Below are 57,027 nucleotides of genomic sequence, written 5' to 3' on the forward strand. Positions count from 1 at the left end.
CCCAGTCCTTCGATATTGAGCAGGGTCTTTTGCAGCAGCACGAGTTGCGGCTGGACCTCGACATTGAAACGGCGCGAGGTCTGGAACAGGCGCAGCAGCACCTGGCCGAACGAGATATCCTTCAACGGCCGGTCGAAGATCGGCTCGCAGCAGGCGCGCACCGCCGCTTCCAGCTCGTCCACCCGCGTGGTCGACGGCGCCCAGCCCGATTCGATGTGCGCCTCGGCCACCCGCTTGTAGTCGCGGCGGAAGAAGGCCAGGAAATTCTGCGACAGGTAATCCTTGTCGAAATCGGTCAGGGTGCCGACGATGCCGAAGTCCAGCGCGATATAGCGGCCCAGGGTCTCGGGCGCGGTCGAGACCAGGATATTCCCCGGGTGCATGTCGGCGTGGAAGAAGCCGTCACGGAAGACCTGGGTGAAGAAAATCTCCACGCCATCGCTCGACAGCTTCTTGAGGTCGACGCCGGCCGCGGCCAGCCGGTCGATCTGCGAGATCGGGATGCCGACCATGCGCTCCATCACGATCACGCTGCTCGAGCAATAGTCCCAATACATCTCGGGCACCATCAGCAAGTCGGACCCGGCAAAGTTGCGGCGCAGCTGGCTGGCATTGGCGGCCTCACGCATCAGGTCCAACTCGTCGTGCAGGTATTTGTCGAACTCGGCCACGACTTCGCGCGGCTTCAGGCGCCGCGCCTCGGCCCACACGCGTTCGATCAGGCTGGCCGCCAGCCGCATCAGGGCCATGTCTTCGTCGATCAGCTTCTTCATGCCGGGACGCAGCACCTTGACCGCAACCTCCTTGCCGTCCTTCAGCTGGGCAAAGTGGACCTGGGCAATCGAGGCCGAGGCCACCGGCTCCCGGTCGAACCGGGCAAACAGCTCGTCGGGATGGGCGCCCAGCGAGCGCGTGATCTGGGCCACGGCCAGCTCGGAACCGAACGGCGGCACCCGGTCTTGCAGCAGCGCCAGCTCGTCGGCGATATCGGGGGGCACCAGGTCGCGCCGGGTCGACAGCACCTGGCCGAACTTCACGAAGATCGGGCCCAGCTCTTCGAGCGCCTGGCGCAGGCGGATCGCGCGCGGCGAGGTGATCGTGCGCCAGAAGAAGAAGGTGTTCATCAGGCGCGCGGTGCGCGGGGCATTGATGCTGGTGACGGCGATCTCGTCGAGGCCATACCTGGTGAAGACGGTGAGGATGCGCAGCAGGCGCAGGAATTTCAATATCATCGACGATCCGGATGGTGATCTGCGCGGGCAAGAATCAGGGTGGAAGATTGCGCGGCATCGCGCTGGGCCAGCTGTTGCTCGAGGCGCGCGATGCGCTTGGCGGCGCGCTCGACGTCGTCGCGCAGGCGCACCACGTCGGTGGCGAAGGCTTCGCGCTGGACTGGCCGCACCAGTACCGGCCGCTCTTCGGCCAGGAATTCGGCCAGGTTCTCGGCCAGGCGCCGCCCCGCTTCGGCCGCGCCTTCGGCGCCGCGGCGCGCGCTCGCGACCAGGCGCTGCGCGCCCAGCGGCCCCACGACCCGCTCGAGGTCGTGCTCGGCATCCCAGCGCAAGCCATTGGCCAGCTGCGAGATCACGTTGGCGAACTCGGCGTCGCCTTCGATCTTCACGTACGACAGCGCGCGCGTGCGGTCCTGGGCGATCAGCGGCAGGTCGGCCGGCTTCACGCGGATGGTGACGCTGGCCGCGGCGTCGATCTGGCTGGCTTCGAGCAGGCCGTCGCGCGCGACGTGCAGGCGCAGCCGGACCAGGCCGGCGTCGATGCAGGCGTCCTTGCCGGCATGGCGCGCGAGCTGGGCCCGGGCCCAGGCTTCCTGGGCCAGCAAATGGTTGATCGCGGCGACCGCGGACAGCGTGAGCGCGTGCTGCGGCGACAGGGAGGAAAGACTCGGCAACATGAACAGGACGACCCTTAAAAAACAAAACCGCCCGGGTTGACGCGGGCGGTTTTGATCTTACCAGTTCGCCGGGCGCAAACCCGGCGACACGGAATGTTTATCGAAAAATAATTCCGCCAAACTAGTTCGTTTGCTGGATACCGGCCAGCACCCAGCCGCCCGAGCCCGACAGCGGCTTCGACATATTCCAGACTTCGACGAATGGCTCCGGCAGCGCGTCTTTCGCGCTGCGGATCATGGCGTTGAACTGCACGCTCGCCAGGTAGTCGGTCGCGGTCTTTTCGATGCCCAGCAGCTGGGCGTCGATATTGACCACATCGGTGTAGTCGGCCACGCCGCCGCGCTCCTGGATTTGCATCTTGAGCTCGGCGAAGACTTCAGGCGCGGTGAATTCGCGCAGGTCGTCGGTGTCGCCGCGGTCCCAGGCCGCTTGCATGCGGATGAAGGAAGACTTCGCATGGCGCAGGAAGGTTTCGCTGTCGAAGTCGCTCGGCACGCCCCATTGTTGGTAGGCCGGCGCGGCGGCAGCGCCGCCAAAGCCCGCTGCACCACCTTTATCGAGCGCCACATTGCCCTGGAAAGCCGAAGGGCCGTTACGCAGGCCCGAGCCGATTTCTGGCGTGGCGCCGGCGCCGGCCGGCTGCGGCTTGAAGCCGGAGCCGGCACCGAACGTCGCCGCCGATGGATTGGCCGGCGTGTCCTTGCGACGCAGCATGCGCACGATGAAGAAGATCACGCCGCCGATCAGCGCGATCATGAGGATCGCCGAGATCGCGCTTGCCAGCGCGCCGCCGATGCCCAGGTGCGACAGCAGCATGCCCAGGCCCAGGCCCAGCAGTGCGCCGCCCAGGATATTACGCATCATGCTCGGTTTCTTGGCAGCAGCAGCCGCGCCCGCGGCACCTGCGCCAGCGGCGGCAGGCGCAGCCGAATTCGGCGTCTGGCGCTGCATGCTCTGGGCCGGCGCAGGGGCCGGGCCCTGCTGCTGCACGGACTGCGATTGCCGTCCCATCGAACGCTTGCCGCCCATTGGTCGGGCGAAGGCGTCCGCCACCATCGCGAACGCGGTGACTGCCAACATCGTCGTGACCAGGAATTTTTTCATCGTCTCCGTCCTTAGAATTGAAACTACAGTTTGATACCGGTGTGCAATGCGGCCACACCCGCCGTCAGGTTGAAGTACTGGACCCGCTCCAGTCCCACATCTTGCATCATCCCCTTCAGGGTGTCCTGGTCGGGGTGCATGCGAATCGATTCGGCCAGGTAGCGATAGCTCTCGGCATCGCCGGCGATCTTCTGGCCCAGCCACGGCAGCACCGAGAACGAATACACATCGTACGGCTTTTGCAATGGGGCGATCACTTTTGAAAATTCCAGCACCAGCAGCTTGCCGCCCGGCTTGAGCACCCGGCGCATCTCGGCCAGGGCCTGGTCTTTGTGGGTCATATTGCGCAAGCCGAAGGCGACGCTGACCCGGTCGAAGTAATTGTCTGGGAACGGCAATTTTTCGGCGTCACACAACATGGTTGGGGTGACAAGCCCTTTATTCAAGAGCCGATCGCGCCCCACGCGCAACATCGACTCGTTGATGTCGGTGAGCCAGACCTCGCCGGTCTTGCCCGCCTGCTTCGCGAAGGCCTTGGCCAGGTCGCCGGTGCCGCCGGCAATATCGAGCACCTTGAAGCCGGGACGCACGCCGGCCTGGGCGATCGTGAACAGCTTCCAGGCGCGGTGCAGCCCGGCCGACATCAGGTCGTTCATGACGTCGTACTTCGAGGCGACCGAATGGAAAACCTTGGCGACTTCCTGGACCTTCTGGTCCTCGGCGACGGTCTTGTAGCCGAAGTGGGTGGTATTGGTCATATGTGCAGAGCAGGTGGGTGTTGCCGCATTATACAAGCAGCCCGGGGACGGGCCGCGCCATTGGGGGGCTGCGTCGAGTGGCCCCGATTTGCTGCGGTATGGAATCTTTCACACGCCCTTGTTGGACGGGCACAACGTGAAAAGCGCTAACAGGCTGCTCAGCAGCGGTGCCAGACCCATGCAACCCTTCCAGCATAGGGACGAGCCCGGTAAGATTGATAGCACGTAACCAACAGAATTGCATTGATATCCATAAGTAAAAGTAAATACTACATGCATGATTGCACATGTCATTAAGTTTCTATTAATGTTTGTGCGCCATGGAAAATGCATTTCAGGTCTAATGGAACAATACTTTTCGTGTCAGCAACCCGCGCGACGGAATCGGCTGCCACAGGGATGAGTCATGCCATCGCGCACCGGGACTCACAACAATGAAGCTGGCCACACCAGCGATAACGAGGGCAACGGTGTCTGTTAAACGTCTGTTATGCATTTCGAGTGAAGGTAGCGCACGCGCGCGCGCCTGCCATGGCGAACTACCCGGCTGGGATGTGTGCGTGGTCGAGAACATCGCCGCCGCGCGCAAGGTCCTGTCGCAGCAGCACTACGGGGTCGGCCTGCTGCTCGACCGTAGCGACGGCGCGGCCGACGCCGAGGTCGAGCGCTTCCTGCGCCAGCACCACCACACGCGCTGGATCGGCGTATTCGATGCGCCACGCCTCGAACAGCCGGCGCTGCGCGAGCTGGTCGCCGCCCACCTGTTCGATTTCCATACGCGTCCGGTCGACGCCTTGCGCCTGAAGCATTCGCTCGGCCATGCGCACGGCATGGCGACGCTGGCCAAGACCATCCCGCCGCAGCGGCGCCTGGACGCCCAGCGCGCCAGCCACATCGACGGCGCTTCGCGCGCCATCGAGCGCCTGCGCGCCCACATCGACAAGATCGCCGCGGTCGACGCGCCGGTGCTGATTTCGGGCGAGAGCGGCAGCGGCAAGGAACTCGCGGCCCAGGAGATCCACCTGCAGTCGCAGCGCGCGGGCGGCCCCTTCATCGCCATCAATTGCGCGGCCGTGGCGCCGGCCCTGATCCACTCGGAACTGTTCGGCCACGAGCGCGGCGCCTTCACCGGCGCCACCCGCGACAAGCAGGGCCTGCTCGAAGCGGCATGCGGCGGCAGCATCTTTCTGGACGAGATCGGCGACCTGCCGCTCGACCTGCAGGCGAGCCTGCTGCGCTTCCTGCAGGAGCGCGTGATCTACCGCGTCGGCGGCACCCGCACCATCGCGGTCGATGCGCGCGTGATTGCCGCCACCCACGTCAACCTGCCGCAGGCGGTGGCCGAGGGTCGCTTCCGCGAAGACTTGTACTACCGCCTGAGCGTGTTCCCGATCCGGGTGCCGCCGCTGCGCGAACGCAAGGAAGACTTGCCGCTGCTGACCGACCTCATCTTCAACAAGTATGCGGCCGAACGCAGCCCGCAACTGAAGGGCGTGAGCCGCGAAGCGCTGCAGGCCATGGCGCGCTATGAATGGCCGGGCAATGTGCGCGAACTGATCAACCGGGTGCGGCGCGCCATGGTGCTGGCCGAGCAGCGCCTGATCATGCCGGAAGACCTCGACCTGCCCAGCGCCGGCCCGATCTGCCCGGTCAAGGAAGGCCTCGGCAACTCGCGCCTGTCGGCCGAGCGCGTCGCCATCGGCGAGAGCCTGGCGCGCAGCGGCAACAACATCAGCCAGGCCGCGCGCGACCTGGGTGTCTCGCGCATGACACTGTATCGCCTGATGGCCAAGCACTCGATTTCCTCGTAAGCCTCTCCCCCGCCCCGCCGTCGGCCCTCTCCTACGGCGTCTTCCCTTGATTTAACAGGCTTTTCTCGCGTGCACCTTGCTTGCCGGCAGCGTGCGCTCGCCACGCTTTCACTCTGTAGAAAGGCTGTATCGCTTGCAAATTGATACAGTTTTGTGAACTTTTTTATAACTTTGTCACAACTCTGAGACACTTTGATAGCGGGCTATTGTTCGCCTTCATCTATCTCTGTCACACAACTGAAACTCATCAAATTAGTCCTACATAATCAATGACTTAAATATAAGGCATTCAGCTGGCATGGCTCCTGCTAATAGACGGATGGACCGGGAGTCATGGGACCCCGGGAATTCAACTCAGTGACATTAGGGGAGCAATAATGAAGCGCACTATCCTGGCAACCGCGATCGCCCTGGCATTCAGCATGGCCCACGCACAAGAAAATTCCGTCAACGACGTCCGCGGCGGCAATACCCAGACTTCGACAATCACTACCGATAACAGCACCGTCACTGATTCGCGCAATAACGGCAACACCGCAACGACCACGAATACCAACAACAGCATGAACGACAGCAATAACACTGCGACGTCGACGAACACCAATAGCAGCACGAACGACAGCAACAACACCGCAACGAACACGAACACCAGCACCACGACCAACACCAACAACAGCCAGGCCAACGACAACAGCCAGGCCAACAACAGCAGCACCAACACCAGCACTGACAACAGCCAGGCCAACAGCAACAACACGTCGACCAACACCGACAACACCCAGGCCAACAACAACAGCCAGCAGAACAACAACAGCCAGCAAAACAACAACAGCCAGCAGAACGACAACAGCACGACCAACAACAACAACCAGGTTGACCGCTCGGACAACCGCGTTGCCAACAACACGAACACCCAGACCGACACGCGCAGCAACACCAACACCGAGACGATCGACAGCAACGACACGATCTCGACCACGACCACCAACACCACCACCAACGACAGCAGCCGTGACAGCTCGGGCCAGAACAACAGCTCGGGTGATGCACGCGCGGCAGCCGCTGGCGCGGCAGCGGCCAACAACGGCGGCAGCGCCACCTCGTCGGTCGCCAACTCGTTCAACACCTCGACCGCCAATGCCGTCAGCTCGATGACCGGCACCGTGTCGGGCAACAACATCAGCAACATCGGCAACAACGCCTCGAACACCGGCGGCGCCAACGGCGCAGGCGGCTGGGGCGCGGCAGGCGGCGTCGGCAACGGCGGCGCGAACTCGGCCACCGGCGCAGCCGGCGGCACCGGCAACGGCGCGGCTGGCGCGGCTGGCGGCGCAGGCGGCTACGCTGCTGCCGGCACCGCATCGACCGGCGCATCGACCGTCGGCAACGCATCCGGTGGCGCCGGCGGCGCATCGGGCGCAGCTGACTCGGTCGGCGGCGCAGGCGCATCGGGCGCGGCTGGCGGCTACGCTGCCGGCGGCAACGGCGCGGCAGGCGGCGCAGGCACCGGCGGCGCCGGCGCTTCGGGCGGCGCAGCCAACGGCGGCTCGGGCGCAGCAGGCGGCGCAGCTACCGGCGGCGCAGGCGGCGCAACCGGCTCGCTGGCTGGCGGCAACGGCGGCGCGAACGGCGCCATCAGCACCGGCACCGGCGGCGCGGGCGGTGCCGGCGAATCGAACGGCGGCGCAGGCGCAGCCGGCGGCATCGGCGGCGCAGGCGGCATGGGCGGTTCCTCGACCGGCTCGAGCCTGACCGCATCGAACGGCGCCAGCGGCGGCGGCGCTTCGATCGGCGATGCCACCGCATCGACCGGCGCAGGCGGCACCCCAGGTTCGGATCCTGCCGGTTCGGGCGGCGCCAGCGGTGGCGCAAGCAACACCGGCGGCACCTCGACCGCAGGCAGCCCAACCAGCGGCGCCAGCTCGGGCACCGCGGGTGACTCGATGGCCGGCGCCGGCGGCGCAGGCGCAACCGGCGGCGCAGGCGGTTCGGGCGCGGCTGGCACCAACACCTCGGGCGCTGGCGCAGCAGGCGGCGCAGCCACCGGCGGCACCGCAGGCGCGGGCGCTTCGCTGGCCGGCACCGGCGGCGCGGGTGCGGCCGGCACGGCTGGCGCAGGCGGCTCGGGCGCAGCTGGCACGGCTGGCACCGGCGGTAACGGCGCCGAAGGCACCGGCGGCGCAGGCGGCGCTGGCCAGGGCGGTACCGCAGGTACCGGCGGCGCGGGCGGTTCGGGCGCTGAGTCGACCGCATCGACCGGCACCGGCGGCGCCGGCGGCGCAGCGACCGGCGGCTCGGCTACCGGCGGTTCGGCCACCTCGGGCGACGCGACCTCGGGCGCCGGCGGCGCAGGCGGCGCGGGCGGCACCACCAACGGCGGTGCAGGCGGCTCGACCGGCGAAATGGTGGCTGGCGCAGGCACCGGCGGCTTCGGCGGCGCTGGCACCGGCGGCAACGGCGGCACCAACAACGTGTCGGCAGGTAACTTCGACATGTCGAACTCGATGAGCAACATCGCTCAGTCGGCAGCTGGTATCTCGATCATCAGCCAGAACAACGGCTTCTCCTCGCTGATCCAGCAAAGCGTCAACGTTCAGTCGAACATGAACGTCGGCGGCACGACCCCAAGCGGCGGCCAATAAGCAGTAGGTAAGCGGCCAACCGGCGGTGCGGATCGCGGCCCATGCGCTGAACCGCACCGTTTTCGCCACGCGGCATCCCCGCCGCGTGGCGGCTTTACGAGCGAGGCATCATGAAACGCAATTTCCAAGTTAACGCGCTCCTGCTGGCAGCCTGCATGGCGCTGCCGGTGGCGGCCCAGGCTGCGGAGCCGGCGAAGCTGCCGGTGGTGGTTGGCTTCCTGTCGAAGGTGGACGTTGCACCGAGCCAGGACGATGGCTTCACCAAAGGCTGGGGCAAGACGACCGACGCCGAGGAACTGGGCGGCCTGCGTGGCGGCGCCGACATCGTCACGACCGAGGCGACCCTTGGCGGCACCGTCGGCAACAACACGGCCACCAACGTGACCACCGGCTTCAACGTCATCGACAACGGCTCGTTTGCGAATTCCTCGGGCTTGCCTGTCGTGATCCAGAACTCCGGCGCGAACGTCCTGATCCAGAACGCGACCGTCATCAACCTGCAGTTGCAATAGGCATCCAGAGCATGAAGCAAGGTATTCTGCTCGCCGCCCTGTGCGGCATCCTGCTGGCGCCGGCTCCGGCGCCAGCACTCGAACTGGCGGTCGTCGGGCGCGTCAACGTGCCGGTCACCAGCCTCAAGGACATCAAGTTCAAGCGCACCACGCGCCAGCAGTACGACTACAGTTGCGGCGCCGCCGCCTTGTCGACCCTGCTGTCGCACCACTACGCTACCCCGGTGCCGGAACAGGACGTGTTCCAGCAGATGTACAACACGGGCGACAAACCCAAGATTCACAAGGAAGGCTTCTCGCTGCTCGACATGCAGCGCTTCCTGGCCACGCGCGGCTTTCGCGCCGACGGCTTCAAGCTGCCGATCGAAAAGCTGATCGCCGAAAAACTCCCGGCCATCGTCCTGATCACCGACCGCGGTTTCAACCACTTCGTGGTGGTGAAAGGCGCCGAGGACGGCCGCATCCTGATCGGCGACCCGTCCACCGGCAACCGCGTGGTGAGCATGGAGCGGTTCCAGGAAATCTGGCGCAACAAGATCCTGTTCGTGATCCACAGCCACAAGGATGGCATCGCCTTCAACACGCCCGAAGACTGGCGCAGCGCCCCGCGCGCGCCGCTCGGCACCGGCATGCACCAGGACCAGCTCAGTGCTTCGCTGCCGAAGTTCGGTCCTGGCGATTTTTGACCAAAGGATGTGATATGCGCTGGCCTAACTTCAAATCGATGATCCAACGTGGCGCCCTGCTGGGCGCCTTGTGCGCCGCTGTCGGGACCACGCCCTTGGTACAGGCAGCCGATGGCGCCGGCATCGCCGGTTTCGGTACCCCGGTCGGGGCCGAGGCGCTGGACGGCGCCCGCGGCGGCTTCGAGATCGCCGGCGGCCTGTCGGTGGCGCTCGGCATCGAGCGCGTGGTGTCGGTCAACGGCGAAATCCTGTCGCGCACCAATATCGCCATTCCCGACCTGGCCGCGATGACCGCCGACCAGGCCCGCCTGACGCAAGAGGCGCTGGGCGCGGCGCGCATGATCCAGATCGGCGGCAATAACTTCGCGGCTGCCGACCTCAATTTGCCGAATGGCGCGACCCTGGTACAGAACACCCTGGATAACCAGGCGATCAGCTCGGTGACGACCATTACCTCGGCCGTCAATAGCATGTCCCTGCTAAAAGACCTGAATTTCCATGGCACGATACGCGACGCCGTAGTACGTTCCCCGGGAACATTGTAATATTGCATTATTGTTAATATAATTGGAGATCTGGATGTATCCAAACGTCGCGCGGCTCGGCGCCGCCGGCCTGGCGGCCGCCCTCCTGGCGCCGCCCGTGCTCGCTCAACAACCTGCGGCCGAACCGGGCACCCAGGACCACAAGACCGAACTGTCCCAACTGAAGGACGAACTGGCCGAACAGCGGGCATTGGTGAATCGTCTGGTGCTGGAACTCCAGGCCCAGCGCGAACAGCTGCAGAAGATCCAGGCACCCGCTGCCGCGCCGGCGCTGGCGGCGCGCGAGCGCATCGTGGAAGAAACCGCCCCGCTGTCGGGCGCGCCGTTCGCGATTCCGACCGCGCTGGCCGACGGCGTCCTGCTGTCGCAGCAGCGCGGTACGGGCATGTCGATGACGGGCCAGGCGCCGGTGGCCCAGCCGCCGGTGCTGCCGCCGGCCGAGAGCGGCGTGGCGGCCCCACTGCCGCCGCAGCCGCGGCCGAACCAGCCGACCTTGCCGGCGCCCGGCCCGGCCCAGTCGCCGGCCCAGGCCCAGCGTCCGGCCCAGCAGCAACAGCCGCAAACGGCGCAGAACAACCCACGCCAGGAACCGAACCGCCCGCCCGAAGTCGCCCCGATCGGCGACACGCCGGGCGTGCTGACCCAGCGCGGCACCTATGTGCTCGAGCCATCGGTCCAGTACGGCTATTCGTCGAGCAACCGTGTAGCCCTGGTCGGCTACACCGTGATCCCCGCGATCCTGATCGGCCTGGTCGACGTGCGCGAGATCAAGCGCAACACCTTCACTACGGCGATCACCGGCCGCACCGGCATCAACAACCGGATGGAAGTCGAGGTCAAGGTGCCGTATGTCTACCGCTCGGACGCCACCGTCAGCCGCGAACTGTTCACCGGCACCGCGGTCGAGCGCGTATTCGACACCACCGGCAAGGGCCTGGGCGACATCGAGGTCGCCGGCCGCTACCAGCTCAACGACGGCGGCGCCGACAAGGGTTATTACATCGCCGGCCTGCGCTACAAGAGCCGCACCGGGCGCGATCCATTCGAGGTCGTGACCGATTGCGACACGCGCTGCATCGGCGAGAACGTGACCGGCACCGGCCTGCCGCTGGACCTGCCGACCGGTTCCGGCTTCCATTCGCTGCAGGGCACCCTGACCTGGCTGTATCCGTCGGACCCGGCCGTCTTCTTCGGCAACCTGAGCTATGTGCACAACTTCAAGCGCGACGACGTCAAGCGCCTGGTGCGCAACGGCGTGCGCGAGCCGCTGGGCGAACTGGAACCGGGTTATGTGCTCGGCTTTAACTTCGGCATGGGCCTGGCGCTCAACGACAAGGCATCGCTCAGCCTCGGCTACGACCACAGCACCATCGCGCGCATGAAGCAGAACGGTTTGCCGGTAGCCGGCTCGGTGCGCACCCAGCTAGGCACCCTGCTCCTGGGCTATTCCTATCGCCTGAGTCCGAAGCGTACGCTGAACATCGCCGTGGGCGCCGGCGTGACCCGCGATACGCCTGATGTCACCCTGACGCTGCGGGTGCCAATGACGTTCTGATCGGCGTCAAGATTTCGTGAAAACATGCGGTCTGGATGACCTGTGGTAAATACGTATACGATTGAAAAAACTTGCTTCCGTTTTAAGAATTTATCCTTATAATCAGAATTGCAATGTAGAGCGTGGCCCTGGTTTTTGTCCGAGGTACGCAAGCAGGGCATCAACGCAAAACAACTTATATTTGAGGGAATAAACATGGCTACTGGCATTGTCAAATGGTTCAACGACGCTAAAGGTTTCGGCTTCATCACCCCTGATGGCGGCGGCGAAGACGTATTCGCACACTTCTCGGCGATCAACGCCAACGGCTTCAAGTCGCTGCAGGAAAACCAGCGCGTGACCTTCGACATCACTGCCGGCCCAAAAGGCAAGCAGGCTGCAAACATCCAGCCACAGGCTTGATGCTGCACTAGCCCGCTTGATGCGGGCTTGCAAGAACAAGAGCACATCCAAGGATGTGCTCTTTTGTTTTGGGGGCGTGCCGGCGCGGCTTATTTGCAGCCGCAGCTACCCGAGCCGCAACCGCCGCCGCCCGACTTGGCCGGTGCGGCGCCAGCCAGCTGCGAGCCCGGCGCGCGGCCGCTCTCTTCGTCGAAGCCCGCAGCCTGCAGGCGCGCCAGGTACTGCTTCCACAGCGAGTCCTGGCTGCGGCCCAGCTCATACAGGTAATCCCAGCTGAAGATGCCGCTGTCGTGGCCGTCCGAGAAGGTCGGCTTGATGGCGTAGTTGCCGACCTGCTCGACGTCGGCGATGCCGACTTCGCGCTTGCCGACCTGCAGGACTTCCTGGCCCGGGCCATGGCCCTTCACTTCGGCCGACGGCGAATACACGCGCATCAGTTCAAACGGGATTGAATAGGCGCTGCCGTCATCGTAGGCGATGTCGAGCACGCGCGATTTCTGGTGGACAGTCAGTTCGGTTGGGTTGGGCATGAGTCTGTTCTCTATCAGTTAAAACGGCGCGCAATGGCGGCGCCCAGTTGTTCGGCCAGCGCGCGGCGCGCGGCCAGGGTCCCTGGCGCGGTCTCGCGCGCCGCCTGCGCCCACACGGGCGCCGGGAAATGCGCGTCGTCGGCGTAGCGTGGAATGATATGCCAGTGCAGGTGCGGCACCACATTGCCCAGGCTCGCCAGATTGACCTTCAGCGGCTGCATCACTTCGCGCACCGCCTGTTCGACCAGGAACACGGCCTCGTTCACGAGTAGGCGGTCTTCACGCGCCAGGTCGCTCAACTCGCGCACGTGGTCGTGCCAGATCACGCGGCAAAAGCCGGGATAGTTGGCGTCGTCGACGACGATGACGCTGAACTTGTCGCCGGCCCACGCCACAGGCGCGGACAGGTCGCACAGCTCGCAGCCAGCGACGGGAGCAGATGCGCGCACCGTCATACCAGCACCCGCTCGATGCCGCCGTTATTGGCGCGCGCCACATAATCGGGCAGCCAGTTCTCGCCCAGCAGGTGCTTCGCGATCTCAACCACGATGTAGTCGGCGGTGGTGCCCGAATCGTCGTTGTAGCGGTTCAGGCCCTGCAGGCAGGATGGGCAGCTGGTCAGGATCTTGACGTCGCCCTCGAAGCCGTCGGCACGCAGTTTATCCGCGCCCTTGACCATCTCGACTTCCTTGCGCGAACGGACCTGGGTCGCGATGTCGGGGCGGCTCACGGCGAAGGTGCCCGACTCGCCGCAGCAGCGGTCGTTCTTCTCGATCTTGACGTCGTCGTGGGTCGAGACCAGCGCATTGACCGTCTTTATCGAGTCCTGCTGCTTCATCGGATTGTGGCAAGGCTCGTGGTACATATAGCGGGTGCCGTTCACGCCTTCGAGCTTGACACCTTTCTCGAGCAGGTATTCATGGATGTCCATGATGCGGCAACCCGGGAAGATCTTCTCGAATTCATAGGTCGCCAGCTGGTCGTAGCAGGTGCCGCACGAGACCAGCACGGTCTTGATGTCGAGGTAGTTCAGCGTGTTGGCCATGCGGTGGAACAGCACGCGGTTATCCGTCATCATCTTGTCGGCCTTGTCGTACTGGCCGGCTCCCCGTTGGGGGTATCCGCAACACAAATAGCCCGGCGGCAGCACGGTCTGCACGCCCACTTCCCACAGCATCGCCTGCGTGGCCAGGCCCACTTGCGAGAACAGGCGCTCGGAGCCGCAGCCGGGGAAGTAGAACACGGCTTCGGTATCGGCCGTGGTCTTCCTGGGGTTGCGGATGATCGGGACGATCTTGTCGTCCTCGATGTCGAGCAGCGCGCGCGCCGTCTTCTTGGGCAGGTTGCCCGGCATCTTCTTGTTGATGAAGTGGATCACCTGCTCGCGCACGGGCGGCTTGCCGACCGTCGGCGGCGGCGCCGCCAACTGCGGCTTGGCCAGGCCCTTGAGCATGCGGTTGCCCAGGCGCTGGGCCTTGAAGCCCCAGTCGACCATCGCCTTGCGCGTGGCATTGATGGTGGTCGGGTCGGTCGCGTTCAGGAAGAACATCGCCGCGCGGTTGGCCGGCTTGAAGCTGCGCTTGTCCATCTTGCGCAGCAGGTTACGCATATTCATCGACACGTCGCCGAAGTCGATATTGACCGGACAGGGCGTGACGCACTTGTGGCACACCGTGCAGTGGTCGGACACGTCCTCGAACTCTTCCCAGTGGCGCAGCGAGACGCCGCGCCGGGTCTGTTCTTCGTACAGGAAGGCCTCGATCAGCGCCGACGTGGCGAGGATCTTGTCGCGCGGCGAATACAGCAGGTTCGCCCCCGGCACGTGGGTCGTGCACACGGGTTTGCATTTGCCGCAGCGCAGGCAGTCCTTGATGCTGTTGGCGATCTCGCCGATATCGCTCTGCTGCATGATGAGCGATTCGTGGCCCATCAGGCCGAACGACGGCGTGTAGGCATTGCGCAGGTCGGCGTGGGCGCCTTCGAGGTTGAGCAGCTTGCCCTTGTTGAAGCGGCCCTCGGGGTCGACGCGCACCTTGTAGTCGCGGAACTCCTGGATCTCGGAATCGAGCAGGAATTCGAGCTTGGTGATGCCGATGCCGTGTTCGCCCGAGATCACGCCGTCCAGCGATCGCGCCAGGCGCATGATGCGCTCGACCGCCTTGTGGGCGTCTTGCAGCATCGCGTAATCGTCCGAGTTCACCGGCAGGTTGGTATGGACGTTGCCGTCGCCCGCGTGCATGTGCAGCGCCACGAACACGCGCGAGCGCAGCACGCGCTTGTGGATCGCGCTCGCTTCGTCGAGGATGCACTGATAGGCGGCGCCGTTGAAGACCTGGCGCAGCGGCGCACGCACTTCGGCCTTCCACGAGACGCGCACCGTGTGGTCTTGCACCGCGTCGAACAGGCGCGCATCGGGCTGGATCGCCAGGCGGGCGTCGATTGCCGCCGACAGGTGATCGAGGCCGAGCGACTCGAGCTGATGGCGTACCTCGCCCAATTGCGCATCGAGATTGGCCAGGATGAAGGTCCAGCGCTTGTCGACCAGGTCGACCAGGGCGCGCGCCTGCAGCGGGCGGTCGCCCATGATCTCGTCGCGGTCGACGCCGTCGCCGGTCGCATCGTCGCTCTTGGCCAGCGGCAGGTGGTCGCTGGCGAGGTAGGCGCGCAGCTGGTCCACCAGCTGCAGCTTGTTCTTGATCGACAGCTCGACGTTGATGCGCTCGATGCCGTCGGTGTACTCCCCCATGCGGTTCAGCGGAATGACCACGTCTTCATTGATCTTGAAGGCGTTGGTGTGGCGCGCGATGGCCGCGGTGCGGGCGCGGTCGAGCCAGAACTTCTTGCGCGCCTCGGGGCTGACCGCGACGAAGCCTTCGCCCACGCGGGTATTGGCCAGGCGCACGACCTCGGAGGCGGCGATTGCCACCGCGTTCTCGTCGTCGCCGACAATGTCGCCGAACAGCGCCATCTTGGGCAGCACGCCGCGCTTGGACTTGGTGGCATAGCCGACCGCGCGCAGGTAGCGCTCGTCGAGGTGTTCCAGGCCCGCCAGGCGCAGCGTGGCAAACGCCGGGTCGCCGTTCTTCGGCAGGCTGTCGAGGTAATCCTTGATCTCGACGATCGACGGGATCGCGTCGCGCGCCTGGCCGAAGAATTCCAGCGCCACGGTGCGCGTGAACTTGGGCATCTTGTGCAGAATCCAGCGGCCCGAGGTGATCAGGCCGTCGGTGCCCTCTTTCTGGATGCCCGGCAGGCCGGCCAGGAATTTGTCGGTGACGTCCTTGCCCAGGCCTTCCTTGCGGAAGCGCCGGCCCTCGATGGTCAGCGTCTCGGTGCGGAACGGCTGGCCCTTCGGTGCACCCTTCACCGAAGGATGCGTCCATTCGAGCAGGAATTCGGCGGTCGGCGCATCGTGGATCTTGCCGAGGTTGTGGTTGATGCGGGTGACGTCGAGCCAGTCGCCGTTGGGGTCGACCATGCGCCACGAGGCCAGGTTGTCGAGCGCGGTGCCCCACAACACGGCCTTCTTGCCGCCCGCGTTCATCGCGATATTGCCGCCCACGCAGGAGGCGTGGGCCGAGGTCGGGTCGACCGCGAACACGAAGCCCGCCTTCTCGGCCGCCTGCGACACCCGCTGGGTGACCACGCCGGCATAGGTGTGGATGGTCGCGTAGTCGCGGTCCAGCCCCGGCATGGAGGTCATCTCGACTTCGCCGATGCCGATCAGTTTTTCGGTATTGATCACGGCCGACATCGGCGTGAGCGGAATCGCGCCGCCGGTGTAGCCGGTGCCGCCGCCGCGCGGGATGATGGTCAGGCCCAGCTCGATGCAGCCCTTGACCAGGCCGGCCATCTCGTCCTCGCTGTCGGGCACCAGCACCAGGAACGGGTATTCGACGCGCCAGTCGGTGGCGTCGGTCACGTGCGAGGTGCGGTGCATGCCGTCGAAGCGGATATTGCGCTTGTCGGTATAGGCGCCCAGCACCCTGGTGGCGCGCTTGCGCAGGTCGTAGGTTTCGGCGAATTCGCGGCCGAAGTCGTCCACGGCGCGGCGCGCGGCCGCGAGCAGCTGCTCGACCGCGGCGCTGCGGCCGGCGACGGCGGCGGGATCGCTGTCCGAAGCGGATGCGTCGAGCGCATCGACCGTGGTGCGGCGCTTGTCGATCTCGGCCAGCCGGTGGTGCAGCGCGTCGATCAGCTTGGCCCGGCGCTTCGGGTTGTCCAGCATATCGTCTTGCAGGTAGGGATTGCGGCGCACGACCCAGATATCGCCCAGCACTTCGTACAGCATGCGCGCCGAACGGCCGGTCTGGCGCGCGCCGCGCAGGCTGTCGAGCAACTCCCACGATGACTCACCGAGCAGGCGGATCACGATTTCGCGGTCCGAGAACGAGGTGTAGTTATAGGGGATCTCGCGCAGTCGCGCGGGTGCGTTGTCGGCAAGCAGGGTATGGATGTGTGCGGGGGCGTTCATGAATTCTGGTCGACGATCGGACAGGCCCGAAGGACATTCATTCTAGCTTATTGCGTTGCACCACGCTCGGTTAATGCCCGGACCGCCATTCTATGCTGCACAACAAAATGTCTATACTAATTTGATAGACCAAACTTTATTTGCTTACAAGTCTTTTGATGCATCATTCGTCATGCCGCAGGGCTTGAATGGCATACGTCATCCGGCGTTGTTCGTCGTTCCCAACTGCCCGGTACGCGCCCAAGATAAACGGTATCAGCCGGTAATACGGCTCAGCATATCACCGAGATTGGTCCAGAAACTGTCCGGGATGTACAGCAGCGCCAGCGTCATGGTGAGATAGCGCATGAACTTGCCGATCGCCATGTACAGCACGCTGGGCCAGAACGGCAGGTGCAGCCAGCCGGCCAGCGTGCACAGCGGATCGCCGATGCCTGGCAGCCACGACAGCAGCATGGTCTTGGCGCCATAGCGCTTGAGCCAGCCGAACCAGCGGCTCTGGCGTTCCTTCGCGAACGCCACCTTGGCGCGGTAGCCGAGGAAATAGTCGAAGGCGCCGCCCAGCGTGTTGCCGAGGGTGCCGACCAGGATTGCCGGCCAGAACATGTCGGGATTGGCCTTGATCACCGCGAACACGGCCGGCTCGGAGCCGAGAGGCAACAAGGTGGCGGAGACGAAGCTGACGATGAAGATCGAGGTCAGCCCGACGGTCGGTGCAGCCAGGAAGTCAAGCAGCCATTGGACAGCGGATTCGATCATGCGGGCTTATCTGGCGCCCTTGCGGTGGCCTAGTGGTGACAATAAGCGTCCATTATAATGATCCGGTACTATCGTCACGACACGATACGACGAGCCTGCCATCCAGCGCGCCGTATCGACCTTTGCGCCACGGTCACCCACCCTAGCGGAACAGTTCGCGTCGTCCGTCCCGCCGGTCTTTCCGGCAAGACTTTTGCATCCCGACTATGACTACCGACTACCTCAGAAAAATCCTGACCGCCCGCGTCTATGACGTCGCCGAACAAACGCCGCTCGATCTGGCCCCGACGCTTTCGGAGCGCATGGGCAACCGCATCTATTTCAAGCGCGAGGACATGCAGAGCGTGTTCAGCTTCAAGCTGCGCGGCGCCTACAACAAGATGGCGAACCTCACGCCCGAGCAGCTCAAGCGCGGCGTGATCTGCGCCTCGGCCGGCAACCACGCCCAGGGCGTGGCGCTGTCGGCCTGCCGCCTCGGCTGCCGCGCCCTGATCGTGATGCCGACCACCACCCCGCAAGTCAAGATCGACGCGGTCAAGGCACGCGGCGGCGCCAGCGTCGAAGTCGTGCTGCATGGCGACTCGTATACCGACGCCTACAACCACGCCCTGCTGCTGGAAAAAGAACAGCGCCTGACCTTCGTGCACCCGTTCGACGATCCCGACGTGATCGCAGGCCAGGGCACGATCGGCATGGAAATCCTGCGCCAGTTGTCGAGCCCGATCCACGCGATCTTTGTCGCCATCGGCGGCGGCGGCCTGATCGCGGGTATTGGCGCCTATGTAAAACAGATTCGTCCCGACATCAAGATCATTGGCGTGCAGACCCTGGATTCGGACGCCATGGCGCGCAGCCTGAAGGCCGGCCAGCGTGTGACGCTCACCGACGTCGGCCTGTTCTCGGACGGCACCGCGGTGCGCCTGGTGGGCGAGGAAACCTTCCGCGTCGCCCAGCAGGTGGTGGACGAGATCATCCTGGTCGATACCGACGCCATCTGCGCCGCGATCCAGGACGTGTTCCAGGATACCCGCAGCATCCTCGAGCCGGCCGGTGCGCTGGCGGTGGCCGGCGCCAAGGCCTATGTCGAGCGTTCGCAGATGAACCGCGAGCCCATCAGGAACGAAACGCTGGTGGCGGTGGCCTGCGGCGCCAATATGAACTTCGACCGGCTGCGCTTCGTGGCCGAGCGCGCCGAGCTGGGCGAATCGCGCGAAGCCGTGTTCGCCGTGACCGTGCCCGAGCAGCGCGGGAGCTTCCGCCGCTTCTGCGCGCTGGTCGGCCCACGCAATGTGACCGAGTTCAACTACCGCATCAGCCATGAGAGCGAAGCCCACGTCTTCGTCGGCGTGCAGGTGGGCAGCCGCAGCGAATCGGGCCTCCTGGCGCGTACCTTCGAGGAACACGGCTACAAGACGCTCGACCTCACCTATGACGAGCTGGCCAAGCTGCACATCCGTCACTTGGTCGGCGGGAAAAGTTCACTTGCGCATGATGAATTGCTGTATCGTTTCGAGTTCCCTGAACGGCCGGGTGCGCTGATGCGCTTCCTGGACAGCATGGCGCCGAACTGGAATATTTCGCTATTCCACTACCGCAACCAGGGCGGCGATGTGGGCCGTATCCTGGTTGGGCTGCAGGTGCCGCAGGCCGAGATGGATGAGTTCCGCCGGTTCCTGGCCTCGCTCGGTTATCGTTACTGGGATGAGAGCGGCAATCCGGTCTATAAACTTTTCTTGGGGGCTTAGGCCCTGTTTGGACGCGTGGACGGCGTAGCCGTCCACCCTATTATGAATACTCCTGATCAATCGCCACTTGGCAAATCCTCGGCTTACCAGAGCCAGTACGCACCAGAACTGCTGTTCCCGATCGCGCGCCAGCAAAAGCGCGAAGAACTGGGCCTGTCCGGCACCTTGCCCTTCTTCGGGGTCGACATCTGGAATGCCTATGAATTGTCGTGGCTGAACATGCGCGGCAAGCCGCAGGTCGCGATCGCGACCGTGACGGCGCCCGCCGATTCGCCGAACATCATCGAATCGAAATCGTTCAAGCTCTACCTGAACTCATTCAACCAGACCCGCCTGGCAGGTCCGGACGCCCTGTTGGCCCTGCTGCGCGACGACCTGTCGAACGGCTTCGGTGCGCCGGTCCACGTCACCTTGCACCACCCGGAACAATTCGGGGCGATCAAGATGGGCGAGCTCGAAGGCACGCTGCTGGACCGGCTCGACATCGAGGTCGACGAATACTCGCCGGCCCCGCAGCTGCTCAAGGCCAACCACGAGGATGCGGCGGTCGAAGAGACGCTGGTGTCGCACCTGCTCAAGTCCAACTGCCTGGTCACCGGCCAGCCGGACTGGGGCACGGTGCAAATCCGCTATGTCGGCCCGCAGATCGACCAGGAAGGCCTGCTGAAATACCTGATCGGCTTCCGCGAACATAACGAGTTCCATGAACAGTGTGTCGAGCGTATCTTCATGGATGTGCTGCGCCAGTGCCAGCCGAGCAAGCTGGCCGTGTATGCCCGCTATACGCGACGCGGCGGCCTCGACATCAATCCATGGCGCGCCAATTTCAGCACCGGCATGCCGGGCAATCTGCGTGGCGCGCGCCAGTAAATATCTACTTTCTGTCAGGATATAACCCGCACGCTTGTGCGATTTAGGCGACAGCGATGCGTCGTGCATGGCATCGCCTTTTGCTATACGATACCGAACACTCTGCCTTGTCTTTGAGCAGCCTTGTGTGCAATCGTTGGTGAATCCGGAGAGCGGCATACGATTGCTTGCCCCGACAGCTGATTCGTTGAGGAAATTGCGTATCGATGTTGATGCAAATCAACTAAGTGGCCATCCCGTTTCGACGGGTATCGTGCGGCCGTTCGGCGAGAAGGCCAAACTGTCGCGAATTCGAGTGTCTCAGGCCCTAAACAGGCCTATAATCCCGTGCTCGCAAGCACTCCACGCGTGCATCGCACCCACGTTATGACGAACCTAAGCAAAATCCTCTCGCTCGAGAACGTCCAGCTCGACATTGAAGTATCGAGCAAGAAACGGGCTTTCGAGCAAGCCGGCCTGATCTTCGAGAACAACTGCGGCATCGCCCGCTCGATCGTTTCGGACAACCTGTTCGCCCGCGAACGCCTCGGCTCGACGGGCCTGGGCCACGGCGTTGCCGTCCCGCACGGCCGCATCAAGGGCAGCAAAAGCCTCAAATCCCCGCTGGCTGCTTTCGTGCGCCTGAAGGAAGCCATTCCCTTCGAGTCGCCCGACGGCCAGCCGGTGAGCCTGCTGTTCTTCCTGCTGATCCCGGACCACGTCACCCAGCAGCATCTCGAGATCCTGTCCGAGATCGCCGAGCTGTTCTCCGATGAATCGGTGCGCACTGCCCTGGCCAACGATCCCGATCCGAAATCGGTGCATGACCGCATTATCAACTGGCAACCCAGCCTGCAGGCTCTGGGTTAAACTGACCGTCTGCTGAACGCGCGGCAATTGGGCCGCGCGCCTTTTTTGCGACGACGACAATGCCCATGCTGCAGTCTCCGCTGACCATCCAACGGCTGTACGACGATAACCGCGACAGCCTGCAACTGGGCTGGTTCGCGGGCTTTCCCGGCGGTGAACGCCAGATCGCCGGCGACGCCGCCTCGGCCGCCGACCAGGTCGGCCACCTGAACCTGATCCACCCGGGCCGGATCCAGGTGTTCGGCCACCAGGAACTCGACTATTACCACCGCCTCAAGGCCAATTCGCGCAGCCACGTGGTCGGCGAGTTGATCGGCGGCGGCCCGCCGGCCCTAATCATCGCGCAAGGCCTGGAAACGCCGCCCGACATCCTCGCCATCTGCGACGAGCAGAACATCCCGCTGTTCTCGACCCCGCTGCCGGCGGCGCAGGTGATCGACTTCCTGCGCGTGTATCTGTCCAAGAAGCTGGCCCAGCGCGTGATCATGCATGGCGTGTTCATGGACGTGCTGGGCGTGGGCGTGCTGATCACGGGCGACTCCGGTCTCGGCAAAAGCGAACTGGGCCTGGAACTGATCTCGCGCTCGCACGGCCTGGTGGCCGACGACGCCGTGGAATTCTCGCGCATCGCGCCGAACATGATCGAGGGCCGCTGTCCGCCGCTATTGCAGAACCTGCTGGAGGTGCGCGGCCTGGGCCTGCTGGACATCAAGGCGATCTTCGGCGAGACGGCGGTGCGGCGCAAGATGCGCCTGAAGCTGATCGTCCACCTGGTCAAGCGCGGCGCGCTGGACGAAGAGGTCGAGCGCCTGCCGTTCCACTTCCCGACCGAGGACGTGCTGGGCCTGCCGGTGCGCAAGGTCGTGATCCCGGTGGCGGCCGGCCGCAACATCGCGGTGCTGTTGGAAGCGGCGGTGCGCAACACCATCCTGCAACTGCGCGGCATCGACACGCTGCAGGAATTCATGGAGCGCCAGCGCCAGGCGATGAGCGCGGACTAGTCCTTCCGCTACGTCTTCCCCCGATGCCAACAAGCGGCGCTTGCGGTATCATCGCCACATGCACATCGTCCTCATCACCGGCATCTCGGGCTCGGGCAAGTCCGTGGCCCTGAATGTCCTTGAAGACGCGGGTTACTACTGCGTCGACAACCTGCCGCCGGCCCTGCTGACGGCCCTCGTCAATACCGTCAACGAGACCGGCACCGGCAAGATCGCGGTCGCGGTCGACGCGCGCAGCGCCGAATCGCTGGTCGAGCTGCCGGTGAGCGTGCGCCGCCTGCGCGAGGATGGCCACGCGGTCAAGGTCATGTTCCTGACCTCGAGCACCCATTCGCTGGTCGCGCGTTTTTCCGAAACGCGGCGCAGCCATCCGCTGTCGCACGAGCTGCGCCCGGGCGAGAATCCGGCCTCGCGCCGCACCCTGATCGAATGCATCGCCGAAGAACGCGAGCGCCTGTCGTCGATCGAGAACCTGGGCCATGTGATCGACACCTCGGAACTCTCGGCCAACAAGCTGCGCGGCTGGATCAAGGAACTGGCCGAGGTCGACCACGCGCCGCTGACCCTGTTCTTCGAATCGTTCGCGTTCAAGGTCGGCGTGCCGCTCGACGCCGACTTCGTGTTCGACGTGCGCGCGATCCCGAACCCGTATTACGACCTGGCCCTGCGCCCACTGACCGGCAAGGACCAGCCTGTGATCGACTTCCTCGACGCCCAGCCGAGCGCCGCCGAGATGCTGGCCGATATCCGCGATTTCGTGGCCAAGTGGCTGCCCTCGTTCAAGACCGACAATCGCAGCTACCTGACGGTGGCGGTGGGCTGCACCGGCGGCCAGCACCGCTCGGTGTACATGGCCGAGCACCTCGGCGCGTATTTCGCCGAGACCGAGCGCGTGATTGTGCGGCATCGGGAGCAGCCGAAGAATCCGACGGCGTAGTAGCTACCTTAGCTTCCGCACGTCATTCCCGCCTGCGCGGGAATGACGTGCAAGATGCGGTGGTGCATGGTCGCGTCAGCGGCGGATTACCTCAGCACCTGCACCGTATCGACCACCCGCACATCGTGCATCTGGTGCAGATACGCTTCCAGATAGCCCTTGTGCGACGCTCCCACGATGACCAGCAGCCGCGTGCCCGGCGTCACGCCCACCACGTCGCGGATATTCGCCGCCATGCGCAGGTTGCGCGTTTCCCAGTAGCCCACGTAAGTACGGCCGAAGCGCTGCGGCGACGGCTCGTTCATGGCGGCGCCGAAGTCGATCTCGAAGCTCGCCGCGACATGGGCGGGCGAGTTATAGGCGCGGTACAGCGCCAGCACGCCTTCGGCGCTGCCCAGGCCCTCCTTCAGGACCTTGTCCTGTTCCTGGCGCCGCTTGTTGGCCGGGTTGTCCCAAGCCTTCATGATCGCCTCGCCGGCCGCCTTGCGGTCGGCGTACGGTCGGCCCGCCGCCTGGTCGTCCATCGCATGCACGCGCTCATGCCCCAGGCGCGCCGCCAGCTGCGCTGCGATCATCACGCTTTCGTTGGGACTGCTCTCGAGCTTGCGCAGTTGCGCGACCAGGACCTCATCCAGGCCATCGCCGGCGCGGCGCTCCACGGCCGGCAAACGGAACCACTGGACCATGGCCGACGTGGATTCGCCACCTGCAAGGAATACAGCCGCCAGGCGCCGCCGCTGGGCGCTTGATGGCGCCGTGGGCCAGGCGGCCAGCAGCTTTTCAGCTTCAGCGGTGGCCTGCGGGACATCGAGCCCGGTGGCCGCCCTGGCCGGCGCCGTATCCTCGCAATAGGTCTCGATCGCCTCCCGGTAGCGCTCCACATAGCGGCGCATGAGATCGCACTGCGGCCCGGAGCGCTCCTCCACCGCGATCGCCTGCGGCTTCCAGGCCGCCAACCGGTCGTTGAGCAGGGACAGGCTCGCTGGCTGGAAGGTCTTCGGCAGGTGCGACAAGTGGGGCGAACCGAGCACCATGATTTCGTTGACCGGCCCTGAGGTCGGGCCCTTCAGCTGGCTCGGATCGAAGGCCGGCCGGTAATCCTGGGCGGCGACCGCCCCGCACAAGGTCATCGAGATCAGCAGGGCACGCAGGCGCATCGGTCTTCCTTTCAGGTCATGAAGATCCGATGTTCACACCCCGGCGCCAGCCTGTCACGCAAAAATGGATATGCATGGAAACGTTTATGCGAGATGCCTGAGCGGATGCGCGTGCTTCGGCCACACCGGCGCGAAGAAGCGCGCCACCATCTCGGGCGTCACCTGCTCGAGCGACGGCGGATTCCACTGCGGCGCATTGTCCTTGTCGATGACGAGCGCGCGCACGCCTTCCAGCACCTCGCCATGCTCGAAATTGCGGCGCACCAGCGAACGCTCCATGCGCAGGCAATCGGCCACGCCGAGCGCCGCGCCGCGCGCCAGCAGCTCGTGGGTCACGCACATCATCAGCGGCGAGCGCTGGCGCATCGCCTGCAAGGCCTTCTGCGCGAACGGCGTCGCGTCGCCTTCGAGCGAAGCCATGATGGCGGTGACCGAGGCGGCGCCGAAGTGCGCATCGACCAGGCTGCGATGAGCCTGCAGCACGCTCTCGCCCGCCTGCTGCACGAACGGCGCCGCGAAGGCGCGAATCGCCGCCGGCAGTTCGGCGCCGGGCGTGGATGCCAGCAGCGCCTGCAGGGCTGGCAGTTCTGAGCCGGGCACGAACACGTCGGCCAGGCCGATGTACAGCGCATCGGCGGCGCCGATCGTCAAGCCGGTCAAGCCAAGGTAGTTGCCGAGCCGGCCCGGCGCATGCGACAGGAAGTGGCTGCCGCCGACGTCCGGGAACAGGCCGATGTTCACCTCGGGCATGGCCACCTTGGAGCGCTCGGTCACGATGCGCAGGCCGCAATCCGGACCGCCCTGGGCAATGCCCATGCCGCCGCCCATCACGACGCCATCCATGATGGCGATATACGGCTTGGGATAGAAATGGATCAGGTGATTGAGCGCGTATTCTTCGGTGAAGAAATCCTCGAGCAGCGCGCTGCCGCCCATCGGCCCCGCATGGCCGACCTCATGGAAGAAGCGGATGTCGCCGCCCGCGCACAAGGCTTTCTCGCTGCTGCTGGTGAGCACGACCGCGTCGACCTGCCCGTCGTGCTGCCAGGCGCGCAGGACGTCGGCCAGCGCGCGCACCATCTCGAGCGACAGCGAATTGAGCGCCTTCGGCCGGTCGAGGGTGATGATGCCGGTGCGGTTGGCGATGCGGGTCAGGACGTGATCGGTCATGGCGTGGTCCGTAATGGAAAGACCTGCATTTTACCGAAGGCGCAGAGACACGCGGATGCAAAAAGGGCGCCCCCTCGGACGCCCTCAGCTAGTGTGCCCTGCGCCTGATCAGGCGACAGCGGCGTCTTCGTCGCTGCCGTTTTCAGGCAGGCGTTTGATCGACATGCGGCTATGGTCCTTGAGCTGCTGCTTGTGCTTGAGGATCTGTCGGTCCAGCTTATCCATCAGCGTATCGATCGCCGCGTACAGGTCTTGCGCGACGCTTGCCACGTGCAGGGTCTTGCCCGACACCTGGACGTTGATCTCTGCTTTCTGCCTTTTTTCTTTTTCAGTGAGGTTGTCGACGGCCAGGAAGACGTGGGTGTCGATCACCTGGTCGAAATGGCGAATGATGCGCTCGAGCTTATTCTGAACGTATTCACGGATGGCGGGGGTAACTTCGAGATGATGGCCACTGATTGTGAGGTTCATACACACTCCTTTGAAAATATTGCACCGTGTGGACCACATCGACGCGACAAGGCACGGGGATGTGGACGGCGCAGTTACAAGGACTTGCGGAGGCTTACAGGGGGTATCTTGAGGGCTTCACGGTATTTTGCAACCGTGCGGCGCGCGATGACCATGCCTTGTTCCCCGAGCATCTCCGCGATCTTGCTGTCGGATAAAGGGTTCCTAGGGTCTTCTGCTCCTGTCAATTGTGCAATGAGCGCACGGATTGCCGTCGAGGATGCTTCGCCTCCCGCCTCGGTGGCAACGTGGCTGCCGAAGAAATACTTCAACTCAAACATGCCGTGCGGGGTCAGCATGTATTTCTGCGTTGTGACACGAGAAATTGTGCTCTCGTGTAGGCCTAGTGTATCAGCAATCTCACGTAAGACAAGGGGGCGCATGGCAACCGCGCCATGGGAGAAAAAGTTGCGCTGGCGCTCGACGATCGCCTCTGCCACACGCAGGATGGTGTCGAAACGCTGGCGCATATTCTTGATGAGCCACTTCGCTTCTTGCAGCTGCGCGCCCATCTGCGCCTCGCTCTTGCCCTGCTTGAGCAGGCTCGCGTACAGGCTGTTGACGCGCAGGCGCGGCATCACGTCCGGGTTCAATGTGACAGCCCAGCCGTTCTTGGAAGGGCGCACGATTACATCCGGCACCACGTAGTCCGACACGTTCGAGGCGAAGGGCGCGCCGGGATGCGGATTGCACTGGCGGACCACGGCCTGCACCTCGCGCAGGTCTTCGTCGTCGCAGTCGAGCGCCTTTTTGAGCTTGCTGTATTCGCGCTGGGCGAACCAGCTCAGGTAACCCTCGACGATGGTCAGGGCCATGCGCCGCGTGACCATGGCCACGTTCGGCATGCGCCGGATCTGCAGCGCCAGGCACTCGGCCGCGCTGCGCGCGCCCACGCCCACCGGGTCCATGCTCTGCACCAGCGCCAGCGCGCAGCGCAATTCGTCGATCTCGATGTCGAGTTCTTCGGGCAGCCTTGCGTGGATCTCGTCGAGCGGCTCTTCCAGGTAGCCGTTGTCGTCCAGCGCATCGATCACCAGTTCGGCCAGCGCCCGGTCGCGCGCCGACAGCGTGGCTTCGCGCACCTGTTCCATCAGGTGCTCGCGCAAGGTGATGGCGCAGGCTTCCAGCTGCGGGCGGCCGTCTTCGTCTTCGCCGCCACCGCCTGACGGACCGGCGCCGCCATCGCTCCAGTCGGTGTCGCTGCGATCGCCATCGGCGCCGCCGTCGAAACCCTCGCCCTCGCCTGCCGGCGCCGGTGCTTCCTGGCCGTCGGCCTGCTGGCCGGGCGCGGGCGGCGCTTCGCCATTGGGCGGCGCGTTGTTGATGGCGCCGTCGGCCAGCAGGCGCACCGAGCGGTCGAGCGGATCGTCGAGCCGCTCGAGCAGCGGGTTATCGCCCAGTATCTGCTCGATCTCCTGGTGCAGTTCGAGCGTCGACAGTTGCAGCAGCCGGATCGACTGCTGCAATTGCGGGGTCAGCGCCAGGTGCTGCGAGGTGCGAAGTTGCAGGGACTGTTTCATCTAGGCGTCGCTCACATGCGGAAGTGTTCGCCCAGGTACACGCGCCGCACCGACTCGTCGGCGATGATGTCGTCAGGGCGGCCCGATGCCAGCACGGCGCCCTGGTTGATGATGTAGGCACGGTCGCAGATGCCCAGCGTCTCGCGCACATTGTGGTCGGTGATCAGGACGCCGATCTTGCGCTCCTTCAGGAAGCGCACGATGCGCTGGATCTCGATCACGGCGATCGGGTCGACGCCGGCGAAGGGTTCATCGAGCAGCACGAAGCGCGGATTGGTGGCCAGCGCGCGCGCGATCTCGACGCGGCGGCGTTCGCCGCCCGACAGCGACAGCGCCGGGTTCTCGCGCAGCTTCTCGATCTGCAGGTCGGCCAGCAGGGTGTCGAGGCGTTCGTTGATCTGGTCCTTCGAAAGCGGCTTGCCGTTGTCCTTCTGCAGCTCGAGCACGGCGCGGATGTTCTCTTCCACCGTCAGCTTGCGGAACACCGAGGCCTCTTGCGGCAGGTAGGACAGGCCCAGCACCGCGCGGCGGTGGATCGGCAGGCTGGTGATGTCGGTGCCGTTGATGTCGATCGAGCCGGCGTCCGACGGCACCAGGCCGACGATCATGTAGAACGAGGTGGTCTTGCCGGCGCCGTTCGGGCCCAGCAACCCCACCACTTCGCCGCATTCGACCTGCAGCGACACGTCGCGCACGACCAGGCGCTTGCCATAGCTTTTTTGCAGGCCATTGACGACCAGGGTGCTGCCATCGCCCAGCGCCATCGGGACCGCCGTCATTGGGCGCCTCCGGCCGGCGCACGCTTGGGCGACAGGATCAGGGTGCCGCGGCCGCCGCCTGCCTTGCTCTGGCCGCTGACATCGTTGCGCACGGTGGCGACTTCCTTGCGGTTGTCGTAGGAGATGAAGGGACCGGTGATCTGGTTGGTCATGCGCGAGTTTTCCAGCTCCTTGATCAGGGCATTCGAGTACAGGCGTACCAGTTCGGTACGCTCGTCGTACTCGATGCGCTCGGCCTGGCCTTCGACCCACAGGTCGGGGCCGCCGTCGCGCTTCTGGCGGAAGGTGGTGAGCCGGTTGTCGTTGGCCGTGAGGGTCACGGTCATATAGCCTTCAGGGGTTTCCTTGACCACGGCGCGGTCGGCCTTGAGCAGCAGCGTGCCGCGGGTCAGGATCACATTGCCGGTAAAGATGCGGGTGCCCGAGACGCCGTCGACGTCGGCGGAATCGTATTCGATGGCCGCCGGCTTGAGCGAATCGGCGCGTTCGGCGGCAGCCGTCAGCGACAGCAGGGAAAGGAATACGGCAGCAAATAATTTTTTCATGGTTGGATGCGGATCTGGGGTTGGCACGCGGCGCTAGTGTTCAAAGGTCAGCGCTGGCGCGGCGGATAGACGATCTTGCCGCGGCTGGACAGGTGCACTTGCTGGGTCGCGTTGTTGGCGACCATGCCGGTGCCCACCAGGGTGGATGTGCCGAGCTGCATGTCGATCGGCAGGTCGGTCTTGACGATTTCTTCGTCGGGCAGCACGGTGAGCGCCTGGCTGCGCACGCGCAGCGCCTCGCTCTGCGCAGTCTTGGGACGCTGCAGGTCGACGTCGCCCATCAGCTCGACCCGGTGTTCCTCGTGGTGGATGCGCGCATTGTTCGCGACCACCGTCATCGGCGGACGGCCCGGCTCGACGCCGCGCAGCACCGGTTCGTCGACGTGCGACACGTCGCCATTCGGGATATGGGCCATGCGCTTGCCCGACACCAGGTAGCTCGGCTGGCCGTTCTCGGTCATGCGCACGAAGGAAAAATTCTCGACGATGTAGTCCGGCTCGTCCGGCGGCCCGCCCAGCTGGGCGTCGATGTCGGATGCCTGCATCAGCTGCAGCAGCCAGAAGCTGCCGAAGGCGAAGAAGGTGCCGATCACGATCATCGCCAGGAGATTCCAGCGGTGCGCGGTACGCTTGTTGACGACGACGGTAGCCATTGTCTGATCCTCAGGCGAAGTACGGCGCGAGCGCCTGGTCGTAGGTGCCCTGGGCGCGCATCACGAGGTCGCATACCTCGCGCACCGCGCCACGGCCGCCGCCGTTTTTCGTGACGTAGTGCGCGCGGTGCTGCACCTCGGGATGACCGGACGGCACGGCGACGGCGAAACCCACGCGCGCGAACAGCGGCAGGTCGATCACGTCGTCGCCGATATAGCCGCACTGCTCGGCGGTGAAGCCGGTGGCTTCGAGCAGCTTGGCGAAGCCGATGCGCTTGTCGTGGATGCCCTGGTGGACGTGCGAGATGCCGAGATCGGCCGCGCGCTTGACGACGATCGGCGACAGGCGCGCACTGATGATCGCGGTCTGCACGCCGGTTTTATTCAGCAGCTGGATGCCCAGGCCGTCGAGCACATTGAAGGTCTTAGTGACTTCGCCGTCGGGACCGTAGGTCAGGCTGCCGTCGGTCAGCACGCCGTCGACGTCGAAGATCATGACCTTGATGCGCGCAGCGCGCTCCATATGGGCCAACGGCGTGATTGCGGGAATAAACGTGTCGCTCATCAGATCACCTTGGCGCGGGTCAGATCGTGGATATGCAGCGCGCCGACCAGGCGGTCGTCATCATCGACCACCAGCATCTGGTTGATGCGGAATTCTTCCATCACGGCGACGGCGTCGACCGCGAGCTGATCGGGCCGCACGCGGCGCGGATTGGCGTGCATCACGTCGCGGATCTGGATGTCGGAGAAATCGTGCATGCGCTCGATCACGCGGCGCAAGTCGCCGTCGGTGAACACGCCGACCGGACGGCCTTCGGCGTCGACGATGGCGGTCATGCCGAGGCCCTTGCGGGTGACTTCGAGCAGCGCTTCGACCAGCGAGGTCTCGGGGCCGACGCTCGGCACCGCGTCGCCGCTGCGCATCACGTCGCGCACATGGGTCAAGAGGCGCCGGCCCAGCGCGCCGCCCGGATGCGACAGCGCGAAGTCCTGCTCGCGGAAACCGCGCGCGTCGAGCAGCGCCACGGCCAGTGCATCGCCCATGGCGAGGGTCACGGTGGTGCTGGTGGTCGGCGCCAGGTTGAGCGGGCAGGCCTCTTTGTCGACCGCGATGTCCAGGTGCACGTCGGCCAGCCGGGCCAGGCGCGAGGCTGGTTTACCGGTCATGGCGATCACGCGCGCACCGAGGCGCTTGACGGCCGGCAGGATGTCGAGGATCTCGGACGATTCGCCCGAATTGGAGATGGCGATCACGACGTCGTGCTTGGTGACCATGCCCAGGTCGCCGTGCGCGGCCTCGCCCGGGTGCATGAAGAAGGCCGGGGTGCCGGTGGAAGCCAGGGTGGCGGCGATCTTGCGGCCGATATGGCCCGACTTGCCCATCCCGGACACGACCACGCGGCCGTCGCATCCAAGAATGAGACGCGCGGCGTTGATGAAACTGTCATCGTCGCCCAGGCGCGCCTGCAGCGCGCGGATGGCGTCGGCTTCGATCGACAAGGTTTCGCGACCCAGGGCCAGGACGCGCCGGGCCATGGTCTCGTCAAAACTATTCAGCATTGTTTTTTCATCGGTTACACTCATTTTGGAAGTATAAACGAATTGGGAAAGCAAAAAACTTGCCAGTCGTAACAAACGATAACAAGCCATGCCGCACCACACACGACTCGTGCAACAAGATTAACAAAATTTGTCGCTTTGCCCATGCATTCCGGTCTTGAACTTACCCTCCTCCTGTTGGGCTGCGCCGTCCTGGGCGTGGTACTTTTTCGCAGTCTGCAACTGCCGCCGATGCTCGGCTACCTGGCCGTCGGCGTCCTGATCGGCCCCCACGCCCTGGCCCTGGCCGAAGACAGTCCCACCACCCACGCGCTGGGCGAGTTCGGGGTGGTGTTCCTGATGTTCTCGATCGGCCTCGAATTCTCGCTCGGGCAACTGCGCTCGATGCGGCGCATCGTGTTCGGGCTGGGGCTGGCCCAGGTGGTGTCGACGATCGTGGCCGCCATGGCGATCGGGCTGCTCGCGTCCTGGTTCCTGCCCGGGATCCCGCTCGGCTGGCAGGCCGCCTTCGCCCTGGGCGGGGCACTGGCCATGTCGTCGACGGCGATCGTGGTCAAGCTGCTCACCGAGCGGCTCGAGCTCGAGAGCGAGCATGGGCGGCGCACCGTCGGCATCCTGCTGTTCCAGGACCTGGCGGTGGTGCCGCTATTGATCATGATTCCGGCGCTGGCGCGCGATCCGGAAGACCTGGCAATCACCCTTGGGATAGAGGCGGTCAAGGCGGCGCTGGTGCTGGCGCTGCTGCTGTTCTTCGGCCAGAAGCTGATGGGCCGCTGGTTCACGATCGTCGCCAAGCGCCGCTCGCAAGAGCTGTTCATGCTCAACCTGCTGCTGATCACCCTGGGCGCGGCCTGGATCACCGAGCAGGCCGGCCTGTCGCTGGCCCTGGGGGCTTTCGTGGCCGGCATGCTGATCTCGGAAACACCCTACAAGCATCAGGTGGAGGAAGATATCAAACCCTTCCGCGACGTGCTGCTCGGGCTGTTCTTCATCACGATCGGCATGCTGCTCGACCTGGGCATGGTGATCGAACACTGGTGGCTGGTGCTGCTCCTGCTCGCGCTGGTGGTGCTGCTTAAATTCGGCCTGATCGCCCTGCTCGCCCGCGCCTTTGGCGCCTCATCGGGCACGGCGATGCGCACCGGCCTGGCGCTGGCCCAGGCGGGCGAGTTCAGCTTCGTGCTGCTCAATCATGCCTCCGGCTCGAAGCTCGTGGATTCTTACGTGATGCAGCTGGTGCTGGCCTCGATGGTGCTGTCGATGCTGGTCGCGCCCTTCCTCATCGCCAGTATGGACCGCATCGTGCTGAAGTTGGCGGCCAACGAATGGATGACGCAGTCGCTGCAGCTGACCCAGCTGGCGACGCGCGCCATGAAGGCGCAAGACCACGTGATCATCGCCGGCTTCGGGCGCAACGGCCAGAGCCTGGCCGCCCTGCTGAAAGAAGAATCGCTGCCGTGGCATGCGCTCGACCTCGATCCGGAGCGGGTGCAAGAGGCGCAATCGGCCGGCGCCGCCGTCTCGTATGGCGACGCGGCGCGACGCGAGAGCCTGGTGGCGGCCGGCATCGGCCGCGCCAAGGCGCTGGTGATCACCTTCGCCGACACGCGCCACGCGCTGAAGGTGCTGCACCTGGTGCACGAGCTGGCGCCGGCGCTGCCGGTGATCGTGCGCAGCTACGACGATCGCGATACCGAGGTGCTCAAGGCAGCCGGCGCCACCGAGGTGGTGCCAGAGGCGCTGGAGAGCAGCCTGATGCTGGCCTCGCACGCGCTGGTGACCTTGGGCGTGCCGCTGCGGCGCGTGGTGCACCGGGTGCAGGCGGCGCGCGACGACCGGTATGCCAGCTTGCGCGGCTACTTCCACGGCGCCGGCGACAGCGGCGACAGTCTCGAGCCGGGGCAGGTGCGGCTGCATTCGGTGCGGCTGCATGCGCAGGCCGGCGCGGTCGGCAAGAGCATGGCGCAGCTGCGGCTGGGTGATGTGGCGGCCGAGGTGGCGGCATTGCGGCGCGGCGGCGAGGATGTGGAGCCGGGGCCAAAGGTGGTGCTGGCGGCGGGTGATGTGGTGGTGCTGCGCGGCGATGGGGAGGCGGTCAGCCGGGCCGAGGACAGGTTGCTATGACGGCCGTGCGTGTTACTCCGTAGGGTTGGCGGCTGAGCCGCCGACGCGTCGATTGTTACCGGCTCCAATGTCGTGCCGGATGATCTTACTGCCAACGATCACCGCGTCGGCGGCATAGCCGCCAACCCTACAATGCGGACAATGCGCGTCCAATCACGCGAAGGTGACGACCTTGTTGCGGCCACCGGCCTTGGCTTGATACAGCGCCGCATCGGCCGACGCCACCAGCTCTTGCGCCACGCCTTCGATCGCGTTGTCGCGCGCAAAATCGGAGAGCGCGGCCACGCCGATCGACACCGTCACGTCGACCCGCTCGCCGCTGCTCAGCTCTACCGGGGTTGCCGCCACGCTGGCGCGGATGCGCTGCGCGACCATGCTGGCATTTTCCAGGTCGGCGTCGATCAGGAGCACGACGAATTCCTCGCCGCCGAAGCGCCCCAGCGCATCGGACATGCGCAGCTCGGCCTTGATGCGGCCGCATATCTCGCGCAGCACGTCGTCGCCGCCCTGGTGGCCGACGGTGTCGTTGACGCGCTTGAAGTGGTCGATGTCGATGTACACGCAGGACAACCGATAGCCCTGGCGCCGCGCACGCGCTATCTCTTCGAGCAGGCGCCGGTCCATGTAGCGGCGATTGTAGACGCCGGTGAGCGAATCCGTGAGGCCGATATATTTCAGCATCTCGTTGCTGATCACGTTTTCCAGGCAGATCGCAATGATCGAGCCCATATGCTCGACGAAATCGGTGCCCAGGCTTGGGGTAAAGCGGCCCGGATCGGCGCTGCCCAGGTTGAGGCTGCCGATCAGGCGCGTATTGCGCAGCAGCGGCACCAGGGCCACGCTCTGCAGGCCGGCGGGCGGATGCGGGAACATGGCGCAGTGCTGGCCCGGCGCATAAGGCCCCAGGATCGGACGCGGACGGCGCTCGGGCGACATGTCGAAACCCAGTTCGACCGCGTGCTCGCAGAACATCAGGTTGGGGAACTGCTCGAAGTCGACGCCCAGGCGATGCATGACGGTATAGATATCGGCATCTGGGTCGACCAGCGACAGGGTGACGATGTCGAGTTCCGAGATCACCGGCAAGGTGCGAAAGATCGTGCCAACCAGTTCGGGGAAGCTGCCGGCGCCCACGATCTGCAGGTCGAACGCCTGGTGGCGGCACATGATTTCGTGGTTGCGTTCGGCCTGCTCGAGCAGATACGCCATGCGCGCGCGCAGGGTCTCGTTTTCCGCCAGCAATTCTCGCGTCGACGCGCTCGGCTCATGCATGGAGCATTCCTTTCAGCAATAACCGTAACATTACGCCATCCACTCTTGCTTGGATATGAAAAAACGCCTGTTCTTACGGGGGAATAGGCGATTTTGCGACACTGTTGCGGTGTCGCCGGCGTTTGGCCTGGCGTAGTGCTTAGAAAGCGAGCTCGGCGTTTAGTTCCTGGCCGACGCGCAGGGTGCGGCCGATGCCGTCCTGGACGATCACGTTCATGCCCAGGGTGACGGCGCCGTCCATGCGGGCGTTGGCGCGGTAGGTTTGCAGGATGTCCAGTGGATCGGGGCCGGGGATGCCGGTGGCCTGGTCGACCGAGGGTATCGGGCAGCGGGCGCAGGGTTTGACTGGCCGCAAGTTGATCTCGCCGTCGCTGAAGGCTTCCACGAAGTCTTCTTCGAAGGCGTCGATGCCTTCCACGACCATATTCGGGCGGAAGCGGTTCATGGGCAGTTCTTCGCGACCGGCCTTGGTCAGCTTGGCGTTCAGGTCGTCGAGCGAGGATTGGCCGATCAAGAGGATCGGGTAGCCGTCCGAGAAGCGGGCGGCGGCGGGCAGGCCACCGGTCCATGGGCTGATCTTCGGACGCACGACGTCGGGGCGGAAGCGCACCAGGCGGCATGGGGCGCCAACAGCATCGGCGAACCAGGCGGCGGCGTTGTCGCCGCAGTCGGCGGCTATGACGTGGTCGTCCCAGATCAGCACTTCGATCACCGGTGCATCGAGGTCGTGCGCCAGCGGCAGGCGGATCGGCGACAGGCCGGGGGCCTCGACCACCAGTTCATTCCCGTCGACCCGCGGCGCGATGGTCGCCATGCGTGGGTATTCGCGCTGGGTCAGGAATACGCCTTCGCGGGTCACGACCATCCATTCGCGGTCGTGCACGCCGTCCGCCGACAGGCCGTCCAGGGCGAGCGTCGCTTCGGGCACGGACAGGCCGGCGCAGGATTTGATCGGGTAGAGGACGAGTTCGGAGACGGTGGCCATGCTGTGATCGATACGGATAGAAGCCATCAGTATGGCAGCAAACCGCGCCGCCGGCACGGCCTCTTCTAGCCGTCGACCGTCTCCCTCGTGCGCTCGACCAGATACGTCGCCAGCAGGCCGGACGGCAGCACAGGCCGACTGGCATCGAACACCTTGCGGTTGCCGATGACGATGAAACTGTCCCTGGCGCGCGATACCGCGACGTTGAGCATATTCGGCGCCTGGTCGAAGAAGGCGCCGCCGCTGAAGTTGTCGCCATAGGTCGACGAGAACAGCACGATGGCGCGTTCGGCGCCCTGCAGCGCATGCACGGTGCCGACCGTCAGGCGGCTGTCCTTGCGCAGCAAGTCCGGTAGCTCGCGGCGCAGGCGCCGCTCGATGGCGCCGGCCTGCGCGGCGAATGGGGTCACGATGCCGACCAGTTGCCAGAGCGGCGTCGGGCGGCCGGCGGCATCGGCATAGTGCCGTTCGATGTCGGCGCGATGGGCCTTGAGCCAGTCGACGATCGCGGCTGCTTCCAGCTCGTTGTGGCGGCTGCCACCACGCCGCGTGTCCCTACCCTCGACGTGAATCAGCGCGAATGGCGGCAGGATGCGCTGCTCCGGCGGCACCGACGCGCGTTTCGGTTCGAGGCGGCCCGCGTAGATCAGCCGGTTGCAGTAATCGATCAGTTCGGGCACGCAGCGGCGGTGCTCGGTGAGCATCAGGCCGCGGACGTCCTCGTATTGCTGGACCGTGCAGCTGCGGTTGGCGATGCGCATCAGGCTACCGCTGGCCGACGTGTAGCCGCCCTGCTCCAGGCGCTCGTAGGCGGGGTCGTGGAATGTCGGCGCCAGGCCGAACTTGACGGCATTGGCGCGGTCGGTGGCTTCGCCGCTGTTCCAGACCGGCTCGATCTGGAAAGTGTCACCGACCACCATCGCGCGCCGCGCCAGGGCGAACATCGGGGCGCCGATATCGGGCGAAACCTGCCCTGCTTCATCCACCACCAGCAGGTCGATCGTGTTCCAGAACGGCATGTCTTCGCCTTCCCAGGCGGTCAAGAACGACGGCGCCATGTGGAAATTGGATACCAGGCAGGGCGAGAGCTTGGCGAAGCGGCGGTACTTGGCTTCCAGCTTGCGGCGCCCCTTCGTATCCTTGATGCCGCTCCTGATCCGGTGCCGCACTTCCAGGATCCACTGGCCGGACCAGTACCAGTCGGCGACCGCGAACATGCGCGCGCGCAGCTTCTTGTCCAGGTGGTCGTTCAGGTTGGCGAGACTGGCGTCGAGCAGTTCCGGATCGTCTCCCGCTACCTCGCGCCAGGCGGCGAAGGCCGCCGTGATGCGGGCGCGCTCCTGCTCGGCCAGGGCCATCTGCTGCTTGAGCTGTTCGCCCTGTTCGGCAACCGTCTGCTTCAGTGCCTGAAGCGCGGCGATGGCCTCGTTCTTTTGCTGCAATGCCTCTTTCTTGAGCAGATGGAAATACCCGGGAACGCCATCGGCGCGGTGCTGGAGGTCGGCGGTGAGCGGATGCGCGAGCAAGGCCTGGCGGTCGAGCGCCATGCGGCGCCGGCGCACCGAAGGCACGAAGCTGAAGATGTCGAGCCAGATCGAGGCATCGGCCAAATAATCCGCCCAGGATTTCTCGGCCTTGAGGATATCGTCGCGACGGACCTCGTAGGCGCGTTGCGCCGCATCGGCGGCGTGTTCGCCTTCGTCTTGGCGGGTGCGCAGATCCGCCTGCAGTTCACGGCAACGCGTCAGTTCGCCGTTCGCCTGCGCCAGCAAGGCCTTGTACGAGGCCACGGCGCCCTCGCCCCCTTGCTGGCCGAGTGCGTGATACAGCGCGTAGCGCGCTGCAACGATGGTGTCGAGGCGCCCGGCAAGGCCGGCCAGCTCGGCATGCAGGTCGTGGACCACGGTGCCGACGCCATCGCCGCGGCGCCGGAAATGCATGGCGGCGCAATCGAGGTAGTGGCGCTCGATGGCGGCCAGCATCTCGGGTGTTTCGAACGACTCGAAGGCATGGGTCTTGCCGGTGCATACCGGATGTGGGCTCTGGCGCGATTCCGAGGCCAGGAACAGGCCGAAGCCACGCTCGTACAAGTGCCAGCGCCGGTGTCCGGTATCGGCGGCGATCTTCGCGAAGCTGTCGAGCACATTCTCGACCGCTTTCACATTGGTGGAGGCGACCACGATCAGCGGGCACTCGCCGCCGGCCAGGGCAGCATCGATCCAGAGCTGGGCGACCACGCTGTGCAGCAAGGTGGTCTTGCCCGTGCCCGGCGGGCCGTTCACCGCGAGCACCTGGCCTTCGAGCAGGCGCTGCAGCTCGAGCATCGCCGTGCGCTGGGATGGCGACAGCGGGTAGGCGGGATGCATGTGGCCGAGCGTCTTGCCATGGTGCGGCGCCGCGTCCAGCAAGGCCAGCGGGGCGCGCGTCGCCGGCGCGTCTAGCTTGCGCAGCGTGTCGAGCAAGGGCGTGGGCGGCTTCTCGGCGATGATGCTGTCATACAGCTTGAGCAGATGGCGCGCCACCAGCGGCGGCTCGTAGGCGATGCCGTGCCAGCCTGAGACCAGCACATGCTCGTCGGGCGCGAAATCGGGCAGGCGCAGGTCGAGCGAGGCCGGCGCCAGCAGCGGCAAGCCGGCACCCGTCACCGCTTCGAACAGGCGCGCCGCCAGATGCAGCACGTCGCCCATCGTGGCTGGTTTTTCAGGCAGCGAGCCGATGAATTCATCGTGGCGCGCCAGTGTGCCGACCACGGTGCGCTGCAAGGTCGGCGCGAGCAGGTCGCGCGGTATCCACGGCAAGCGCTCGGGGTCGGGCGACAGCACGCCATCGCGGTCGAGCAGGCAGGGAATGCACAGCACCGAAGCGCCCTTGTGCAGCTCGGCGCCGTCGTGCTTGACGCCATGGCTCACGGCCGGCGCCACGCGGGCGGGGATCAGCACATAGGGAATCCGGCCGTCGCGTTCCAGCCGGCTGGCGTCGAATTGCGCCGCGATCCAGGTGGCCACGTCCGGCGTTGCCGCGGTGACGCGCCAGTGTCTATCGACCTGGCCGATGGCAATCGGCTTGCTGTCGGGCGCCACCTCGGGATGGAGCAGGCTCGCTTGCGCCAGCGCGGCGCGCCAGTAGGGCAATGGCAGCAAGGGATTCGGGACTGGTTCGCTCATGTTCTCTGCTATCTGCGCTTTTCGGCTCGGCCAAAAAGCAACAAGCCCTTCCGGATGGAAGGGCTTGCGTGGCGCGGGCGCCAGGCGCCCAAAAGGATCAGACGTTGAACAGGAAGTTCAGAACGTCGCCATCCTTGACGATGTATTCCTTGCCCTCGGCGCGCATCTTGCCCGCTTCCTTAGCGCCCGACTCGCCCTTGTAGGTCAGGAAATCATCATACGAAATGGTCTGCGCACGAATGAAGCCACGCTCGAAGTCGGTGTGGATCACACCCGCAGCCTGCGGTGCGGTGGCGCCGATCGCCACGGTCCAGGCGCGCACTTCCTTCACGCCCGCGGTGAAGTAGGTCTGCAAGCCCAGCAGCTTGAACGCGGCGCGGATCAGGCGATCCAGGCCCGGCTCGTCCATGCCCATATCGCCCAGGAAGTCGGCCTTGTCGGCATCGTCCATCTCGGCGATTTCAGATTCGATCGAGGCGCAGATGGCGACGATCGGGGCGTTCTGCTTGTTGGCGAATTCGGTCAGCTGGTCCAGCAGCGGGTTATCCTTGAAACCGGTGTCCGAGACGTTGGCGACGAACATCGCCGGCTTGGCGGTGATCAGGTGCAGCGGATAGATGATCGCCATCTCTTCCTTGTCCAGGCCCATGGTGCGCACTGGCTGGCCTTCGTTCAGGTGCGGCATCAGGCGTTCGAGCAGGGCGACCAGCTTGGCCGCGTCCTTGTCGCCCGAGCGCGCCTTCTTCTGCTCGCGGTGGATCGCTTTCTCGACGGTGCCCATGTCGGCCAGCGCCAGCTCGGTCTGGATGACTTCGATGTCGTCGATCGGGCTGACCTTGCCGGCCACGTGGATCACGTTCGGGTCTTCGAAGCAGCGCACCACGTTGACGATGGCGTCGGTTTCGCGGATGTGCGACAGGAACTGATTGCCCAGGCCCTCGCCCTTCGAGGCGCCAGCCACCAGGCCCGCGATGTCGACGAATTCGACGATCGCCTTGACCACGCGCTCCGGCTTGACGATGGCGGACAGCGCGTCGATGCGCGGATCCGGCACTTCGACCACGCCCACGTTCGGCTCGATGGTGCAGAACGGGTAGTTCTCAGCCGGGATGCCGGCCTTGGTCAGTGCGTTGAACAGGGTGGATTTGCCAACGTTGGGCAGGCCGACGATGCCGCATTTGAGGGTCATGGATACTATTCCTAATTCGGTAAGCGCGAGCGATCGATCAACCGCCCTAAACCCTGCATTGTAACCCGGACCGGCCTGGCTGCCGCAAAAACCGGCGCTTTCCGTGCCGGCTGCAACGGTCGGGTTTTCACTCTGACAAGCTAGATCGGCTGGATGCGGGAAAGGTCGGGCCGCAGGGCAAATTCTGCCAGCTCATCGCGCAGCCGTTCCCCCTCCCCGATCGCCCGTTTCCACGTGCGAATCCGCTCGTCATGATCCAGGCCGTAAAACTTGAAATCCGCCCGGTCCGGCAGTTTGCCGCGCGGCAGCGTCCGCAGGAACTCCCCGGACGGCGCCAACAGCAGCACGTTGTCGAGCCAGCCGCGATTGACGCCACGCGCCGCGCGCCGCCACGGGAAGCCCTTGTCGAGCCAGCCCGGCACGATGTGCTCGGTAAAGTGCGGGTACAGCACCAGCCCGCCCCCGGCCTTCGAATACGGCAGCGCCAGGTGATAGTCGATGATGCCGCCATCCCAGTAGCTGCCGGCGGGCGCCTCGGCGATGCCGGTCACCGCCTTCATGATCAGGGGCAGCGTGCCCGAAGCCAGCAATCCTGGCGCCAGGTTGTCGCGCGTGAGCGTCGAGAAATGCGTATTGAAACTGTCGAAGCGCTCGCGCAGCCATGGCGCCTGGCTGCGCGCATCGCCGATGACGACCCGCTCCATCAGGCGCCCCAGCCAGGCGCGCGAGCCGGCGTTGTGCAGCGCCGCCGACAAAAAGCCGCGCATCTCGGCATAGCGGTGCGCGGGCGCCGCCAGCGAACGCAACCCGCGCACGGTCAGGAGGTGCAGCCGATAATGTGCGTGCTGGATGATGTCGTCTTCATGCCCGCGCACCAGCTCGCCCAGCAAGGCCTGCACGACCTCGTCGATCTGCTGCGGAGAAGGTTTCAAGCTTGTGTAGCGCTGCCCCGCATACAGCTCGCCCAGCAGGGCAAAGGCTTTTACCGGATCCTTCTGGCAGGCCGCGGCCATGCGCCAGGCGCCGATCGAGGCGCCGATCAGCGTGCGTTCGCGCGGTTTCGAGGGGAACCATTCGCCGAATATCCATTGGTCGAGCGACTGGAAGATCAGCCCCTTGGGGCCGCCCGCCGCGGCCGGCACGATGGCGACGTCCTCGGCCCGCAAGCCATGTTCTGCGATCTGCGCCATGGCCAGCGGCCCAGCATGAAAAGTAAGCGCCTTCATGCCCAAATTATCGCAGGAATATCACAACAAACACCTGCTTGCGCCCGATCAATCCTGCCACCGCACTGCTGCGTAACATGGGCCGGTCGCGTGTCCGGAGAGTGTTATGCATCTGCGCTTCGTCGTCATGCTGTGCCTGCTTCTATGCCCATTGCTGTGCTCGCTGCCGGCAATGGCGCGCGCGCTCGAAGCCGACAGCGGCACCGACCGTTCGGTGGTGGTAGACCGCTACGTCCAGCACTTCGTGGTCGAGACGAGTGGCGGCTACACGCTCACGGTCGAGCAGGCCAAGACCATCGTCAACCGCGCGGCGCTGCACGAACACGGCCAGTTCTACATCGGCTACAACCAGTCGCTCGACGAAGTGATATCGGTCGAGGCGCATACCCTGAAAGCCGACGGCCGGCGCCTGGCGGTGCAGCCGCACCAGATCCGCGACCAGCAAGAAGCCGCCTCGATCGACGCCCCCATGTTCCAGGACACGCGCCTCAAGATCGTCGTCTTCCCCGACGTCGAGGCTGGCGACAAGGTCGCGGTGCGCTACGTCGTGCGGCGCCACACGCCGCTGTTTCCCGGCCACTTCGAAGACCTGACCGCCGCGCGCTTCCAGCGCCAGCGCGATTTTCGCCTCATCTACGACATGCCGGCGTCGATGCCCCTGCACGCCGACGCGGTCGGCTTCGAGGCGGTGGTGGCCACAGGCGCGCCGGCGCTCGCGCCCGGCAAGCGCCGCCATGCCTGGCGCTACGTCGACGGCGACAATGCACGGCAAGAGGCAGACTCCGTCAGCTATCTCGACTACGGCAAGCGGCTCGCGGTCTCGACCTTCGCCGACTACGCCGCTTTCGCGCGCGCCTACCAGGAGCGCGCCGCCGGCAAGTCGCTGCCCGACGACACCGTGGCGGCGCTGGCGGCCAGCATCACGGGCACGACCCTCGACCGCCGCAGCCGCGCGATCGCCCTGTCCGACTGGGTGCGCAAGAACGTGCGCTACGTCGGCGTCTATCTCGGCCCCGGCGGCGTGGTGCCGCATGCGGCGTCCAGCGTGCTGGCCAACCGCTACGGCGACTGCAAGGACCACGCGACCCTGCTCGAGGCCCTGCTGGCCAGCTCCGGCATCGACAGCACCGTGGCGCTGGTCAATAACGGCGATGCCTACCGCCTGCCCGATGTGCCCACGCTTGGCGTGCTGAATCACGCGATCGTCTATATCCCCTCGCTGCAGCTGTATCTCGACCCGACCGCCGAATCGGTGGCGGGCGGCTTCCTGCCGGCGTCCTTGCTCGGCAAGCCGGCGGTGCTGGCGCGTTCTGGGGAGTTCGCGATGATTCCATTCTTCCAGCAGGCGCGCAGCCACACCTTCACCCAGTTCGACATCCAGCCAGATGGCAGCAGCCGCTTCAAGGTCACGCGCACCAGCAGCGGCGCCCAGGCCGAGCCCTACCGGCGCGTGGTGCGCGCCACGCCGACGGCCGAGCGCGACCGCTTCGTCGAGCGCATGCTGCAGGGGCTCGGACAACAGGGCGGCGGCGTGCTGGAGCCGGGCGACACCGAAGGCGCGGCCGACGATTACACCCTGTCGTTTCGCGGCGCGAGCAGCGGCTTCACGCAACTGCCGGGCCCGGCCGGGCTGGCGACCACCTACAATTTCTGGGGAGGATTGGGCGACGCCGTGTTCGCCTTCACGCAAGAGCCTGAGCGGCGCCAGGAATTCGTGTGTCCGGCGATCGACGCCGAAGATGAACTGCGCTTCCACCTGCCGAAGCGCTCGCAGGTGCTGGCGCTGCCGCGCGCCATCAAAGTCGACGATATCAACTTCGCCTATCGCTCGCAGTACCAGCGGCGTGGTGCGCTGGTGACGGTCAGGCGCCAGCTCAAATTCAGGCACACGGCGGCGACCTGCTCGCCCGACGACTACCGGCGCATGCGGCCGGCGCTCGAGCGCATGCTGCGCGACCTGCGCTCGCAGGTCGTGGTGCGGGGAGGATGACTGGACAGAACAAGAAAGCGGCCGCGCCTGCATGGCACGACCGCAGGCGCGCTATCAGGCCGTATGCAACTGCATCGTCGCCACATCGAGCTTGCCTTCGCAGACGAGTGGAATGATGCGCAGGCTCTTGTCGATCGATTCCTCGATCAGGCTCTGCTCTTCGCGGCGCGGGCGGTGCAGCACGAAGTCGGCGACCGCCTGCTGCAGGCTCAGGCTGCGCGGATGGCCGATGCCCAGACGCAGGCGCCAGTATTCCTGGGTGCCGAGGGCGGACGTGATGTCCTTCAAGCCGTTGTGGCCGCCCGATGAACCGCCCTTCTTGAGCTTGGCGACGCCGGGCATCAGGTCGAGCTCGTCGTGCACGACCAGCACTTCATCCGGATTGATCTTGTAGAAGCGCGCCAGCGCGCCGACCGACTGGCCAGAGCGGTTCATGAAGGTCTGCGGCTCGAGCAGCCAGACATCGTTGCCCGCAATCGACGTCTTGGCCACCAGGGCATTGAAGCGCGATTCGCGCTGCAGGCGGCAGCCCGGCAAGCTGTTGGCAAGGTTATCGACCAGCCAGAAGCCGGCGTTGTGGCGGGTTTGTTCATATTCCGGGCCAGGATTGCCAAGGCCAACGATCAGACGGATGGACATGCGTGGTGCTCTTAGGAGAAAACGCGATTATCGCTTAAACGCGGTGTTTGGCGTACACAACGACATTTAACGCCATGTGAATCGCCCGCAATAAAAAAAACCCGCCGGGCAAGCCACGACGGGTTTTTTTATCGACGCGCCACCAAAGCGGCGCGATCAGCCGATCTTACTCAGCAGCGGTTTCAGCAGTAGCTGCGCCGCGTGGGATCGAGGTGGTGACGATGGTCAGGTTCTGGCCATGGGTCAGCACGGTCACGCCTTCTGGCAGGACCAGGTCGCCGGTGTGGATCGACTGGCCGGCTTCCAGCTTCGACAGGTCGACTTCGATGAACTCTGGCAGTTGACCTGGCAGGCACGACACTTCGACTTCGTTCAGCACGTGCGACACGATGGCGCCGCTCAGCTTGACGGCTGGCGAGACTTCGGCGTTCACGAAGTGCAGGGTGACCTTGGTGTGGATTGCCTTCGAGGTGTCGACGCGCTGGAAGTCAGCGTGCAGGACCAGTTGCTTGAATGCGTGCATCTGGAAGTCACGCAGCAGCACTTGCTGGGTCTTGCCGTCGATTTCCAGATCCAGCACGGAACCGTGGAATGCTTCTTTCTTGAGCGCGTGGTACAGGGCGTTGCCGTCCAGGGCGATCAGTGCCGGGGCTTCGGTGCCACCGTAGATGATGCCTGGGGTCTGGCCAGCCTTGCGCAGGCGGCGGCTCGCTCCGGTCCCCTGCAGAGTGCGGTTGAATGCGACTACTTTCATGTGAAACTCCAAAAAATAAATGAGCCCGAATGCCGGCACGACGCCAGCCCGGTAGCCCAATGGCGACCATCCCCGCGACCAGGGACAGTCAAGAACGAGCGCCGTACTGCGCGCTCAAGAATTCAATTTGTGCAACTTGCTTTGATACGTCAACGGCGCGCCGGCTATCCAGCCAGGCGCGCCGCGAAAACCAGCGACCCAAAAAACTTAGTCGACGAACAGCGAAATCACCGAGTCACCCTTGACGATCCGCTTGAAGGTCTCGGCCAGCAGCGGTGCGCAGGTCAGCTGGCGGATCTTGCCGCATGCGGCGCCGGCTGCACTCAGCGGGATGGTGTCGGTGACGACCAGCTCATCCAGCGGCGAGTTCGCGATGCGATCGATCGCCGGGCCGGACAGGACTGGGTGCGTGCAATAGGCAACGACTTTCTTGGCGCCGCGCTCTTTGAGGACTTCGGCAGCCTTGCACAACGTGCCTGCGGTGTCGACCATGTCATCCATGATCACGCAGTTGCGGCCTTCGACTTCACCGATGATGTTCATCACTTCGGACACGTTCGCCTTCGGGCGACGCTTGTCGATGATCGCCAGGTCGCAACCCAGGCGCTTGGCCAGGGCACGGGCGCGCACCACGCCGCCGACGTCAGGCGACACGACCAGCAGGTCGTCGTAGTTGCGCTTCTGCAGGTCGCCCAGCAGGATCGGTGATGCGTAGATATTGTCGACCGGGATGTCGAAGAAACCTTGAATCTGGTCAGCGTGCAAGTCCATGATCAGGACGCGCTCGACGCCGGCTTCTTCGAGCATGTTCGCGACGACCTTGGCCGAGATCGCGACACGCGCCGAACGCGGGCGGCGGTCTTGGCGGGCATAGCCGAAGTAAGGAATGGCGGCGGTGATACGACCGGCCGAAGCACGCTTGAGGGCGTCGACCATCAGCATGATTTCCATCAGGCTGTCGTTGGTCGGGGCGCAGGTCGATTGCAGGACGAAGACGTCCTTGCCACGCACGTTCTCGTTGATCTCGACCATGACTTCGCCGTCGGAGAACTTCGAGACGACTGCTTTACCAAGAGGAATGCCGAGGCTTTTTGCAACCCCCTCTGCTAGTGCCGGATTGGCATTGCCGGTAAAAACCATCAGGTTTTCGTAAGCCATGGGAGTCCCAAAAGGTAAGAAGCGTTAATACAGTAGAAAAACAATCAGCCGGATTAACCGGCTGATTAGCGTGCTGACGTGGCGCTCGGCACCGCATCGCGATTTTCTTGCTGGACGCTGAAGCATCGACAGGACAAGAAAACTTTGGCAGGGGAACAAGGATTCGAACCTTGGTATGCCGGAATCAAAATCCGGTGCCTTAACCAGCTTGGCGATTCCCCTACACGATCTTTACTGCTTGCCGCCGACGTTTTAACTTGCTGCTCAACGCTGCGACAGGCAGTATTTTATTCTACAACTCCCTGATTCTGCAAGAGCGATTTCATCAGCGGGTGTGTCTTCAGCGACTTCGCTTTCCATGCCGTCCACTTGCCCGGCACTTGCGCCAACACCTGGTCGGCAGCGTCTTCGCTGGAGAACGCGCAAAATACGCACGCCCCTGAGCCAGTCATCCTGGCATCGCCATGGCTGCTCAACCATTCAACCGCCTCTGCTACCGGCGGGAACAGGCGCATCGCCACGTCCTGCAAATCATTTTTTCCGAAACCAACCGTACTGCATGAATCGGTGTGGCTGGAAAAGTCCGTTATTTTGACCGGCTTTGAATCCCTTGTCAAATCCGGCGCAGAAAAAATTGCGGGCGTTGGTACGGCGACACCTGGCTCAATCACGACATACCAGCAATCCGGCCCTGGCACCGCCTGCAAGGCTTCGCCGACGCCCTCCGCGAATGCGGTTTCGCCGAACAGGAAGAACGGGATGTCGGCGCCCAGCGGCAGGCCGAGCGCCATCAGCTCTTCGCGGCACAAGCCGGCCTTCCATAGTACGTTGGCCGCCATCAGCGCCGTCGCCGCATCCGACGACCCTCCCCCCAACCCGCCGCCCATCGGCAAGACCTTGTCCACCTTCACCGAGATCCCCGGCGGCAGCCGGCCATGACGGCGTGCGTATTCGGCTTGCAGCAGGCGCAGCGCGCGGATGACCAGGTCCTGGTCTTCGGGCACGCCCGGCACGTCGTTGGTGCGGCGAATCAGCGCATCGTCGCGCAAGTCGACATGCAGCCGGTCGGCGCGGTCGATCAATTGAAATACGCTCTGCAGCAAGTGATAACCATCGGCGCGGCGGCCGGTGACGTGCAAGAACAGGTTGAGCTTGGCCGGGGCCGGGCAATCGTGCAGCGAACGCATGGATCAGGCTGCCGGCAGGATGACGATGCGGATTGCCAGGTCCGTGATATCGCCCGAGGCAGCGCGCTCGGCCTGGATCAGGCGCGGCGCCGGCTGTGGCGCCGACGCATCCTGCCATTCGACGAAGCGCAGGCGCCAGCCATCCCTGGTGGTGACGCTATTGTTCGCCGGCGAGGCGCGGAAACGCTGCCCCTGCCCGTCGAGCGCATAGCCCTGCAGCCAGTCGCGCAGGCCCGACACTGGCAGCGGCCAGCCCAGCGTCTCCTGGGTCAGGCTGTCGATGTCGCTGGCCGTGCGCTCCTGCCCACCCTGGATCAGTGTCGCGGCCGTCGGAGTGACATTGATCGTGGCCACGGTCTGGCCCAGCGGAGACATCAGGGCGACGTCGATTGCCCCAGGACGCTGTTCCCAATTGAAATTGCCGGTGATCGATTCCTGCCTGCCATCCTTTTGGTAATTGACCGACAGCTTGCCCGACAGGTCGATGGTGTCGCGGTAGTCGCCGACCGTGGCGCTGGACAGGTTGGCGGTGCTGGTGGCGCAACCGGCAAGCGCGGCGGCAAAGGCGAGCAAGGTGAGACGTCGGGTCAGGGACATAAGCAAAATCAGGAGTGCATAAGAAAAAAACGCGATGGCGGCGGACAGTACGAGACCATCCGCCGCAACACGGGATTATTTCACAAGGAAAGCCGCAAGCGCGCCAGCGTGGTGCGCAGCGTATCGTTCTTTGGATCCTTGGCGCGCGCTTCGCGCCACAGTTTCTGGGCCGCCGACTTATCGCCCTTCTGCCACAGCACTTCGCCCAGGTGGACGGCGATCTCGGGGTCCTTGCGCAAATCGTAGGCGCGGCGCAGGAATTTCTCGGCCTCGCCCAGATTGCCCATCCGATAATGGATCCAGCCCATGCTGTCCATGATGAAGGGATCGTCCGGCGCCATGTCGAGCGCCTTTGCGATCAGGCCGTAAGCCTCTTGCAGGCGCACATTGCGCTCCGCCAGCGAATAGCCGAGGGCGTTGTAGGCATGATGATTGTCCGGCGCCTGCGCCATTACTTCACGCAATTGCGCTTCCATCACATCGACCTTGCCCAATTTTTCGGCCAGCAGCGCGAAGTCGTACAGCAGGTCGGGATTCTTGGGGAAGCGCTGGGTCGCCGCTTCCATCACCGCGTAGGCTTCATGCAACTGGTCTGCATCGCGCAGCAATTGCGCCTCGGCCGCCAGCAACTGGGCCTGCTGTGCCGGATCGTCGGTCTTGACCTCAGTCAGCAGGCGCCGGGCGCTGGCGATATCGCCGCCCTTGCCGACCACATGCGCGCGGCGCAGCTGGGTGTTGAAGCGGGTTTGCGGGTCGGTGCCTTCAGGCACCTTGTCCAGCCATTGCAGGGCGCCGACCAGGTCGCCGCGTTCCTCGGCCAGTTGCGACAGGATCAACAGCGCGCGCGACGGATCGCGTTCGTCGTCAGGATTGCGCCCCAGCACTTCCACGAAGCGGGTGAAATATTTTTCGGCGCCCGGCGCATCGTTCATCTGCGTGGCCAGGATGCCCAGGGCATACAGGTGGGCGACATTATTCGGCTGGGAGGCGACCAGGGCCTCGAATTCGCGCCGCGCGCCGGTGTAATCCTTGCGATTGACCAGCACCCGGGCATAGGCGGCGCGCACATCATCGGCCTTTGGATAGCTCTTGAGGAATTTCTGCATCAAGGCCACCACTTGCGCCTCGTCCTCGGTCGTCTGCGCCAGCATCAGGAGCGCGATCTCGGCGTCGGGCCTGGCGGCGAGCGCGGCCTGGGCCTCGCTGCGGGCCAGCGCCTTGTCGCCGCGCGCCAGCGCGATCTGGGCATGCACGATGCGCGCTTCCATCGTGTTTTCGTAGGGCGCGATCAGGCGCTCGAGCATGGCGATCGCCGCTTCCTTGTCCTTGGCGCGGCCCAGCAATTGCTGGACCTGGAACAGCAGCACGCCGCGCCGGGCCGGCGTCGCTTCGCGCAGGCGCTGCTCGAAGATCGGCTCGAGTTCGCCGATCTTGTCGGACGTGACCACCATGCCGACGAAATACTGGGTCGCTTCGTCGGATTCGGGATCGAGCTGGTACCACAGGCGCACCGCGGCCAGGGTGTCGTCGGCCTGCTTGGCGGCCACCGCCATCTCGGCGGCGCGGCGCGCCAGGCGCGGATCACGCGTGCGCTGCGCCAGGTTATAGACGGTAAGATAAGGCCCTTGCCAGTCGCCGTTGCGGAAGGCAAATTCGGCCTTCATCATCTGCTCGAGCATCGTGGGCGTGAGCTCGACCTTGGGCAGGCGCGCTTCGTCCTCGGCCTTTTGCTTGGCTGCCAGCTCCTCTTCGTCCAGTGCAGGCTCGGTGGCTTGCTGCGCGGATGGCTGGCCGACCTCGGCCTGCCCGTCCGCGGCGAGCGACTGCTGTTGTGGCGCCGCAGCACATGCCGATAGCATGCCTGCAAGCAGCCCGGAGAGGGTTACAATGGCGAAAGCGTTTTTCAAAGCAAGTCCACTAATCCGAGTTGATAGTTGATTCTACGCTCATGCGCAGGCGCCCGCCGCGCATGAGCTGCAACGCGGCCGGCCCGCCGGGCCGCATGCTGCCCAGCCGCGATGGCAACCCGACTTTACACGATTCGCCTCCCCCATGCCTGAACTGCCAGAAGTAGAAGTCACCCGGCGCGGTGTCGCGCCGCATATCGAAGACCGCGTGGTCGAGCAGGTCGTGTGCCGCCGCGACGGCCTGCGCTGGCCCTTCCCGCCCGGCCTCGATGCGTTGCTGGCCGGCCGCCGCGTCCTGTCCACCGGCCGGCGCGGCAAATACCTGCTGATCCACTTCGAGCACGGCACCCTGATCGTCCACCTGGGCATGTCCGGCCACCTGCGCGTGCTGCCTCCCGGCATCGAGCCGCGCAAGCACGACCATTTCGACCTGGTCGTCAATGGCCCGGCTGGCGTGCAAGTGCTGCGCCTGCACGATCCACGCCGCTTCGGCGCCGTGCTGTGGCATGCCAACGAAGATGGCGCGCTGGAAGAACACCTCTTGCTGCGCGGCCTGGGCGTGGAACCGCTCGGAGAACACTTCAATGGCGCCCTGCTGCACCACCTGACGCGGCGCCGTAGCGCGCCGATCAAGCAGGTGTTGCTGGCCGGCGATATCGTGGTGGGCGTCGGCAATATCTACGCCTGCGAAAGCCTGTTCCGGGCCGGGATCAGCCCCAGGACGGCGGCCTCGCGCATCAGCCGCGCGCGCTACGACCGGCTGGCCGAGGCGATCCGCGACATCCTGGCCGCCGCCATCGTCCAGGGCGGCAGTACCCTGCGTGACTTTATTGCTGTAAACGGGCAGTCTGGATATTTCCAGCAGACATATTTCGTCTATGATCGTGCTGGCGTGCCCTGCCGCCAGTGCGACGCGCCGGTCCGCCAGATCAAGCAGGGCCAGCGCTCGACCTTCTACTGCGCGCAGTGCCAGCGATAAAGCACTCAACAGGCTGAAACGATGCAGGATCTACAACAGTATGGAGCGTGGCGGGCCGGTGTTGCCGCCAGCCTCGAGGGCTATGGCAATGCCCTGCGCGAAGCCGGATTGATCGACGCCGCCGGCGAACAGCTGCTGGCGCGCGCCCTCGGGCGCTTGCGCGACGACCGGCTGTCGGTCGCCTTCGTGGCCGAGTTCTCGCGCGGCAAAACCGAGCTGATCAACGCCTTGTTCTTCGCCGACTACGGCCAGCGCATCCTGCCGTCCAGCGCCGGCCGCACCACCATGTGCCCGACCGAGCTGCTGTGGGATGCCCAGCTGCCGCCCTGCATCCGCCTGCTGCCGATCGAAACCCGCGCCGGCCAGCTGTCTACCGGCGACTACCGCGACGATCCCGGCGCCTGGACCGTGCTGCCGCTCGAGCTCGACGATCCTGCCGGCATGCACGAGACGCTGCGCCAGGTCAGCCAGACCCGCTACGTGCCAGTCGCCGAGGCCGAGCGCTACGGCCTGTTCGACCCGGAGGATCCCGACCTGGCCGCCAGCGTGGACGCGGATGGAAACATCGAGATTCCGCGCTGGCGCCACGCCATCATCAACTTGCCGCATCCGCTGCTTAAGCAGGGCCTGGTGATCCTCGACACGCCGGGCCTGAACGCGATCGGCACCGAGCCCGAACTGACCTTGAACCTGATCCCGAACGCGCATGCCGTGCTGTTCGTGCTGGCCGCCGACACCGGCGTCACGCGCAGCGACATCGACGTCTGGCGCACCCATATCGGCGCCGGGCCGGGCCGGCTGGCAGTGCTCAACAAGATCGACGCCATGTGGGACGAGCTCAAGAGCGGCGCCGCCATCGATGCCGAGATCGCGCGCCAGCAGCACGACGTCGCGCGCCTGCTCGGGCTGGACGCCGGCCAGGTCTACCCTGTCTCGGCCCACAAGGCGCTGGTCGGGCGCATCGGCGGCGACATGGGCTTGTTCGAGCGCAGCCGCCTGGGCGAACTCGAATCGGCCCTGTTCCATCAGTTGATCCCGGCGCGCCGCGCGATCAATGCGCGCCAGCTGCGCGCCGACCTCGAAGTGCTCGCGGCCGGCCAGCAGATGCTGGTGGCGGCGCGCCTGCGCGAGCTGGTCGAGCAGTTACAGGAACTACGCAGCCTGCGCGGCAAGAACCAGGGCATGATCGCCCATATGGTGCGCCGGGTGGAGGCCGAGAAGAAGGAATTCGACGCCGGCCTGTTCAAGCTGCAGGGCACGCGCGCCGTGTTCACGCGCCTGTCGACCGAGCTGTACACCTTGGTCGGCATGGACGGCCTGCAAGACCGGACCGAAACGGTGCGCGCCGCGATGGCGGCAAGCCGCTTCGCCACCGGCATGCGCGCGCCGGTGCGCAACTACTTCGCCGGCGCGCGCGCCGCGCTGATTGATGCCTGCGCCAAGGTCGACGAGATCAAGGCCATGATGGACGCCATGCAGCGCCGCTTCGCGGCCGAACACGGCCTGTCGCTGGCCCCGCCGCAAACCTTGTCGCTGACGCGCCATGTCGACGAGATCGACGCCATCGAAGAGCTGTTCGTGCGCCAGTTCGGCACCGCGACGCTGCTGATGACCAGCCGCGCGACCCTGCTCGAGCGCTTCTTCGATTCGATCGCCTCGCGCGTGCGGCGCGTCTACCGCGCCGCCAATGCCGATGTCGAAGCCTGGCTGAAGGTCGTCAATGCGCCGCTGGAGGCGCAGATCCGTCAGCACCGCGACAGCCTGCGCCAGCGCCAGGCCACGGTCCAGCGCATCCACGACGCCAGCGACAGCCTGGAACAGAAGATCGGCGCCTTCGAGCACGGCCAGGCCGAGCTCGAGACCACGCGCATCCGCCTGGCCGCCGTCGCGGCCGGCGTCACCACCCTACTCGAGGCCTAGCGCCTGCACAGATACCGCATGAAACGCCTCACCGAGTTTGACCAGCTGGCCGATCCGACCTTCTCCGACGCCGTGATCGGCTGGCAGCGCAGCCATGGCCGCCACACCCTGCCCTGGCAAAACACCACCGACGCCTACCGCGTCTGGCTGTCCGAGATCATGCTGCAGCAGACGCAAGTCGCCGCGGTGCTGGGCTATTACGCGCGCTTCCTGGAGCGCTTCCCGACCGTCCACGCGCTGGCCGAGGCGCCATCCGAGGACGTGATGGCGCACTGGAGCGGCCTCGGTTACTACACCCGCGCGCGCAACCTGCACGCCTGTGCCAAGCGCGTGGTACAGGACTACGACGGCGTGTTCCCGAGCGACCCGGTGCTGCTGGCCGACCTGCCCGGCATCGGCCGCTCGACGGCGGCGGCGATCGCGGCGTTCTCCAGCGGCGTGCGCGCCGCCATCCTGGACGGCAACGTCAAGCGCGTGTTCGCGCGCGTATTCGGGGTCGATGCCTATCCGGGCCTGAAACCGGTCGAGGACGCGCTGTGGCGGCGCGCCGACGCCCTGCTGCCCGAGGTGGCCGGCAACCCGGGCGCCATCGAGTCCTATACCCAGGGCCTGATGGACTTGGGCGCCACCCTGTGCACCCGCTCGCGGCCCGACTGCGGCCGCTGCCCGCTGCAGTCGCGCTGCGTGGCGTTCGCCACCGGCCGCACCGCCGAACTGCCGGTGCGCAAACCGAAGAAGGCGACGCCCGAAAAACGCACCGCGCTGCTGGTCGTGATCGACAGTGGCGAGGTGCTGCTGGAACAGCGGCCGCAGACGGGCATCTGGGGCGGGCTGCTGTCGTTGCCGGAGGTCGGCGGACACGTGCCGATGGACGACGATGAGCCGCCGGTCTGTACGTCGGATGTGGCGGCAGCGGCCGGGACCTTCGGCCCGCTCGACGAAGTGCGGCCACTGAGCCCGCTGGTGCATGTGTTCACCCACTACAAGCTGCATATCGCACCGTTCGCGGTGACACTGGCGGCGCGTGCCGAACTAGCGCCTGGTTACGCCTGGTGGAAACTGGCGTCGATCGGCGAGGCGCCGCTGCCGGCGCCGGTCAAGAAGCTGTTGCTGGATCTGGCAAGACCAAATTTGTTTGATTAGTGGGTTTCAATTTTTTTCGGTTTTCACGTTACGTGAAAACGATAAATAATTGAAAAATCATCGAATCCTGCTTAAAATGGATGCATTGATTGACCGTAAGAACTGAGGGAATTGATGAATAATCTTGCATTTTCCTACGATCATTCTGGCGCTGAAATAAGCCTGATCCTGGAGGCACTCGATGCTCTCAAGGAAAAAGTGAGCATCGAAGGAAGCCTGGTCGAACTTGAAGCAACCCCATCAGCGATGTACCAGGCCGATGCAGCAATCGAACTGGCATACGAAAACGGCTCATTCCACTATATTGTCGAGTGCAAATTCGCGGTCGATCGCAAGGCACACATCGATAGGATTCGTCGTCAACTGGAAACGATTGGCGGTCCCGGCCTGCTCGTCGTCCCACACCTCACGAAGGAACTGGCCGAGCACTGTCGCCTCACTGGATTGCAGTTCATCGATACGAGCGGCAATGCTTATCTGCGCGCACCCGGCCTTTTCATTCTCATTACCGGTGAAAAGCGCGAACACAAACAGCAGTCCCAGCAGAAGGGATTGACGAATGCTGCGGCCCTTCGTGTCGTATTCGCCTTGCTTGCCAAGCCAGATTCCGTGCATTTGCCATACAAGGAACTAGCGAATCAGGCTGGCGTGTCGCTTGGCACAGTCTATAACGTGCTGAACGATCTTGAACGACGTGGCTACCTCATCAATAAAGGGAATTCCGGACGCAGGAGATTGCTGGAGCCGGGACGCTTGGTCGATGAGTGGGCCATCAACTACCCCACCACCCTACGTACCAAGCTGAACAGCCGATGCTTCAGCGCTCCCGAAGCGTCCTGGTGGCGAAAGATCGACCTGGACAACTTCGACTTCACATGGGGGGGGGAAGTAGCGGCATCAATGCTGACCGGCTATCTCAAGCCGGCGACGCAAACCCTGTACATCCGGCCGGACGAAATGGATGGCGTGATCAAGACATTGAGCAAGCAGCATCGCATCAGGCCTGACAACAATGGCGACATTGAGATACTGGAAAAATTCTGGCACTGGGAGCCAGCAGCAGCGTCCGATATCGCACCGCCGCTGCTGGTCTACTCGGAACTCCTCGCGCTGCTCGATCCACGCACGCAAGAAACAGCAAACATGATCAAGGAAAGATTCATCGATGCCGCGTTCAATTCGGACTGACCGCCCCGTCGATCACGTCACGATCGACATCCTGCGCGCGGTGGCGGAAGAAGCACGAATGGAGCGGGTCGATTACATGCTCGTCGGCGCCACCGCACGGGATATTCTCCTCACGCATGTATTCGGCCTAGCCACACGGCGCGCGACGTACGACGTTGATTTCGCCATTGCCGTCAAAGACTGGGATCAGTTCAACGCCCTGAAAACGAGACTCATTGCGCGTGGAACATTTACGACAGGAGAACAGGCACAACAGCGCCTTTACTATAAAGGCACTGACGGTGATCTGCACTATCACCTCGACCTTGTACCATTCGGAAGAATATCCCAAGGAACCGACGAACTGGCCTGGCCTCCGGACATGAAGGTCATCATGAACCTGGCCGGATATGACGACGCATTCGCCGCCGCAGAATCAGTGACATTCGCACCCGGCTTCGACGCCAACGTGGTTTCGCTTGCCGGCCTGGCCATACTCAAGCTGGTCGCATGGTCGGACCGCGGACGGCAAAACCCGAAGGACGCCCAGGATCTCATCCACCTGATGGGCAGCTATGCCTCTGCAGGAAATCTCGACCGGATCTACGACGACGATCGCGTCATCGAAGCCGGCCAATATGATCCCGACCTGGCAGGCGTCTACTTGCTGGGCAAGGATATCCGCCGGGTCGCAAGTAAACCGACAATCGCTGTGCTGAACCAGATCCTCGAGCGCGACTTCGACCGTCTGTCGAGAGAGATGACCAGAACAATGCGCCATCTCGACGATGTCGAGAAATGGGTCGAGACCTGCTTACGCCTGCTGCAGCAGGCCATAGGCGAACGCTTGTAAGCAGGATGCAGAGCGCAGCGCGTCGATCCGGCGCGTGACTGCCCTGGATCAGAAATGATCGAGCGAGAAAATCCGCCGATGCTCGCGGATCGCGTAGCGGTCGGTCATGCCCGCGATATAGTCGGCGATCTTGCGCGCCTGCTTCATGGGGTCGCCCTCGACCTGGTAGTCGTTGGGCAGCAGCACCGGGTCGTCGAGGAAGGCCTGGAACAGCTCGCGCACGATGCGGCTCGCCTTGACCCGCATGCGGTTGACCTGGAAGTGGCGGTACAGGTTGGCGTACAAGAAGCGCTTGAGGGCGGTGGTCTCGGCGCGCATGGTGTCCGAGAAGCGGATCAGGGGCGGTGCGGCGCGCACCTCGTCGATGGTCTTCGGAGCCACCTCGGCAATCAGGCGCGCCGAAGTCTCGACCAGGTCGGCCGTCATCGCCGTGATCATCAGGCGGATCGTCTCGTACAAGGCGCGCCGCCCCTGCAAACCCGGATATTGCTGCTCGACCTGGCGGCGCAGGCGGGCGAACAGCTCCACCTCTTCCATCTGGGCCATGGTGAGCAGGCCGGAGCGCAGGCCGTCGTCGATATCGTGGTTGTTGTACGCGATCTCGTCGGCCAAGTTGGTCAGCTGCGCTTCCAGGCTGGGCTGGCTGCGCTCGATGAAGCGCTGGCCCAGGTCTCCCAGCTGGCGCGCATTGTTCAGCGAGCAGTGCTTGAGGATGCCCTCGCGCGTCTCGAAGGTGAGGTTCAGGCCGTCGAAGGCGCCGTAGTGCTCTTCGAGATGGTCGACCACGCGCAGGCTTTGCAGGTTGTGCTCGAAGCCGCCGAAGTCCTTCATGCAGTCGTTGAGCACGTCCTGGCCCACGTGGCCGAAGGGCGTGTGGCCCAGGTCGTGCGCCAGCGCGGTGGCTTCGACCAGGTCTTCGTTCAGGCGCAGGCTGCGCGCCAGCGTGCGGCCGATCTGCGCCACCTCGATGCTGTGGGTCAGGCGGGTGCGGAACAGGTCGCCCTCGTGGTTCAGGAAGACCTGCGTCTTGTATTCAAGCCGCCGGAAGGCCGTCGAGTGGATGATGCGGTCGCGGTCGCGCTGGTATTCGCTGCGCGAACCCGGCCCCGGTTCAAGGTGGGTTCGCCCGCGCGACTGCGACGAGTGCGCCGCATAGGAAGCCAGGCCGGCGTCGAAGTCCATCATCATGGATGTCAGCCGCTGCAGGCGGCCAGGGTCGAGCGCAGGATGTCCAGCGGCGCGGTCGTGATCGACGGGCTGCCGAGGGGCTTGAGCAGGATGAAGCGGATTTCGCCGCCCTCGTTCTTCTTGTCGACTTCCATCAGCTCGATCCAGCGTGCCTCGCCCAGGTCGGGCGCCACGGCCGGCAGGCCGGCGGCGCGCACCAGGGCGCGCACGCGCTCCACGGCCGCGGGTTCGATCAGGCCCAGGCGCGCCGACATATCGGCCGCCATCACCATGCCGCAGCCGACCGCCTCGCCGTGCAGCCATTCGCCATAGCCCAGGCCATTCTCGATCGCGTGGCCGAAGGTGTGGCCGAAGTTCAGCACCGCGCGCAGGCCGCCTTCGCGTTCGTCCTTGCGCACCACGTCGGACTTGATCTCGCACGAGCGCGCGATCGCATGGGCGAGCGCTTGCGGCTCGCGCGCAAGCAGGGCGCCGACATTGGCTTCGATCCAGTCGAAGAAGGCGGCGTCGAGGATGGCGCCATGCTTGATCACCTCGGCCAGGCCGGCCGACAGCTCGCGCGCCGGCAGGGTGTCGAGCGTGGCGGTGTCGGCGATGA

At 64.9% G+C, this 57,027-nt stretch carries 49 protein-coding genes and 1 tRNA gene (2 of these 50 cut by a window edge); 19 read left to right on the forward strand and 31 right to left on the reverse strand.

The genetic code is table 11. The features are described 5' to 3' along the window. The 4 genes from ubiB to ubiE all read right to left on the reverse strand — a co-directional run. Positions 1–1,232: the 5' portion of a ubiquinone biosynthesis regulatory protein kinase UbiB gene (gene ubiB, locus E8M83_RS04875; RefSeq protein WP_137172262.1), read on the reverse strand. The gene continues 331 nt to the left of window position 1, outside the view; the window shows 1,232 of its 1,563 coding nt (coding positions 1–1,232); it begins with the start codon at positions 1,230–1,232; its stop codon lies beyond the left edge, outside the window. Next, complete coding sequence (locus tag E8M83_RS04880; RefSeq protein WP_137172263.1) at positions 1,229–1,909, reverse strand: SCP2 domain-containing protein; 681 nt, start codon at positions 1,907–1,909, stop codon at positions 1,229–1,231. The genes ubiB and E8M83_RS04880 overlap by 4 nt, the downstream gene beginning before the upstream one ends. 121 nt (positions 1,910–2,030) lie before the next feature. Next, positions 2,031–3,014: a Tim44 domain-containing protein gene (locus E8M83_RS04885; RefSeq protein WP_137172264.1), complete on the reverse strand. Its 984-nt coding sequence runs from the start codon at positions 3,012–3,014 to the stop codon at positions 2,031–2,033. Between the two features lie 23 nt (positions 3,015–3,037). Beyond that, entirely contained in the window at positions 3,038–3,772 is a 735-nt protein-coding gene (gene ubiE, locus E8M83_RS04890) for a bifunctional demethylmenaquinone methyltransferase/2-methoxy-6-polyprenyl-1,4-benzoquinol methylase UbiE (RefSeq protein ID WP_137172265.1), read from the reverse strand. A gap of 470 nt (positions 3,773–4,242) precedes the next feature. Here ubiE and E8M83_RS04895 point away from each other — a divergent pair, with 470 nt between their 5' ends. The 7 genes from E8M83_RS04895 (at position 4,243) to E8M83_RS04930 (ending at position 11,925) form a co-directional block, all read left to right on the forward strand. Continuing rightward, positions 4,243–5,583 carry a sigma-54 dependent transcriptional regulator gene (locus E8M83_RS04895; RefSeq protein WP_137172266.1) on the forward strand — a complete coding sequence of 447 codons (1,341 nt, stop codon included), beginning with the start codon at positions 4,243–4,245 and terminating at the stop codon, positions 5,581–5,583. A gap of 377 nt (positions 5,584–5,960) precedes the next feature. Beyond that, positions 5,961–8,225, forward strand: a complete 2,265-nt coding sequence (locus tag E8M83_RS25885) for a hypothetical protein (protein WP_170976695.1) — start codon at positions 5,961–5,963, stop codon at positions 8,223–8,225. Positions 8,226–8,335: 110 nt separating this feature from the next. Further along, the gene (locus E8M83_RS04910) at positions 8,336–8,737 is read left to right on the forward strand and encodes a hypothetical protein (protein WP_137172269.1); all 402 of its coding nucleotides are present in this window, start codon (positions 8,336–8,338) and stop codon (positions 8,735–8,737) included. 11 nt (positions 8,738–8,748) lie between these two features. After that, positions 8,749–9,423, forward strand: a complete 675-nt coding sequence (locus E8M83_RS04915; RefSeq protein WP_137172270.1) for a C39 family peptidase — start codon at positions 8,749–8,751, stop codon at positions 9,421–9,423. Between the two features lie 14 nt (positions 9,424–9,437). Beyond that, positions 9,438–9,968 carry a hypothetical protein gene (locus tag E8M83_RS04920; protein WP_137172271.1) on the forward strand — a complete coding sequence of 177 codons (531 nt, stop codon included), beginning with the start codon at positions 9,438–9,440 and terminating at the stop codon, positions 9,966–9,968. Positions 9,969–10,002: 34 nt separating this feature from the next. Beyond that, entirely contained in the window at positions 10,003–11,523 is a 1,521-nt protein-coding gene (locus E8M83_RS04925) for a hypothetical protein (RefSeq protein ID WP_137172272.1), read from the forward strand. Between the two features lie 195 nt (positions 11,524–11,718). Beyond that, positions 11,719–11,925, forward strand: a complete 207-nt coding sequence (locus E8M83_RS04930) for a cold-shock protein (RefSeq protein ID WP_109345346.1) — start codon at positions 11,719–11,721, stop codon at positions 11,923–11,925. A gap of 89 nt (positions 11,926–12,014) precedes the next feature. On the opposite strand, the gene E8M83_RS04935 is transcribed toward E8M83_RS04930, so the two are convergent. The 4 genes from E8M83_RS04935 to E8M83_RS04950 form a co-directional block, all read right to left on the reverse strand. After that, positions 12,015–12,455 carry a gamma-butyrobetaine hydroxylase-like domain-containing protein gene (locus E8M83_RS04935; protein ID WP_137172273.1) on the reverse strand — a complete coding sequence of 147 codons (441 nt, stop codon included), beginning with the start codon at positions 12,453–12,455 and terminating at the stop codon, positions 12,015–12,017. A gap of 14 nt (positions 12,456–12,469) precedes the next feature. After that, complete coding sequence (locus E8M83_RS04940) at positions 12,470–12,910, reverse strand: HIT family protein (protein WP_137172274.1); 441 nt, start codon at positions 12,908–12,910, stop codon at positions 12,470–12,472. Next, positions 12,907–16,929, reverse strand: coding sequence for an FAD/FMN-binding oxidoreductase (locus tag E8M83_RS04945; RefSeq protein ID WP_137172275.1), 4,023 nt, complete (start codon positions 16,927–16,929; stop codon positions 12,907–12,909). Before E8M83_RS04945 ends, E8M83_RS04940 begins: the two co-directional genes overlap by 4 nt. 255 nt (positions 16,930–17,184) lie before the next feature. Further along, the gene (locus E8M83_RS04950; RefSeq protein WP_137172276.1) at positions 17,185–17,688 is read right to left on the reverse strand and encodes a YqaA family protein; all 504 of its coding nucleotides are present in this window, start codon (positions 17,686–17,688) and stop codon (positions 17,185–17,187) included. Positions 17,689–17,894: 206 nt separating this feature from the next. Between E8M83_RS04950 and ilvA the strand changes: the two genes are divergently transcribed. The 5 genes from ilvA (at position 17,895) to rapZ (ending at position 23,090) form a co-directional block, all read left to right on the forward strand. Then, positions 17,895–19,433: a threonine ammonia-lyase, biosynthetic gene (gene ilvA, locus E8M83_RS04955; protein WP_137172277.1), complete on the forward strand. Its 1,539-nt coding sequence runs from the start codon at positions 17,895–17,897 to the stop codon at positions 19,431–19,433. Between the two features lie 42 nt (positions 19,434–19,475). Further along, a complete protein-coding gene (gene queF / locus E8M83_RS04960) occupies positions 19,476–20,303 on the forward strand; it encodes an NADPH-dependent 7-cyano-7-deazaguanine reductase QueF (RefSeq protein ID WP_137172278.1) in 828 nt (275 codons plus the stop codon). 366 nt (positions 20,304–20,669) lie between these two features. Further along, positions 20,670–21,152 carry a PTS sugar transporter subunit IIA gene (locus tag E8M83_RS04965; RefSeq protein ID WP_137172279.1) on the forward strand — a complete coding sequence of 161 codons (483 nt, stop codon included), beginning with the start codon at positions 20,670–20,672 and terminating at the stop codon, positions 21,150–21,152. Positions 21,153–21,217: 65 nt separating this feature from the next. After that, positions 21,218–22,153 carry an HPr(Ser) kinase/phosphatase gene (gene hprK, locus E8M83_RS04970; RefSeq protein WP_137172280.1) on the forward strand — a complete coding sequence of 312 codons (936 nt, stop codon included), beginning with the start codon at positions 21,218–21,220 and terminating at the stop codon, positions 22,151–22,153. A gap of 58 nt (positions 22,154–22,211) precedes the next feature. Continuing rightward, positions 22,212–23,090, forward strand: a complete 879-nt coding sequence (gene rapZ, locus E8M83_RS04975) for an RNase adapter RapZ (RefSeq protein ID WP_137172281.1) — start codon at positions 22,212–22,214, stop codon at positions 23,088–23,090. A gap of 86 nt (positions 23,091–23,176) precedes the next feature. On the opposite strand, the gene E8M83_RS04980 is transcribed toward rapZ, so the two are convergent. The 9 genes from E8M83_RS04980 to E8M83_RS05020 all read right to left on the reverse strand — a co-directional run bounded on the left by E8M83_RS04980 (position 23,177) and on the right by E8M83_RS05020 (position 30,987). After that, on the reverse strand, positions 23,177–24,247 hold the full coding sequence (locus E8M83_RS04980; RefSeq protein ID WP_137172282.1) for a DUF5694 domain-containing protein: 1,071 nt from the start codon (positions 24,245–24,247) through the stop codon (positions 23,177–23,179). Positions 24,248–24,331: 84 nt separating this feature from the next. Beyond that, positions 24,332–25,417, reverse strand: coding sequence for an enoyl-CoA hydratase/isomerase family protein (locus E8M83_RS04985; RefSeq protein ID WP_137172283.1), 1,086 nt, complete (start codon positions 25,415–25,417; stop codon positions 24,332–24,334). 108 nt (positions 25,418–25,525) lie between these two features. Further along, complete coding sequence (gene hpf / locus E8M83_RS04990; RefSeq protein WP_137172284.1) at positions 25,526–25,888, reverse strand: ribosome hibernation-promoting factor, HPF/YfiA family; 363 nt, start codon at positions 25,886–25,888, stop codon at positions 25,526–25,528. A gap of 74 nt (positions 25,889–25,962) precedes the next feature. Next, a complete protein-coding gene (locus E8M83_RS04995; protein ID WP_137172285.1) occupies positions 25,963–27,447 on the reverse strand; it encodes an RNA polymerase factor sigma-54 in 1,485 nt (494 codons plus the stop codon). Positions 27,448–27,458: 11 nt separating this feature from the next. Next, complete coding sequence (lptB, locus tag E8M83_RS05000) at positions 27,459–28,226, reverse strand: LPS export ABC transporter ATP-binding protein (RefSeq protein ID WP_170976696.1); 768 nt, start codon at positions 28,224–28,226, stop codon at positions 27,459–27,461. Next, entirely contained in the window at positions 28,223–28,771 is a 549-nt protein-coding gene (gene lptA, locus E8M83_RS05005; RefSeq protein ID WP_137172286.1) for a lipopolysaccharide transport periplasmic protein LptA, read from the reverse strand. The genes lptB and lptA overlap by 4 nt, the downstream gene beginning before the upstream one ends. Positions 28,772–28,818: 47 nt before the next feature. Continuing rightward, entirely contained in the window at positions 28,819–29,424 is a 606-nt protein-coding gene (lptC, locus tag E8M83_RS05010) for an LPS export ABC transporter periplasmic protein LptC (RefSeq protein WP_137172287.1), read from the reverse strand. 10 nt (positions 29,425–29,434) lie between these two features. Then, complete coding sequence (locus tag E8M83_RS05015) at positions 29,435–29,989, reverse strand: HAD family hydrolase (RefSeq protein ID WP_170976697.1); 555 nt, start codon at positions 29,987–29,989, stop codon at positions 29,435–29,437. Then, the gene (locus E8M83_RS05020) at positions 29,989–30,987 is read right to left on the reverse strand and encodes an SIS domain-containing protein (protein ID WP_137172288.1); all 999 of its coding nucleotides are present in this window, start codon (positions 30,985–30,987) and stop codon (positions 29,989–29,991) included. The genes E8M83_RS05015 and E8M83_RS05020 overlap by 1 nt, the downstream gene beginning before the upstream one ends. 144 nt (positions 30,988–31,131) lie before the next feature. Between E8M83_RS05020 and E8M83_RS05025 the strand changes: the two genes are divergently transcribed. Then, positions 31,132–33,111: a monovalent cation:proton antiporter family protein gene (locus tag E8M83_RS05025; RefSeq protein ID WP_137172289.1), complete on the forward strand. Its 1,980-nt coding sequence runs from the start codon at positions 31,132–31,134 to the stop codon at positions 33,109–33,111. A gap of 153 nt (positions 33,112–33,264) precedes the next feature. Here E8M83_RS05025 and E8M83_RS05030 read toward each other — a convergent pair whose 3' ends face one another. From E8M83_RS05030 to E8M83_RS05050, 5 genes are all read right to left on the reverse strand, one after another. After that, complete coding sequence (locus E8M83_RS05030; RefSeq protein WP_137172290.1) at positions 33,265–34,383, reverse strand: diguanylate cyclase; 1,119 nt, start codon at positions 34,381–34,383, stop codon at positions 33,265–33,267. 139 nt (positions 34,384–34,522) lie between these two features. Further along, positions 34,523–35,368: an MOSC domain-containing protein gene (locus tag E8M83_RS05035; protein WP_137172291.1), complete on the reverse strand. Its 846-nt coding sequence runs from the start codon at positions 35,366–35,368 to the stop codon at positions 34,523–34,525. 65 nt (positions 35,369–35,433) lie between these two features. Beyond that, positions 35,434–38,532, reverse strand: a complete 3,099-nt coding sequence (locus E8M83_RS05040; protein WP_137172292.1) for a DEAD/DEAH box helicase — start codon at positions 38,530–38,532, stop codon at positions 35,434–35,436. A gap of 97 nt (positions 38,533–38,629) precedes the next feature. Continuing rightward, complete coding sequence (gene ychF / locus E8M83_RS05045; protein WP_137172293.1) at positions 38,630–39,721, reverse strand: redox-regulated ATPase YchF; 1,092 nt, start codon at positions 39,719–39,721, stop codon at positions 38,630–38,632. A 140-nt stretch (positions 39,722–39,861) separates the two neighbouring features. Then, complete coding sequence (locus E8M83_RS05050) at positions 39,862–40,911, reverse strand: patatin-like phospholipase family protein (RefSeq protein WP_137172294.1); 1,050 nt, start codon at positions 40,909–40,911, stop codon at positions 39,862–39,864. Positions 40,912–41,053: 142 nt separating this feature from the next. On the opposite strand from E8M83_RS05050, the gene E8M83_RS05055 reads away from it, so the two are divergent. Next, complete coding sequence (locus E8M83_RS05055; protein ID WP_137172295.1) at positions 41,054–42,937, forward strand: DUF3857 and transglutaminase domain-containing protein; 1,884 nt, start codon at positions 41,054–41,056, stop codon at positions 42,935–42,937. A gap of 54 nt (positions 42,938–42,991) precedes the next feature. Here E8M83_RS05055 and pth read toward each other — a convergent pair whose 3' ends face one another. The 7 genes from pth to E8M83_RS05090 form a co-directional block, all read right to left on the reverse strand. Beyond that, positions 42,992–43,576: an aminoacyl-tRNA hydrolase gene (gene pth, locus E8M83_RS05060; RefSeq protein WP_137172296.1), complete on the reverse strand. Its 585-nt coding sequence runs from the start codon at positions 43,574–43,576 to the stop codon at positions 42,992–42,994. Positions 43,577–43,742: 166 nt separating this feature from the next. After that, positions 43,743–44,330 carry a 50S ribosomal protein L25/general stress protein Ctc gene (locus E8M83_RS05065; RefSeq protein WP_137172297.1) on the reverse strand — a complete coding sequence of 196 codons (588 nt, stop codon included), beginning with the start codon at positions 44,328–44,330 and terminating at the stop codon, positions 43,743–43,745. A gap of 207 nt (positions 44,331–44,537) precedes the next feature. Next, positions 44,538–45,488: a ribose-phosphate pyrophosphokinase gene (locus E8M83_RS05070; protein WP_137172298.1), complete on the reverse strand. Its 951-nt coding sequence runs from the start codon at positions 45,486–45,488 to the stop codon at positions 44,538–44,540. A 145-nt stretch (positions 45,489–45,633) separates the two neighbouring features. Next, positions 45,634–45,710: transfer RNA gene (locus E8M83_RS05075), tRNA-Gln, on the reverse strand. A gap of 65 nt (positions 45,711–45,775) precedes the next feature. Then, entirely contained in the window at positions 45,776–46,675 is a 900-nt protein-coding gene (gene ispE, locus E8M83_RS05080; RefSeq protein WP_137172299.1) for a 4-(cytidine 5'-diphospho)-2-C-methyl-D-erythritol kinase, read from the reverse strand. Between the two features lie 3 nt (positions 46,676–46,678). After that, a complete protein-coding gene (locus tag E8M83_RS05085; RefSeq protein ID WP_137172300.1) occupies positions 46,679–47,272 on the reverse strand; it encodes an outer membrane lipoprotein LolB in 594 nt (197 codons plus the stop codon). An 80-nt stretch (positions 47,273–47,352) separates the two neighbouring features. Continuing rightward, a complete protein-coding gene (locus E8M83_RS05090) occupies positions 47,353–49,131 on the reverse strand; it encodes a tetratricopeptide repeat protein (protein WP_229491422.1) in 1,779 nt (592 codons plus the stop codon). Positions 49,132–49,324: 193 nt separating this feature from the next. Between E8M83_RS05090 and mutM the strand changes: the two genes are divergently transcribed. The 5 genes from mutM to E8M83_RS05115 all read left to right on the forward strand — a co-directional run bounded on the left by mutM (position 49,325) and on the right by E8M83_RS05115 (position 55,241). Then, the gene (gene mutM, locus E8M83_RS05095; RefSeq protein ID WP_137172302.1) at positions 49,325–50,158 is read left to right on the forward strand and encodes a bifunctional DNA-formamidopyrimidine glycosylase/DNA-(apurinic or apyrimidinic site) lyase; all 834 of its coding nucleotides are present in this window, start codon (positions 49,325–49,327) and stop codon (positions 50,156–50,158) included. Positions 50,159–50,179: 21 nt separating this feature from the next. Beyond that, positions 50,180–52,078 (forward strand): dynamin family protein, encoded by a 1,899-nt coding sequence (locus tag E8M83_RS05100; protein WP_137172303.1) that lies wholly within the window; start codon positions 50,180–50,182, stop codon positions 52,076–52,078. 18 nt (positions 52,079–52,096) lie between these two features. Then, positions 52,097–53,221 carry an A/G-specific adenine glycosylase gene (gene mutY, locus E8M83_RS05105; protein ID WP_137172304.1) on the forward strand — a complete coding sequence of 375 codons (1,125 nt, stop codon included), beginning with the start codon at positions 52,097–52,099 and terminating at the stop codon, positions 53,219–53,221. Between the two features lie 114 nt (positions 53,222–53,335). Continuing rightward, positions 53,336–54,409 carry a type IV toxin-antitoxin system AbiEi family antitoxin gene (locus E8M83_RS05110; protein ID WP_137172305.1) on the forward strand — a complete coding sequence of 358 codons (1,074 nt, stop codon included), beginning with the start codon at positions 53,336–53,338 and terminating at the stop codon, positions 54,407–54,409. Continuing rightward, positions 54,387–55,241, forward strand: a complete 855-nt coding sequence (locus E8M83_RS05115) for a nucleotidyl transferase AbiEii/AbiGii toxin family protein (protein WP_137172306.1) — start codon at positions 54,387–54,389, stop codon at positions 55,239–55,241. Before E8M83_RS05110 ends, E8M83_RS05115 begins: the two co-directional genes overlap by 23 nt. A gap of 48 nt (positions 55,242–55,289) precedes the next feature. On the opposite strand, the gene E8M83_RS05120 is transcribed toward E8M83_RS05115, so the two are convergent. Both E8M83_RS05120 and aroKB read right to left on the reverse strand, forming a co-directional pair. Then, positions 55,290–56,429, reverse strand: a complete 1,140-nt coding sequence (locus E8M83_RS05120) for a deoxyguanosinetriphosphate triphosphohydrolase (protein ID WP_373995029.1) — start codon at positions 56,427–56,429, stop codon at positions 55,290–55,292. A 5-nt stretch (positions 56,430–56,434) separates the two neighbouring features. Further along, positions 56,435–57,027: the 3' portion of a bifunctional shikimate kinase/3-dehydroquinate synthase AroKB gene (aroKB, locus tag E8M83_RS05125; protein ID WP_229491425.1), read on the reverse strand. It continues 1,018 nt past the right edge of the window; the window shows 593 of its 1,611 coding nt (coding positions 1,019–1,611); its start codon lies off the right edge, out of view; the stop codon is at positions 56,435–56,437.

The organism is Massilia sp. HP4 (genome assembly GCF_005222695.1).
In the GTDB taxonomy this organism is placed as follows: domain Bacteria; phylum Pseudomonadota; class Gammaproteobacteria; order Burkholderiales; family Burkholderiaceae_D; genus Telluria.

Excerpts from the sequence above, each read along its gene's own strand:
- E8M83_RS04880 (WP_137172263.1), bottom strand. The coding sequence starts at position 1,909 with ATGTTGCCGAGTCTTTCCTCCCTGTCGCCGCAGCACGCGCTCACGCTG.
- E8M83_RS04885 (WP_137172264.1), bottom strand. The coding sequence starts at position 3,014 with ATGAAAAAATTCCTGGTCACGACGATGTTGGCAGTCACCGCGTTCGCG.
- ubiE (WP_137172265.1), bottom strand. The coding sequence starts at position 3,772 with ATGACCAATACCACCCACTTCGGCTACAAGACCGTCGCCGAGGACCAG.
- E8M83_RS25885 (WP_170976695.1), top strand. The coding sequence starts at position 5,961 with ATGAAGCGCACTATCCTGGCAACCGCGATCGCCCTGGCATTCAGCATG.
- E8M83_RS04910 (WP_137172269.1), top strand. The coding sequence starts at position 8,336 with ATGAAACGCAATTTCCAAGTTAACGCGCTCCTGCTGGCAGCCTGCATG.
- E8M83_RS04915 (WP_137172270.1), top strand. The coding sequence starts at position 8,749 with ATGAAGCAAGGTATTCTGCTCGCCGCCCTGTGCGGCATCCTGCTGGCG.
- E8M83_RS04920 (WP_137172271.1), top strand. The coding sequence starts at position 9,438 with ATGCGCTGGCCTAACTTCAAATCGATGATCCAACGTGGCGCCCTGCTG.
- E8M83_RS04925 (WP_137172272.1), top strand. The coding sequence starts at position 10,003 with ATGTATCCAAACGTCGCGCGGCTCGGCGCCGCCGGCCTGGCGGCCGCC.
- E8M83_RS04930 (WP_109345346.1), top strand. The coding sequence starts at position 11,719 with ATGGCTACTGGCATTGTCAAATGGTTCAACGACGCTAAAGGTTTCGGC.
- E8M83_RS04935 (WP_137172273.1), bottom strand. The coding sequence starts at position 12,455 with ATGCCCAACCCAACCGAACTGACTGTCCACCAGAAATCGCGCGTGCTC.
- E8M83_RS04940 (WP_137172274.1), bottom strand. The coding sequence starts at position 12,910 with ATGACGGTGCGCGCATCTGCTCCCGTCGCTGGCTGCGAGCTGTGCGAC.
- E8M83_RS04945 (WP_137172275.1), bottom strand. The coding sequence starts at position 16,929 with ATGAACGCCCCCGCACACATCCATACCCTGCTTGCCGACAACGCACCC.
- E8M83_RS04950 (WP_137172276.1), bottom strand. The coding sequence starts at position 17,688 with ATGATCGAATCCGCTGTCCAATGGCTGCTTGACTTCCTGGCTGCACCG.
- ilvA (WP_137172277.1), top strand. The coding sequence starts at position 17,895 with ATGACTACCGACTACCTCAGAAAAATCCTGACCGCCCGCGTCTATGAC.
- queF (WP_137172278.1), top strand. The coding sequence starts at position 19,476 with ATGAATACTCCTGATCAATCGCCACTTGGCAAATCCTCGGCTTACCAG.
- E8M83_RS04965 (WP_137172279.1), top strand. The coding sequence starts at position 20,670 with ATGACGAACCTAAGCAAAATCCTCTCGCTCGAGAACGTCCAGCTCGAC.
- hprK (WP_137172280.1), top strand. The coding sequence starts at position 21,218 with ATGCTGCAGTCTCCGCTGACCATCCAACGGCTGTACGACGATAACCGC.
- rapZ (WP_137172281.1), top strand. The coding sequence starts at position 22,212 with ATGCACATCGTCCTCATCACCGGCATCTCGGGCTCGGGCAAGTCCGTG.
- E8M83_RS04980 (WP_137172282.1), bottom strand. The coding sequence starts at position 24,247 with ATGCGCCTGCGTGCCCTGCTGATCTCGATGACCTTGTGCGGGGCGGTC.
- E8M83_RS04985 (WP_137172283.1), bottom strand. The coding sequence starts at position 25,417 with ATGACCGATCACGTCCTGACCCGCATCGCCAACCGCACCGGCATCATC.
- hpf (WP_137172284.1), bottom strand. The coding sequence starts at position 25,888 with ATGAACCTCACAATCAGTGGCCATCATCTCGAAGTTACCCCCGCCATC.
- E8M83_RS04995 (WP_137172285.1), bottom strand. The coding sequence starts at position 27,447 with ATGAAACAGTCCCTGCAACTTCGCACCTCGCAGCACCTGGCGCTGACC.
- lptB (WP_170976696.1), bottom strand. The coding sequence starts at position 28,226 with ATGACGGCGGTCCCGATGGCGCTGGGCGATGGCAGCACCCTGGTCGTC.
- lptA (WP_137172286.1), bottom strand. The coding sequence starts at position 28,771 with ATGAAAAAATTATTTGCTGCCGTATTCCTTTCCCTGCTGTCGCTGACG.
- lptC (WP_137172287.1), bottom strand. The coding sequence starts at position 29,424 with ATGGCTACCGTCGTCGTCAACAAGCGTACCGCGCACCGCTGGAATCTC.
- E8M83_RS05015 (WP_170976697.1), bottom strand. The coding sequence starts at position 29,989 with ATGAGCGACACGTTTATTCCCGCAATCACGCCGTTGGCCCATATGGAG.
- E8M83_RS05020 (WP_137172288.1), bottom strand. The coding sequence starts at position 30,987 with ATGCTGAATAGTTTTGACGAGACCATGGCCCGGCGCGTCCTGGCCCTG.
- E8M83_RS05025 (WP_137172289.1), top strand. The coding sequence starts at position 31,132 with ATGCATTCCGGTCTTGAACTTACCCTCCTCCTGTTGGGCTGCGCCGTC.
- E8M83_RS05030 (WP_137172290.1), bottom strand. The coding sequence starts at position 34,383 with ATGCATGAGCCGAGCGCGTCGACGCGAGAATTGCTGGCGGAAAACGAG.
- E8M83_RS05035 (WP_137172291.1), bottom strand. The coding sequence starts at position 35,368 with ATGGCCACCGTCTCCGAACTCGTCCTCTACCCGATCAAATCCTGCGCC.
- E8M83_RS05040 (WP_137172292.1), bottom strand. The coding sequence starts at position 38,532 with ATGAGCGAACCAGTCCCGAATCCCTTGCTGCCATTGCCCTACTGGCGC.
- ychF (WP_137172293.1), bottom strand. The coding sequence starts at position 39,721 with ATGACCCTCAAATGCGGCATCGTCGGCCTGCCCAACGTTGGCAAATCC.
- E8M83_RS05050 (WP_137172294.1), bottom strand. The coding sequence starts at position 40,911 with ATGGCGCAGATCGCAGAACATGGCTTGCGGGCCGAGGACGTCGCCATC.
- E8M83_RS05055 (WP_137172295.1), top strand. The coding sequence starts at position 41,054 with ATGCATCTGCGCTTCGTCGTCATGCTGTGCCTGCTTCTATGCCCATTG.
- pth (WP_137172296.1), bottom strand. The coding sequence starts at position 43,576 with ATGTCCATCCGTCTGATCGTTGGCCTTGGCAATCCTGGCCCGGAATAT.
- E8M83_RS05065 (WP_137172297.1), bottom strand. The coding sequence starts at position 44,330 with ATGAAAGTAGTCGCATTCAACCGCACTCTGCAGGGGACCGGAGCGAGC.
- E8M83_RS05070 (WP_137172298.1), bottom strand. The coding sequence starts at position 45,488 with ATGGCTTACGAAAACCTGATGGTTTTTACCGGCAATGCCAATCCGGCA.
- ispE (WP_137172299.1), bottom strand. The coding sequence starts at position 46,675 with ATGCGTTCGCTGCACGATTGCCCGGCCCCGGCCAAGCTCAACCTGTTC.
- E8M83_RS05085 (WP_137172300.1), bottom strand. The coding sequence starts at position 47,272 with ATGTCCCTGACCCGACGTCTCACCTTGCTCGCCTTTGCCGCCGCGCTT.
- E8M83_RS05090 (WP_229491422.1), bottom strand. The coding sequence starts at position 49,131 with ATGCTATCGGCATGTGCTGCGGCGCCACAACAGCAGTCGCTCGCCGCG.
- mutM (WP_137172302.1), top strand. The coding sequence starts at position 49,325 with ATGCCTGAACTGCCAGAAGTAGAAGTCACCCGGCGCGGTGTCGCGCCG.
- E8M83_RS05100 (WP_137172303.1), top strand. The coding sequence starts at position 50,180 with ATGCAGGATCTACAACAGTATGGAGCGTGGCGGGCCGGTGTTGCCGCC.
- mutY (WP_137172304.1), top strand. The coding sequence starts at position 52,097 with ATGAAACGCCTCACCGAGTTTGACCAGCTGGCCGATCCGACCTTCTCC.
- E8M83_RS05110 (WP_137172305.1), top strand. The coding sequence starts at position 53,336 with ATGAATAATCTTGCATTTTCCTACGATCATTCTGGCGCTGAAATAAGC.
- E8M83_RS05115 (WP_137172306.1), top strand. The coding sequence starts at position 54,387 with ATGCCGCGTTCAATTCGGACTGACCGCCCCGTCGATCACGTCACGATC.
- E8M83_RS05120 (WP_373995029.1), bottom strand. The coding sequence starts at position 56,429 with ATGATGATGGACTTCGACGCCGGCCTGGCTTCCTATGCGGCGCACTCG.